Consider the following 54,923-nt stretch of genomic DNA (forward strand, 5'->3'; position numbering starts at 1 on the left):
TATCCGTGAGCGTTGCCTGCTCATTGGTGTTTCTCCTCAAACGACTCGGTTGGGCTCAGGCTTTCGGCGCCTTGGGCGTGGCCTTGGTGGCGCGCGGCTTCTTCAGCAGTGCGGGTTTTTCTTCGGCAGGGGCCTTGGCGGCACGTGGCTTGCGCGGGGCCGGCTGGGCGGCGCGGGCCTCGGCGGGTGGGCTGGCCGGTACTTCCTTGGGCTTGCTGACCCGGCGCGGCTTGGGCGCCGGTGGGCGCTCGCCGCGGGTTTCCGACTCGGCGAGCTTGCGCGCCATTTCCCAATGGCGGGCTTCCTGGCCCGTGGGCCTGCCCTCCGATTCCCAGATCTGGTAGGCGAATTCGCGGATGCGCTGTTCTTCTGCACTCATGGCTGTGGCTCCTGGTGAGGTCTGAAACACAAGAGGTTGACGGGGAAGTCCGCCAGCGCCTGCGCCAGGGCGATGCGCCCATCGCTGGGGTGCAGCGGCGCGCTGGAGAACACGCCGGTGAGCGTGCTGTCGGCAATGGCGGCGGGCAGCACCACGCGGGTGTCGCCCCAGCGTGCTGGCGGGATGTGGGGGGTGACGGCCTCGTCCAGCAGCTCGCTGGCCAGGCGCGGCACCAGCACCACCAGGTAGTCGCCACCCTGGCTGCGGGCGAAGGCCAGCACCTGCTCGGCGTGCTCGCCCTCCACCTGCAGCGGCTGGTAGTCGCCCCGTGCGAACAGTTCGGCGCGGGCATAGCGCACCGAGAGCACGGTGGAGATCAGCCATTGCTTGATGCGGCCGTCGCGCCAGTGTTCGATCAACCGGTCCTGCTCGACCGCTTCGCCGAGGGCCTCGATGCGGCGGGGGAAGTCCACTTCGCGGCGGTTGTCCGGGTCCACCAGGCTGAAGTCCCAGAACTCGGTGCCCTGGTAGAGGTCGGGGATGCCGGGCGTGGTCATGCGCAGCAGGCACTGGGCCAGGCCGTTGAGGGCGCCGGCGGGGGCGATGGCGTTGGCCGCGGCGGCGATGTCGATGCGCAGCTCGCGGGCGGTGTCGCGCGCCAGCAGGTCGTGCAGGAAGGTGCGGCAGGCCACTTCATAGGCGGCGTTGGGGGCACTCCAGCTGCTTTGCAGCTTGGCCTCGCGCAGGGCCTTTTCCTGCCAGCGCAGCAGGCGCTCCAGGTAGGCCTCCAGGGCGTGGCGGTCGTCGGCGTCGAGGTCCAGCGGCCAGCTGCCGAGCAGGCACTGGTAGAGCATCAGCTCGTCCGCCGCGCTGGGGGCGCCGTCGCTGTCCAGCACCGCGCGCAGGGGCGCTGCCAGGCGCCGCCAGTGCTCGCAGCGGGCGGCGAACCAGGCGGAGCGCTCGCTGAGCACGGCCAGGCGCGCGCGGTTGTCCTCGCCGCGCTTGTGGTCGTGGGTGGCGGTGGTCAGCAGGTTGCCGGGGAAGTGCTGCGAGCGCGCCAGGCACTGGGCGTGGAACTCGGCGACCGAGCCGCTGAACTGCTGCGGGTCGAAGCCCACGTCGTTGCGCGAGAGCAACACCGCCGAGCGGTAGCAGGCGGTGTCTTCCACGGCCTTGGCGGCGGCCGGGGAGGTGAGCTGCTGGAAGCGCGCCAGGACCTTGCGCCGCTGCTTGCGCTGCGGGCCGGGCGGCACCTCGCGCAGGGGCTGGCCGCCGAGCCAGCGGTCCAGGTGCTGCAACAGCGGCTGGTCGGCCTCGCCCAGGGTGCTGCGGGCACCGGCCAGGGCCTGCTCGAAGACGCGGCGGTCCTGCTCGGAGCGGCCGCAGGCACCGGCATAGGTGCGGTACACCGGGAAATGCACGATGAGTTCCAGCAGCGCGCGGCGGATGGCGCCCAGGGTCAGGTCGCGGGTGGCGATGTCTTCGCGCGCCACCAGCAGCAGGCTTTGGGCGAGGTTTTCCAGATCGCCCGCCAGGGAGCTGGTGAGCACCAGCTGGCGTGCCTCGAGCACCTCGTCCTGGAAGCGACCGGAGCGGCCGCTGAGGGTGCTCCACAGGGCGTTGAGCTGCAGCTCGCCCAGGGGGGAGTGCTGCAGCAGGGACACCTGGTTCATGAACTCGTAGCCGGTGGTGCCGTCCACGCCCCAGTCGCCGGCCAGGCGCTCGCCCTGGCCGAGGATCTTCTCGACGTAGATCGGGAAGTGCTGGCCGAGCAGCGCGCGTGGACGCGTGGCGAGCAGCCCCTCGACGCGGCGGCGCAGGCGCCGGCAATAGCCGCGCGGGTCGGCCAGGCCATCGATGTGGTCGATGCGCAGGCCGTCCACCAGGCCCGCCGCGATCAGCTCGAAGACCTTGGCGTGGGTGGCCTCGAACACTTCGGGGCGCTCGACGCGCAGGCCGCCCAGTTCGTTGATGTCGAAGAAACGCCGCCAGTTGATGTCGTCGGCGGCGGTGCGCCAGCTGGCCAGGCGGTAGTGCTGGCGCTCGAGCAGTCGGTGCAGGCGCTCCAGGCCTTCCGGCGTGTCGGCGTGGTAGTGCTCCAGGGCGCGGGCCAGGGGCACGTCGTCCGGGGTGGCTTCGGCCAACTGGCGGCGCAGCTCCCGCGCCTGCTGCCAGGCATCGGGCTGCCCGTCCAGGGCTTCGAAACGCGCCGCGAGGTCCGCCAGCGACGGCTCGCAGCTGGCCCGCAGCAGTTCACCGTAGCTGGGCGGGGTGAGGGGGAAGCGATGGTCGAAGTGCTGGGCGTAGAGGCTGCCGTCCTCGGCGTCGTAGCGCAGGGCGATCTCGCCGGCCGCCAGCACCTCGCCGTAGTCGCTGCGCAGGAAGGGCATCAGCAGCTGGCCGCGCAGCAGCGGGTCGTGGGAGCGCCACTGGATGTCGAAGAACTGCGCGTAGGGGCTGCTTTGGCCCCATTCGAGCACGTCGAGCCACCAGGGGTTGTCGTCACCGCCCACGGCCATGTGGTTGGAGACGATGTCGAGGATCAGCCCCATGCGCTGCTCGCGCAGGGCGGCGACCAGGCGCTTGAGCGCCGCCTCGCCACCCAGCTCGGGGTTGACCCGGGTGGGGTCGACCACGTCGTAGCCGTGCACGGAGCCCTTGCGCGCGGTGAGCAGCGGCGAGGCGTAGACATGGCTGATGCCCAGCCGGGCGAAGTAGTGCACCAGGGGCACGGCGTCGTCCAGGGTGAAGCCCCGGTGGAACTGCAGGCGCAGGGTGGCGCGGACTTCATTCATGGCCTTGGCCCTCCAGCTGGCGGCGGGCGTCGTCGAGGCATTGCAGGCGGCGGCTGGCACCCGGGCCGTCGAGCATGCTGGCGGCCGGTTCGCTCCAGCGTCGCCGCCAGTTGGGGTGCTGGTCGCCGGGGCCGGGCAGGTTGGGTTGCTCCTCGCTGCCCATCACGTCTTCCAGGGGCAGCAGCACCAGGGGCGCGGGGGTGCGGCCGACGAAGCCGATGCAGGCTTCCAGCTGCGCCTCGCTGTCGCTGTCCGGGCCGTGGCCCGGGTCGCTGGCGTAGAGCGCCGTGGTCAGCGCCAGCTTTTCCCGCGCGCGGGCCTCGCGGTCGCCGTGGCTGTGCTCGGCGCTGCGCTGGCCGGTGACCTCGCGCCACTCGATGTCGCGCCCCAGGAGCCAGCCGCGCATGCTCGGCAGGTCGTGGGTGGTGGTGGTGGCGAGGGCGTCGCGGGGCCAGCTGTGGGGCGGCAGGAAGTGGCCGTCGGCCTGCTCGAACTGCAGCACGCGCATGCCGAGGATCATCCGTTGCGCCAATGCCTCGCGCAGGCCGGCGGGTACGGTGCCGAGGTCTTCGCCGATGACCAGGGCGCGGTGGCGGAAGGACTCCAGCGACAGCAGGCGCAGCAGGTCCTGCAGCGGGTAGTTGAGGTAGGCGCCGGCCTCTGGCGGGGCGCCCTGGGGCAACACCCAGAGGCGCTTGAGGCCCATGACGTGGTCGATGCGGATGCCGCCGGCGTGGGCCAGGTTGGCCTGCAGCATTTCGATGAAGGCGCGGTAGCCATGGCGTTGCAGGCCTTCCGGGGAGAAGGCCGAGACCCCCCAGCTCTGCCCGGAACGGTTGAGGATGTCCGGTGGTGCGCCGACCGTCACCGCGGGCAGCAGTTCGGCCTGACGGGCCCAGGCCTGGCTGCCGGCACCGTCGGCGCCGACGGCGAGGTCGGCGATCAGGCCGATCTTCATCCCCGCGCCGCGGGCAGCGCTCTGCACGCGGTCCAGGCCCCGGGCGATCAGCCACTGGCAGAAGGCGTGGAAGGTGACGTCCTGCTCGTGCTCGGCGGCGAAGCGCAGCACCGCCTCGTGGTGGGGATCGCGGTACTGCTCCGGCCAGACGCGCCAGTCGGTGGGCAGGCCGCTGCGGCTCATGAAGCCGTGCAGGGCCTCGAAGCGGCAGTGCTGCAGCAAGGCGTCGCCGCCGTGCTCGCGGAAGCTGGCGAAGTCGGCGCTGAAGGCGTTCTCCGGGCCGCTGAAGCCGTCGAACAGCGCGCGCAGGATGGCCTGGCGGCTGCTGGCCACGGCGGGCCAGTCGATCAGCGGCTGGGCTTCCAGGCGCGCCAGCTCGGCGCCCAGGCCGCAGGCGGCGATCGCCTGCTGCATGGCGCGCTCGCCGAGGATGCAGCCGGGGGCGGCGTGCAGCACGTTGAACAGCAGGCGGCTGGAGGGCGAGTAGGGGCTGTAGCTGTGGCTGCTGGCGCTGAACATGGCGTGCACCGGGCTCAGGGCGATGGCGTCGGCGCCCTTGGCGGCGGCGCTGCGGGCCAGCTCCTCCAGCGCCTGGGTGTCGCCCAGCCCGCCGTCGCCGGGGCGGCGCAGGGAATACAGCTGCGCGGTGAGCCCCCAGATGTGCCGGCGCTGGTGGTCGCAGAGCTGGGCCACGCTCTGGCAGGCCGGTGGGGCCACGGCCAGGGTCAGCGCCTGCTCGCCGATCAGCAGGCGCTGGTAGCCGCAGGCGGCGATGGCGGGCAGGCGGCCTTCGTGGTCGAGCCGCGCGTCGACCCGGGCACCGTCTTCGAGCTGCAGCTGGAAGGGCGTGCCGGCGGCGAAATGCCGGGCCAGCGACAGCGGCTGGCCCTGGTCCAGCGTCAGCAGGGGGTCGAGGGCGGCGCTGCCGCGCTGCTGGTCGATGTGGGCGAGGCTGGCGTGGATCTGCTGCTCGCTCTGCGCCGGGTAGCCCAAAGCTTCGAGCAGCGCGCGCTGGGCCTCGGGGGCCACCTGCTGCGGGCGGCCGTCGGCGTCGGTCCAGTGGATGCTGAGGCCGGCGGCACCGGCCAGGTCGGCCAACAGGGCGTCGCTCATGCGCTGTCCTCCAGGGTCACGGCGACGCTGCGCGGCGCCAGCAGGCCCTGGCGGTAGTCGTCCAGGTCCATGCGGTTGGAGAAGATCACCCGCGCGCCGTCGTGCGGCAGCGGCGCACGTACCGGGGCGGAGGCGAGGTTGAGGTCGATGCGCAGCAGGCTGCCGTCACCCAGGCGCCAGCTGGCCGATACGGCCTTTTCCTCCAGCACCCGGGTGCCGATGGCCTGGCTGCCGGGCAGGCGTGGCACCAGTTGCGCGTGGCGCAGCTCCAGCAGGCGCCGGTAATAGACGCGCCAGGCCTGCTGGCCGGGCTCGGTGCAAGTGGCGCAGTCGGGGATGGAGCCGGTGAAGGTGCCCAGGGCGTTGGGGTCGGGAATGCTGCGGCGGATCTGCTCGTCGGCGAACACCGCGAATTCGCGGAACTCGTTGCGCCGCCCGTCGCGCACCGCACGGCCCAGCTCCTCGTTGTGCGAGGTGAAGAACAGGAAGGGTTGGCGCGAGCCCCATTCCTCGCCCATGAACAGCAGCGGGATCATCGGGCAGAGCAACAGCAGGGCGGTGGCGGCCTTGAGTTCGTCCGGCTCCGCCAGGCTGGCCAGGCGCTCGCCGAATGCACGGTTGCCGACCTGGTCGTGGTTCTGCAGGAACAATACGAAGGCGGTCGGCGGCAGGTGCGCGCTGGATTGCCCGCGCAGGTGGCCGCGCCGGGTGGACTCGCCCTGGTAGACGAAGCCCTCGCCGAGGCAGCGGGCCAGCTTGCTGGTGGTCTCCGTGGCGAAGTCGGCGTAGTAGCCCTCGCGTTCGCCGGTGAGCAGGGCATGCAGCACGTTGTGGCCGTCGTCGTTCCACTGGGCGTCGTAGCCCTTTTCCAGCAGGTCGACGTCGTTGTCCTCGTTCTCCAGCACCAGGTGCAGGTGGCGGCCCTTGCCGGCGGCGGCGCGCAGGCGGCCGGCCATCTCCACCAGGAAGTCCTTCTCGGTGATGGCGTGCACGGCGTCGAAGCGCAGGCCGTCGACGCGGTAGTCCAGCACCCACATCAGGGCGTTCTCGCAGAAGAAGTCGCGCACCTGCACCTGGCGGAAGTCGATGGCCGGGCCCCAGGGGGTCTTGCGCTCGCAGTTGAAGAAGGCCCCGGCGTACTGGCCGAGGTAGTTGCCGTCGGGGCCGAAGTGGTTGTAGACGACGTCGATGAACACCATCAGGCCCAGGCCGTGGGCGCTGTCGATGAGCCGCTTGAGCGCCTCGGGCGGGCCGTAGGAGCTGTCCGGGGCGAAGGGCAGCACGCCGTCGTAGCCCCAGTTGCGTGCGCCGGGGAATTCCCCCAGGGGCATCAGCTCGATGGCGGTGACGCCCAGCTCCTTGAGCCCGGGCAGCAGCGCCTCGACGCGGTCGAAGCCGCCGAGCAGGCCGACGTGCAGTTCGTAGATCACCGCCTCGTGCCAGGGGCGGCCGCGCCAGTCGGCGTGGCGCCAGCGGTAGGCCTTGGGGTCGACCACCCGGCTGAAGCCGTGGGGCCCGTCCTCCTGGGCCCGCGAGGCCGGATCGGGCACGCGCAGGTGCCCGTCGATCAGGTAGCGGTAGACGGTGCCGGCGCCCAGGGGCAGGCGGCTGCAGTACCAGCCTTCGCCGTGGGCGCGCAGCGGGTGGCGGCTGCCGTCGGCCAGTTCCACCTCGACGGAGCCGGCATCCGGCGCCCAGAGGGCGAAGCGTGTGGTGCCGTCTTCCTCGAGCAGCGCCCCATGGCTGCGCGTAAGGGGAAACATCAAGCCTGACCCCCTGCCTGCAGCGTCATCGAGCCGGCCTTGAGCAGCCGTTTGTAGAGGCGGTCGTAGGGCTTGACCGACTGGTGCCAGTAGAGCGGCGAGGCCATGGCCTGGCAGCGCATGGCATTGAGCAGCTCGGGGTGGCGGTAGACGTTGAGCGCACGCTGCACGGCATCCAGGTAGCTGGCGGCATCGGCCTCGCGGAACAGGAAGCCGGTGACGCCATCCTCGATGGTGTCGGCCAGGCCGCCGGTGCGCCGCGCGATGGGCAGGGAACCGAAGCGCTGGGCGTACATCTGGCTCAGGCCGCAGGGCTCGAAGCGCGAGGGCATGAGCAGGAAGTCGCTTCCGGCGAACATGCGCCGGGCATCGGTCTCGTTGAAGCCGACGTGCACGCCGATGCGGTGTGGGTGGCGCTGGGCGAGGTCCTGCATGGCCGATTCCAGGGCCGGCTCGCCACGGCCGATGATGGCCATGCGACCGCCACCGGCGACGATGGCGTCGGCGATCTCCAGGGTCAGGTCGATGCCTTTCTGCTGCACCAGGCGCGAGACCACGGCGAACAGCGGGCCGTCGCCCGGCTCCAGGTCGAAGAGCTTCTCCACGTACTCGCGGTTCTCGCGCTTGCCCTGCCACAGCTGGGCGCTGAAGCTGGCCACCAGGTGCTCGTCGGTGCGCGGGTCCCAGCTCTCGTCGATGCCGTTGGTGATGCCGCTGAGCTGGCCCTGGTCGACACGGTGCTTGAGCATGCCTTCCAGGCCGCAGCCGAAGTCCTCGGTGGTGATCTCGTGGGCGTAGTTCTCGCTCACGGTGGTCACGTGGCTGGCGTGGGCGATGCCGGCCTTCAGGAACGACAGCTTGCCGTAGAACTCCATGCTCTCGTGGCTGCAGGCTTCCGGCGGCAGGCCCAGTTCGGGGCTGCATTGCGGATCGATCAGGCCCTGGTAGGCGAGGTTGTGGATGGTGAACACGCTGGGCGTGCTCTGCCCGCGCCAGGCCATGTACGCAGGGGCGAGGCCGGCGGGCCAGTCGTTGGCGTGGATCAGCTCCGGGCACCAGCTGAGGCAGGCGGTGCCGGCGGCCAGCTCGGCGGCGGCCAGGCCCAGGCGGGCGAAGCGGATGTGGTTGTCCGGCCAGTCGCGGCCCTCGGCGTCGCCATAGGGCGTGCCTTCGCGCTCGTAGAGTTCGGGGCAGATGATGACGTAGACGATCAGGCCGTCCTTGAGATCCATGCGGCCGATGCGGCAGGCGGGCAGGGCGGCATGCCCCGGCACCCGGCCGATCACGCGGATCGGGTTGCCGCTCTCCAGCACCTGCCGGTAGCCGGGGATGAGAACGCGAACGTCATGTCGGGAAGCCAGGGCCCTGGGCAGTGCAGCGGAAACGTCCCCCAGGCCGCCGACCTTGACCAGATCAGCGAACTCCGAGGTGACGAACAGAATTCTTTTCTTGTTGGTATGCAGGCTTTCCACATGAAGCTGGGGGCGATTGATCACGGAACTCAAACCCCCGAGCTGAGCGCTCGCTGCAGCATTTCCCATATCATCCTCCGCTATCCGAGATCCCTGATAGGGGGATGTTCATCTACGTCGCCCATGCGCGGGCCATCGTTCCTGCATTGCCCCTCGGGCGGATGCCAGTTGGAAAGATGAGTTTTGGACCGAGCATGGACGCCACATCCCCACATGAATCCTGACCAGGCGCAGCGCGGAGAAGTTTCGACTTTTTTTGCCGGCCGGCAGGCCGTCGGGGAACTTCGCCGATGAGGGTTGCCGGCAACTGAGCGCGAGGCGATTTGAATTGAGAGCCCTGCAAGATGAACACCGTGCGCACCTCTGCTCGGTGCTTCCGGCGAGTCCAGATGAACGCAGCACACCCTACGTCCGGAGTGAGCGGCGGCTGCATGCTCCGAGGTCAGATTGCGCGCGCCCTTCTAGGGAGCCAAAAGCAAAGCCACGTTCCAGCTTTCCTCGCCAGGTTTTGAGATCGGGGCGAGCCGCGTTCGGCGAATGCGCCCGTCGCCTGCGGCGGTGGATAGTGGGAACTCGGCAGCTCCGGCGTATCCCTAAGCCTCTACACAGGCACAGCGCCCCCGGAGGCCGTCATGCAGAACGTCGAGCAGGTTGTGAGTTTCCTCGAGAAGTACCAGCTGTCCCTGGTCACCGCCGAGTCCTGCACCGGGGGCATGATCGCCTCCCTGCTGGCCGGGGTCTCCGGTTGCGGTGCGGTGCTGGATCGGGGCTATGTCGCCTATTCGCCCGAGGCCAAGCAGCAATGCCTGGGCGTGGACCCGGGCACCATCGCCCGCTACGGCCTGACCAGCGAGGAGGTGGCGCGGGAGATGGCCCTGGGCGCCCTGGATAACAGCGAGGCCAACGTGGCGCTGGCCAACACCGGGCTGGCCGAGGCCGAAGGCGAGATGGACGGCCTGGTGTGCTTCGCCTGCGCCATGCTGATGGACGGCGAGCCGTGGGTGGTCAGCGAGCAGTTGCGCTTCGATGGCGAGCGCAACCAGGTGCGCGAGGCGGCCGCCCGGCATGGCCTGCTGCAATTGCCCTATTACTACGAGCGCCTGCGCCAGGCCGTCGCCGCGAAGCTGCCCATCGAGGCGGCCGGCGGCTGACTCACACCGGCGGCTGGCGCTCCGGTTCGACGATGGGCTCCGGGTGGCGGCCCCGCAGTTCCGGCGCGGCGCTGCGGGACAGTTCGGCGCGCAGCTGCGGCAGGCAGTGCGGGTAGCGATGGGCGATGAAGTTGATCAGGTTCTCGCGCAGGTAGCAGCGCAGGTCCCAGTTGCGCGAGGAGTCGATGGAGCTGACCAGCACCCGTAGCTGGACGGCGCGCTCGCTGGCATCGACCAGTTGCAGCACGCTGACGCGACCGTCCCAGAGTTGCGGCACTTCCTTGCACAGGCGGTCCAGCTCCTGGCGCAGCGGGTCCAGCGGCATCTCGTAGTCGGCCCAGAGCACTACCGCACCAGTGATGGAGGAGCTGACCCGCGTCCAGTTCTGGAAGGGGTTCTCGATGAACCATTGCAGCGGCACCACCAGGCGGCGGTCATCCCAGATACGCACCACCACGTAGGTGCCGGTGATTTCCTCGATACGCCCCCACTCGTTCTCGACGATCACCACGTCATCCAGGCGGATGGGCTGGGTGATGGCGATCTGCAGCCCGGCGATCAGGTTGCCCAGCACCGGCTTGGCGGCGAAGCCCACCGCCAGCCCGGCGACCCCGGCCGAGGCCAGCAGGCTGGTGCCGAACTGCCGCGCGGTGGGGAAGGTCATGAGCATGGTGGCGGCGCCGAACAGCAGCACGAAGAAGCTCAGGGTGCGCACCAGCACGCGGGTCTGGGTCTGGATGCGCCGGGCGCGCAGGTTGTCGGCGATGTCCACGGGGTTGTGCAGCAGGATCACCTGCTGCACCGCATCCACCGCGCGCAGGCCGAGCCAGGTGAAGGTGCCGATGATGGCCATCGAGGTGAGCTGGCGCAGCGGGCCGATGAACAGCAGATCGTCGTCCGCAGCGCTCCACACCGTCTGCAGGCCGAGCAGCGGCAGCAGGAGGTAGAGCGGCCGGCGCACCCGCTGCAGCAGCTCGCGCAGGAACAGCACCGGCTTGGCCAGGCGGACCAGCACCCGCATGACCCCGCGTGCGACCAGGCTCAGGCCCAGCGTCACCACCAGGGCCGTGAGCAGGACCCTGAGTTCCGGCAGCGGCAGGTAGGGCAGCCATTGTTCGAGCATGAAGAACCTCCGGGATCGCGATGACCCTGTTAGTGACCCGGTGCCTGGCGATGGGTTCGGGTGGATTGCCCTGGCCGCTGCAGGTTGGCGCCGAGCGCAGCGAGGCCCAACCGAGCGGGGCTCGGCTCTGCTGCGTTGGGCTTCGTACCTCAGCCCACCTACGGCTGGTCACGCCTGCGAAATGACCTGAACCGCCGCGCCATGGTGGGGCCGAAGTAGAGGAGCCCTTTGCCTGGAGATGCCCATGAATGCCGAGATCCAAGCCTGTGCCGAAGCCTGTCTGGTGTGCGCCAGCGAATGCGCGCAGTGCGTCACCGAGAGCCGCCTGGACGAGTCCGGCGAGGACCTGGGGCGCTGCATCGAGTTGAGCCGCGAATGCGCCGACAGCTGCCTGCTGATGCAGGAGCTGGTGGAGCGGCAAAGCGCCCAAGTGATCGGATTCGGCCTGTTCTGCGCGAGCCTGTGCAGGCTGTGCGCGGCAGAGTGCCAGCGCCACGACCTGGCGCACTGCCAGCGGCTGGCCCAGGTCTGCGAGGAGTGCGCGAGGCAGTGCCAGGGCCTGTCCCTGGCCGCCTGATCAGGGCACGAAGCGCAGGGCGCTGGGGGCGGGGGTGCTGATTGCCTGCACCTGCTCCACCAGCAGGCCGCTCTGCGGATCACGGGCGAATACCGCCACGCTGTCGCTCTTCTGGTTGGCCACCAGCAGGAAGCGCCCGTCCGGGGCGAAGGTGAATTCGCGAGGCTCCTCGCCACCGCTGGCATGCCGCTGCACTTCGCTGAGGCTGCCGTCGGCGGGGCTCACCGCATAGACCACGATCTGGTTCTCCACCCCTCGGCGGGCGACGTAGAGGAAGCGTCCGTCCGGCGACAGGTGGATGGCGCCCAGGCGGCGGTCGCCCTGGGCGTTGGCGCCGGGCGGGTCGAGGTCCACCAGGCCCTGCTGCTCCAGCCTGGCCTCGTCGCGGCCGAGGATGGCGATCTGGTTGGACAGCTCGAGGGTCAGGTAGGCGCGCGTGCCGCTTTCGTCGAACGCCAGGTGGCGTGGGCCGCTGCCCTTGGGCAGGGCGAAGGCGCCGGGCCTGGCGGCCTGCAGCGGCTTTTTCGGTTTTTCCCCGTCGTAGCGGTAGGCGTAGACCTTGTCGGCGCCCAGGTCGGTGACGAAGAGGTAGCCGCCGGCCGGCACCGCCGCGTGCATGTGCGAGGAGCCCTGGCGCTGCGAGCCGCGCCGGGAAAAGCTCTGGCGCACCTGCTGGGCCACGGCGCCCAGGGTGCCGTGGGCCGTGACCGGGATCACCGCGAGGCTGCCTCCGGGCGTGGGCCGGGTGCCGTAGTGGGCGACGAAGAGGAAGCGCCCGTCTTCGCTGAGGCTGGCATGGGTCGGCTCGGCACCCCGGGTCGCGACCTGGCTGAGCGGCGTGAGGCTGCGCTCGGCGCCCCCGCCGATGGCGAAGCTGCTGACCTGGCCGGCCGGGTCGCGCCCCTGGGGTGGGTTCTCGTTGGTGGCGAACAGCTGGCTGCCGTCCGCCGAGAGCACCAGCCACGAGGGGTTGGCGCTGGGCAGGGTCTGCAGCGGCCGTTCCGTCAGCCGGCCCCGGGCGCCGTCGAAGGCGAAGCGCTGGATACCGGGGCAGGCCTCGCCGGTACAGCCCACCAGCAGCTGGGTGGTGTCGGCGGGTGGGCGCCCGGCGCATCCGGCGAGCAGGGTCAGGGTGCAGAAGAGCAGTGGGGCGTTACGCGGCATCGATCATTCCTTGGGCAGGGCGAAGGCCAGGACATGGTCGCCCTGGCGGGTGTGCAGTGAGCCGTGGCCACCGGCGACGATCAGCACGTACTGGCGACCGTCCTTGCCGGTGTAGCTCATGGGCGTGGCCTGGCCGCCGGCCGGCAGGCGGCCTTCCCAGAGCTGCTCGCCAGTGCGCACGTCATAGGCGCGCAGGTACTGGTCGAGCGTGCCGGCGAGGAAGGCGACGCCGCCTCCGGTGATCACGCTGCCACCCAGGCTGGGCACGCCCATGGGCAGCGGGATGGGAATCGGCGAGCTGTCGCGCACCGTGCCGTTCTTGTGTTTCCAGGCGACGTTCATGGTGGTCAGGTCCAGGGCCGCGACGTAGCCCCAGGGCGGCGACTGGCAGGGCAGGCCGAGGGGCGAGAGCAGCGGCGAGAGCAGGGCGCCGTAGGGCGCGCCCTTGTTCGGCTGTACGCCTTCGATCTCGCTCTTGCGCGCAGGTTCATCGGCGGCGTTGCCTTCGGGGATCAGTTTCGAGGTGAAGGCCATGTAGCTGGGGTTGAGGAAGGCGATCTGGCGCACCGGGTCGACGGCGATGCCGCCCCAGTCGAAGACCCCGAAATTGCCGGGATAGACCAGGCTGCCCTGCTCGGAGGGCGGGGTGTAGATGCCCTCGTAGCGCAACGAGCGGAAAGCGATGCGGCAGAGCATCTGGTCGACCGGCGTGCCGCCCCACATGTCGCGTTCCTGCAGGGGCGGGGGCATCAGGTTGAGGGCCGACATGGGCTGGGTCGGCGCGGTGAAGTCGCCCTTGGCGGCGCCCTGGGGCACGGGGGTTTCCTTCACCGGGACGATGGGCTCGCCGGTGCGCCGGTCGAGCACGTAGAGGCTGCCCTGCTTGGTGGAGGCGATCAGCGCCGGGCGCGGGGCATCGCCGGCCTTCTGCGGCGGCAGGTCGACCAGGGTGGGCTGGCCGCCGACGTCCATGTCCCAGAGGTCGTGGTGGGTCATCTGGAAGGTCCAGCGCACCTTGCCGGTGGCGATCTCCAGGGCGGTGACGCCGGCGCTGTATTTCTCCGAGGCGGGGGTACGGCGGCCGCCCCACTGGTCCGGGGTCTGGTTGCCCATGGGCAGGTAGAGCAGGCCGAGCTGCTCGTCCAGGCTCATCACCGACCACATGTTCGGCGAGTTGCGGGTGTAGGTGCGGCCCTCGGCCAGCGGGGCGGTGTCGTCGGGGTTGCCGGCATCCCAGTTCCACACCAGGTGGCCGTCGCGCACGTCGTAGGCGCGGATCACGCCCGAGGGCTCGTCCTCGGAGAGGTTGTCGGTGACGTGGCCGCCGATGATCACCAGGTCGCGGCTGACGCCCGGCGGCGAGGTGGAGTAGTAGCCACCCGGGGTGAAGCTGCCGATGCCGCGCGTGAGGTCGATGGAGCCCTTGTCGCCGAACGCCTCGCAGGGCTTGCCGTCATCGGCGTCCAGGGCCATCAGGCGGGTGTCGGCGGTAGGCAGGAACAGGCGCCGCTCGCAGCGCTTGCCGTCGCTGGGGGTGTCTTGCTGGTGGTAGGCGACGCCACGGCAGGTCATGTGCGCCCAGCCCTTGAAGCTGTCGGCGTGCTGGGTGCTGATCTTCGGGTCGAAGCGCCAGACCTCGCGGCCGCTGTCCGGGTCCAGGGCGATCACCTGGCTGTGCGGGGTGCACACGTAGAGCATGCCGTTGGCCTTGAGCGGGGTGTTCTCGGCGGTGGTCTCCTGCGGGTCGTCGGGGCCGGGCAGGTCGCCCGTGCGGTAGCTCCAGGCCAGCTCCAGCTTGTGGACGTTCTCCGGGGTGATCTGCGCCAGGGGCGAGTAGCGGTCGCCGGCATTGCTGCGCCCGTAGGCCTGCCAGTCGCCTTCGGGCATGGGTGGCTCGCCGGCGGCGGGCGCGGGGTCGGCCCGGCTGATCTCGCCTTCCTGGCGGTGCGGTTCGGTGAACTGGCTGAGCAGCGCCACGGCGCCGGCCAGCAGCACCGCCACCAGCAGCGCGCCACCGTTGGCCGGCGAGGTGCCGCCGGCCAGGCCGCGCCGCGTCCAGGGCAGCAACAGCAGCACGCCCAAGCCGAACCACAGGGCCAGGCGCGGGACCAGTTGCCACCAGTCCAGGCCGACTTCCCAGAGGGCCCAGGCGGTGGAGGCGATGAGCATCGCGGCGAACACCAGCAGTGCCGAGCCGAGGCCGTACCACAGCAGGAAGCCGGTCAGCAGCAAGGTCCCTCCGGTCAGCGGGTAGTACCAGGAGCCGCCGACCCAGACCAGGCGGATGCCGCCGATCAGCAGGGCGAGGCCGATCAGCGACAGGAGCAGGGCGAGCAGGCGGGCGAGGGGGGAAGGGCGGGCGCCGAGGGTGGCCATGGGGTCCTCCGGATGGGGGCTTCGCGGTTGTGGTCGGGGGTTCGGCACGCGCGGATGGCGCGGCGCCGCTGAAGAGATCGAACCCCGGTGCGGGGAATAGTTCAGGGCCACGGGCGCGACGGAGGGCCCGGTGCCGGGGCGGATGGCACTTCGTCATCATTCCGTCATGTGAATCGGGTGAGCTATGCGCCTCTCATCATCCTGCTGGCGTTCGGGCTGGAGGCACGGTCTTGGAAGCGGGCTCACCCGCACGGTCGCTATCGCATCCCGCGTCGCCGCGTCGGCCTGGCCGTCGCGCGGGAAGCGCAGCCGCCCCGGCCCACCCAGCGGACTGCCGAGCGCCCCCTGCGCCGAGCCCCCGAAAATTTCCTGAACCGACCCCGCCCACGTCCCTCTGAACCTCTGTGACTCCCATTCCCGGTGAGCAAGACCATGAACCAGTTATTCGCAATGCTGCTCGGCCTGTTCGGCGCGGGCGATTCCCAGGCCAACGAACAGCCGGCCGTGCAGCCGCTCCCCGAGCCCATCAGCGTGCAGCAGTGGCAGGCGGCGTTCGATGAGGCGCTGGCGTTGCCGGAAGTCCGTTATTCGTCGTCGGACCAGGTGACCATCATCAAGAACGAGCGCGACGGCTCGGTCTATCTCTTCACCACCCGCAAGCACCCGGCCTACCCGGCGATGATCGAGCGCCGCCTGGTGGAGGGCGACGCGCCGCGCTATTCCAGCTCGGGTCGCTATGCGGGGGACGGCCAGGCCTATGCTGCCTGGCTGGAGAAGTACCACCAGTTCGACAACCGGCCCTACGAGTCGATGAACGTCAGCCAGGGCACCGAGCTGTCCTCGGCGAACTGATGCGCGCGGGGTTCAGGGCTCGGCCTTGAAGGCCGCGCCGCGGCGGGTGAGGGTGATGCCCGTGGCGCTGGCCAGCAGCGGGCCCTGGCCGTCGCTCTGCTCGCTGCGCTGCAGCTGGCCGCTGATCAGGCCCAGTTCCTGGAGGTCGCGCAGGCCAATCATGACCCGTGCCGGGTCGCCTTCCAGGGTGCTGGCATCTCGGGGGGCGTCCTCGCTGAGCTGGGCGAGGAGGGAACGCAGGAGAAGGGTGCGGCTCTGGATATCCATGGGCGGGACTGCAGCGTGATTCGAGGCTGATTCTAGAACAGCTTGGCCCGGCGTGGTGTGGCGATTGTCGGACATCCGCCGAATTGGCCAACCTGCGGCGATGCTGCGCTTCGCTTGGTGACTGAAGTGGCTCTGTCTGCGTTAGCTGTTGTGAGCGTGATTCGAGGCCTCAAGTCCGGTGCTTTCCGAGCATTTTTTGCCTCCCTGTCACGCCCACCGCGTGGGTTTCGCTTCGCTCTACGCCACCCTACGTAAACCACTCCGCCCCCAAAGCGTGATGCGCACATCGATGAAGATTCCGGCGAAGAGGTTGGAGCAGCGGAAACGCCCCTCCAGGAGGCCGAACGCAGTCGTTGCGTCGGGGGACGAGCGGCATGGATGCCGCGAGAGGCGCGCAAGGCCATGGATGGCCCTTCGCGCCGGCCCCCAGACGCCACTTGTGGCGAACGCACTTCAGTGCGGCCCGAAGGGCGAGCGTAGCGAGTAACGACGACGCAGTCGGGCCGGATGATGGGGCAAGCCCTTTTGGTTTCTTTTGGGTGGTTCGGCACCCCGACGACTGCCAAAAGAGACTCGCCCGTCAAGGCGAAATAGAAACCATCAGCAAAGCTCGGCAATCAGCTGGGCTCGAAACCTTCTAGCAAGATTTAACGTAGGCCGAGCCAATGAAATCGCCCCAGCGGTCGCCCTTGCAGGCTTTTGCACCGGTGGGGCGGCCGACAAATTTTTCACGTCTTCTTGATCTGGCCTTTACGGGCGGTGCGCGAGGGTAGTGGCGAACCTTGCAGGAGCGCGCCATGACGCCCGGACCCCGTATCTCGCTGTTCTTCGCCGGCCTGCTGGCCGTCGCTTCGCTGTGCGTGCCGCTGGCCCAGGGCAACACCCAGGTGCCGGAGCCGGGAGCGCTGCTGTCGCGGCAGGACTGGGCGGTGCCGGTGGACCGGGGCTTCAACCTCTACCGCATGACCCCGCAGCTGTACCGCAGCGCGCTGCCGGATTCCGGCGACCTGCCGCAACTGCAGCGCCTGGGGGTGCGCACGGTGGTGAGCTTCATCAAGGAGGACGACGCCGACTGGCTGGGTGATGCGCAGGTGCAACGGGTGAGCATCCCGCTGCACGCCGACCGGGTCGACGACGTGGACGTGCTGCGTGTGCTCCGTGTGCTGCAGCGGGCCGAGGCGCAGGGGCCGGTGCTCATGCACTGCAAGCACGGCCGCGACCGCACCGGTCTGATGGCGGCGATGTACCGCACCGTGGTGCAGGGCTGGAGCCGTGCCGATGCGCTGGCGGAGATGAAGGCCGGAGGCTTCGGCGACGCGCGGTTGATGGATGACGCCATCGCCTATGTCGAGGGCGCGGATATCGACGGCTTGCGCCAGGCGCTGGCCAGCGGCGCCTGCAGCACCCGGACCCTGGCGGCGTGCCAGGTGGGGCGCTGGTTGCGGGCCACCTTCGGCGCGCAGCCGGATGAAGAGGTGGCGGCGAGCGGGGCCGCCGAACAGGTGCGTTCCGACTCCTGACGCGCCCGCCGCCTCAGTCGTCCGGGCTGATGATGCCCTTGCGCACGGCGTAGAGGACCAGCCCGGGTACATCGTGGATGTCCAGGCGTTTCATGATCTGCGCGCGGTGGGCCTCCACGGTCTTCACGCTGAGACCCAGGCCGTCGGCGATCGATCGGGTCGAGGCGCCACGGCTGATCAGGCGCAGGATTTCCACCTGGCGCTGGGTGAGGCCGGGATCGTCGCTGCCATGCTGGCGCGCCAGGGCCTGGTCGATCACCGGCTGGGCGATGGCGGAGCTGAGGTAGCGCTGGCCCCGGTCGACGGCCTTGAGGGCGAGGGCGAGCTCGACCATGGCGGCGTCCTTGAGCAGGTAGCCGTAGGCGCCTTTCTCCAGGGCGGAGAGGACCACTTCGGCGTCGGTGTGCATCGAGAGCATCAGCACGCGGGCCTCGGGCACGCGCGTACCGAGGCGTTGCAGGGCCTCCAGGCCGTCCACGCCGTGCATGGATATATCCAGAAGGATGATGTCCGGCTTCAGGCGCTCGGCCATCAAGACGGCTTCCTCACCGTCCTCCGCTTCTCCGACTACTTCGTAACCCTCCAGGTCATTGACCATGGCTCGGACGCCGACACGGATGAGTGCGTGGTCGTCAGCCAGCAACAGGCGACAGGTCATGGGCGCTCCTTGCGCAACGCGTCGATCATGCATTTCTCCAATTGCAGGCTGCCCTGAAAAAGTGCAGGCCTACAGGTACGGAGTAGCATCCGACACGAAGGTTCGCCCGGATCGACCGGACGGACGGTAGCACCGGGCCAGCATCAGGATGGCCCGTTTTTCGCCTTGCATGCCTCTATCTGGCGGCTTCCGCGCTTTTATCCGTGCTCGAGCCACGCGCATAACGAATGATCACTTCCGGCAGTTTGGCCAGGGGCTCGGTGCTCTGAGCGGCACCCATGCGCAGGGCTTCCTTGGGCATGCCGAAGACCACGCAACTGGCCTCGTCCTGGGCCACGGTACGCGCGCCGGCCTCGCGCATGGCCAGCAGGCCGCGCGCGCCGTCGTCGCCCATGCCGGTCATGATCACGCCCAGGGCGTTGTGCCCGGCGTGACGGGCGACGGAGCGGAACAGCACGTCCACCGAGGGTTTGTGGCGGTTGACGTGGGGGCCGTCGAGCACCTCGACGAAGTATTGCGCGCCGCTGCGCTTGAGCTGCATGTGGTGCCCGCCGGGGGCGACCAGGGCCAGGCCCGGGCGCACGCGGTCCATGTGCCGGGCCTCGCGCACGTCGATCTCGCACACGCTATTCAGGCGCTGGGCGAAGGCGGCGGTGAACTTCTCCGGCATGTGCTGGACGATGACGATGCCGGGGCAGTCCACCGGCAGCTGGCGCAGCACCACCTCCAGGGCCTGGGTGCCGCCGGTGGAGGTGCCCAGGGCGACCACGCGGTCGGTGGTGGCGTAGCCGGTGGGGCGTGCCGCCGGCTCGGCCGGAGCCGCTGCCGGCGCGGCCTTGGCCGGCGGTGGCGGCGGCGCGCTGCGCGGCATGGCGTGGGGGTGGCTGCGGGCGGCCAGTTCGATCTGCCGGATGAGATCGCCCGAAAGCTGCTGCAGGCTGTCCTTGAGCCCCTGTCGCGCCTTGGTGAAGACACCGACGGCGCCGGCGGCCAGGGCTTCGAGGGTGATGGCCGCGCCGGCCTCGGTGAGGGTCGAGCAGATGATCGAGGGCGTGGGCCGCTCGGCCATGATCTTGCGCAGGAAGGTGATGCCGTCCATGCGCGGCATCTCGACGTCGAGGACCAGCACGTCGGGCCACTGCTTGCGCATCTTGTCCAGGGCGAACAGCGGGTCGGCGGCCTGGCCGATGACCTGGATGCCGGGGTGGTTGTCCAGGCAGGCGGTGAGCACCTGCCGCACCAGGGCGGAGTCGTCGACGATGAACACCTTGATCGGGTTCTGGGCGGGTCTGCTGAGCGGGCTCATGTGCGTTGGAATACCGAGGGCCGCACTGCACGCAGCGGCAGGTTGAAGCCATGCAGGCTTTCCGCATGGCCGATGAAGAACAGGCCGTCCGGGCGCAGGCGCTCCACCAGGCGCGCGACCATGGCGCGCTTTTCCTCCTGGCCGAAGTAGATGAGCACGTTGCGCAGGAAGATCACGTCGAAGGGGCCGATCTCCCTGGGGATCGGCCGGGTCAGGTTGAGTTCGGCGAAGGCCACCCGGTGGCGCAGGGTCTGGCTCATGCGGAACAGCCCCTCGCTTTCCTCCACGCCCTTGAGGCAATGGCGCTTGAGCCAGCCGGTGGGGAAGTTCTCCGCCTGCTCCATGGGGTAGGTGGCCAGGCGCGCCTTTTCCAGCACGCGGCGGCTGAGGTCGCTGGCGAAGATCGACCAGTCCTGGGTGCGGGCGTTCTCGGCCAGGGTCATGGCCATGCTGAAGGCCTCCTGGCCGGAGGAGCTGGCGGCGCTCCACAGGTGCAGCGGGCGACGCTGGCGGGCCACCCATTCGCCGAGCAGCTTGAAGTGCTGCGGCTCGCGGAAGAAGTAGGTCTCGTTGGTGGTCAGCAGGTCGATGACGGTGCGCCGTTCCTCCTGGGAGGCGGGATCGTCGAGCACCTTCATGTAGTCGCCGTAGCTGTCCAGCTCCAGGGCGCGCAGGCGGCCCATCAGGCGGCCGGCCATCAGGGTGCGCTTCTGTTCGGCCATGCGGATCCCCGAGGCCTCCAGCATCATCTGCTGGAGGCGACGGAAGTCGCTGTCGCTGAGCTTGGGCAGGTGGCTGGTGGGCATCAGCCGGCCTGCTGGGCGAGGCTCAGCTGGCGGATGTCGTCCAGCGAGAGCACGCGGCGCACGTCGAGGATGATGGTGAAGCCGCGCTCATCGCGTGCCATGCCGGCGATGAAGTCGGTGCGGATGCCGGCGCCGAACGGCGGTGCCTGCTCGACCTTGTCGGACTCGATGTCCAGCACCGCGTCGACGGCGTCCACCACCAGGCCGATGCGCTGCTGCTGGTCATCCAGGTTCAGCTCGATGATGACGATGCAGGTGCGCTTGTTCGGCACGCTCAGCTCGAAGCCGAAGCGTGCCGCCAGATCCAGCACCGGCACCACGTTGCCGCGCAGGTTGATCACCCCGTGGATGAAGGGCGGCATCATCGGTACGGTGGTCACCTGGCCGTACTCGATGATCTCGCGCACCAGGTCGATGGGCAGGGCGTAGCGCGCCTGGCGCACCCGGAACGACAGGTGCTGGATGCTGGTGGGCAGGGCCACCGGCACCATGGCCTTGGCTTCGTTCATGCCGCCTCCTCAGTTGAAGCTGACGAACTGGCCTTCATCGGCCAGCGGCTGGTTCGGCTTGCGCGGGGCCGGGCGGCGCAGCTCGCGTACGTTGCCTGGGCCACGGTCGTTGCGCGCCACGGGCAGCTTGTTGGCGTGGGCGCCGCTCTCCAGGCGGAAGTAGCCGATCAGCTCCTGCAGCTGGCTGGCCTGGGCGTTCATCTCCTCGGCGGTGGCCGCCAGTTCCTCGGAGGCGGAGGCGTTCTGCTGGGTGATCTGGTTCATCTGGCCCATGGCGATGTTGATCTGCGCGGCACCGGTGGTCTGCTCCTGGGACGCGGCGGTGATTTCCTGCACCAGGTCGGAGGTCTTCTGGATGTTGGGCACGATCTGGTCGAGCAGGGCGCCGGCCTGTTCGGCCAGTTGCACGCTGTTGCTGGCCACGCCACCGATCTCCTGGGCCGCCACCTGGCTGCGTTCGGCGAGCTTGCGCACCTCGGCGGCGACCACCGCGAAGCCCTTGCCGTGGTCGCCCGCGCGGGCGGCCTCGATGGCGGCGTTGAGGGCCAGCAGGTTGGTCTGGTAGGCGATGTCATCGATGATGCCGATCTTGTCGGCGATCTGCTTCATGGCCTGGACCATCTCGCGCACCGCCTGGCCGCCCTGAACGGCGTCGTTGGCAGCCTTGCCGGCGATGCCGTCGGTGATCTGCGCGCTCTCGGTGTTCTGCGCGATGGAGGCGGACATCTGCTCGACCGAGGCGGTGGTCTCCTCGACGCTGGCGGCCTGTTCGGTGGCGGCCTGGCTCAGGGATTGCGAGGTGGCGCTGACCTCCTCGGAGGCCGAGGACAGCGAATCGGCGGCGCTGCGCACGTCGGCCATGACGCTGCGCAGGCGCTCGGTCATGTGCTGCATGGAGGCCAGCAGGCGGCCGGTCTCGTCGCGGCTTTCGGATTCGACGTTCACGGTCAGGTCGCCTTCGGCCAGGCTGTTGGCCACGCCCATGGCGCGGTTCAGCGGACGCGAGATGGAGCGGGTGACCAGGATGCCGATGGCGAAGCCGAGCACGGCGGCGATCAGGATCAGGGCGATCATCTGGGTCCGCGAACCCAGGTAGATGTCGGTGATGGTGTCGTTGGCTTCCTTGGCGCGGGATTTCTTCTGGGTCACCAGCTCGCTGATGGTGGCGTCGGCGGCGTTGCCCTGGGCGCGCAGCTGCGGCATCAGCGCGGTGGCCTCGGTGCTCTGCGCCAGGGGGGCGTTCTTGTTGGCCTCGAGCATCTGCAGCACGATTTTCTCGTATTCGGACAGTTGCGCGTCGAGGGCGGCGAGCTTGGCGAGGGACTGCTCGCTGTCGAAGCTGCCGCGCGCCTTGTCGAGGTTCTCGTGCAGGTTCTTCATCGCTTCGTGGACCTGCGCGGCGGTGGCGTCGCGTTCCTGCTGGGAAGACGACAGCAGGTTGCTACGCAGGTGGCGGCCCATGTAGATGAGGTCCAGGTTGGCGTTCATCATGGTTTCCAGGGCGGCCATCTCGCGGTTGTACATCTGGTCGGAAAGGTCGTTGACCTTGCCCAGGTTGACGATGCCCAGGACCCCCACCACGGCGGTCAGGAGCACCACCAGGGAGAATCCGGCGATCAGCCTCACGCCGATCTTCAGGTTGCTGATGAATTGCATGGCGATGTTCTCCTACGAGCCGGCGAGGTCGGGGCGCGGTTGGGTTGAGGGCGTACGGGCGTCGGCGTCGACGCGTCCTTGCAGGTGGCGGAACAGGCTGGCGATATCGAGGATCAGGGCGACCTGCCCTGAGCCGAGGATGGTGGAACCACTGATGCCTTCCAGGTGCTGGAACAGCAGGCCGAGCGGCTTGATCACCGTTTGCAGCTCGCCGTGGAGGTTGTCGACGACCAGCCCGGCCTGCTGCCTGCCGAGGCTGACGACCACGATGTTGCGCCGCTTGCCACGCTGCACCGGCAGCTCGAAATGCGCGGCCAGGTCGATACAGGGCAGGGGCCGGCCACGCAGGTCGAGGTAGCCGTAGGCGGCCTCGGCCAGTTGCCCGGCTTCCAGCTCCAGGCATTCGGTGACCATGTCCAGCGGCACCACGAAGTGTTCTTCGCCCAGGCTCACCAGGAAACCGTCGATGATGGCAAGGGTCAGCGGCAGGCGGATGCGGAAGGTGCAGCCCAGCCCCGGGCGCGAGTCGATCTCGATGCTGCCGCGCAGGGCGTCGATGGCGCTGCGCACCACGTCCATGCCGACGCCGCGCCCGGAGAGGTCGGAGACGTTGTCGGCGGTGGAGAAGCCGGCGGCGAAGATCAGCCGCTGGATGTCGTGCTCGGGCAGGTTAGCCTGCGCATCGATCAGGCCACGGGCGATGGCCTTCTCGCGGATGCGCGCGGTGTTGAGGCCGTGGCCGTCGTCGGCCACCTCGATGACGATCATCCCCGACTCGTGGAAGGCGTTGAGGCTCAGCCGGCCTTCGGCGCTCTTGCCGGCGGCCAGGCGCTGCTCGGCGGATTCGATGCCGTGGTCGATGGCATTGCGCACCAGGTGGGTGAGGGGGTCGGCGAGCTTGTCGATCACCGACTTGTCCAGCTCGGTGTCAGCGCCGCGGATCTCCAGGCGGATGTCCTTGCCCAGCTGCTGGCTGACGTCGCGCACCACGCGGTGGAAACGGTTGAAGGTGTCGCCGATCTCGATCATGCGCAGCTTCAGCGCTGCCTCGCGGATCTGCTCGACGCGCTGGTTGACCGTCTGCGCGCCTTCCAGGCACAGGGCGTTGCCGTGCATCTGCGCCTGCAGCTGGGCCCCGGCGGCGCTGATCACCAGCTCGCCGACCAGGTTGATCAACTCGTCCAGCTTGTGCGCGGCGACGCGGATCTGGCTGCTTTCCTGGACCTTGCGCTCGCGCGAGCTCTTCTGCTTGGCCAGGGCGGCGTTGACCGCCTGCGGGGCGACGATGCCTTCCTCCACCAGCACTGCGCCGAGGGCCGGCTTGAGCTCGGCGGCCCCGGCCTGCAGGGCCAGGCCCTGGGCCAGTTCGTGCTCGGTGAGCAGGCCGCTGGCGACGAGGATGGCGCCGATGCGCTGGTCGGTCTCGGGCAGCGCCTGGATCAGGCGGATGTAGTCGTCCAGCGCGCTGTCGGGCGGCAGGATGCGCAGGGTGCAGAAGTCGTGGATGAAGTCGAAGACGTCCTCTATCTCGGCCTTGGTGGCGTTGCTGAGAAGGTCGATCTCCATGCCCAGGTAGCAGCTTTCCGGGTCCAGTTCGGCCAGCGGCGGCAGGGCGTCGTCGATCACCTGCAGGTGGAGCACCTCGCCCAGGCGGCCGAGGTACTGGACGAAGGCGATGGGGTCGAAGCCGTTGCGCAGCAGGTCGGCATGGAAGCGCAGGGAGATGTGCCAGGCACCGTCCTTCGCCGAGCCGCCATCGGCAGGCGGCTCGGTTTCACCGGGCGCCGCATGCGTCGGCGTGGCGGCGCCGAGGTGGGCGGCGAGGGCGCCGAGCAGTTCGGCCTGGTGCTGTTCGTCCACCGGCAGCTCACCGGTTTCCGGGTCGATGAGGGCGATCATCGAGACGATCTCGTCGAGGCAGCGCAGCATCAGCGAGACCAGCGAGGGGTCGAGCGCACGATGGCCGTCGCGCACCGCCATCAGGAGGTTCTCCAAGTGGTGGGTGAAGCTCACCAGGGGCGTGAGGGAGAACAGGCCGGCGGAGCCCTTGAGGGTGTGCATGGCGCGGAACAGACCATTGATGGCGGCCGCGTCGTCGGGCTGCTGGTCCAGTTGCAGCAGGTATTCCTCGGCCTGCTTGCCGAGGTCACGGGCCTCTTCGATGAAGCCCAGCAGCAGCTGGCTCCACTGTTCGCCATTGAGCATCGGGCGCCTCCGTTCAGGCCACTGCCGGCTGCTCGCCGGGCAGCAGCACGTCCAGGCGCAGCAGGCTGACGACTTCCAGCGCAGCGCCTTGCAGGTTCACCACCTCGACCGTGTTGCCGGCCAGCACCAGTTGGCGGCGCAGGCCGAGCAGCAGTTGCACACCGGCGCTGTCCAGCTCCTCCAACGCCTCGAGGTCCAGGCGCCAGGCCTCCACCCGGGCATTGGCCGCGAGCAGGGCCAGGAGCTCGCCATGGGCCTGGGCCACCTCGTAGATGGTCAGGCTGCCGCCCAGGGCGAGGCGCGCGGGGCTGGCGGCGGTGTCGAACTCGATGGCGAGCATCTCAGCCCACCAGCTTTTCGACGGCGGCCAGCAACTGCTGGGGCTGGAACGGCTTGACGATCCAGGCGCGCGCACCGGCGGCCTGGCCCTCGGCCTTCTTGCTCTGCTCGCTCTCGGTGGTGAGCATGACGATGGGGGTGAAGCGGTAGTCCTTGTGCGCCTTGATCTCCTTGACCAGGCCGATGCCGTCGAGGTTGGGCATGTTCACGTCGCTGATGATCAGGTTGATCTTCTGCCCGTTGAGCTTGGTCAGGGCGTCGCGTCCGTCGACGGCTTCGATGACCTGGTGGCCGGCGCCGCCGAGGGTCATCTTCACCAGTTGGCGCATCGACGAGGAGTCGTCGACTATCAGGATGGTCTTGGCCATGGGGCCTCCAATGATCAGAAAAAGGTGACTTCGCTGTTCTGCGCAGGCTGGCCGCAACGGCCGGTGCGCTCTTCGTCCGTGGTGAACTGCCGGCGCAGCTCGGTGAGCCAGCGCTGGGGCTGGCCGAGGATCGGGTCCTGGTCGCGCAGGGCTTGCAGCAGGCGCTCGAGGTCGTTCTGCAGGTGGTCGAGCATCTGGTCGGTGCGGTCCTGGAACTGCAGGCTGACGACGATCTCCTGGATGTCCGCCTGGGTGGTGCGGGCGTCGCGCTGCAGCTCGCGGGAGGTGTCGGTGAGTTCGTCGAGGTTGGCGCTGAGGCCCTGCATGATGTCGCCGGCCACCTGGTCCAGGTAGCGCAGGTTGCTTTCCTCGCTGGCCGAGAGCTCTTCGGCGGCGCTGACGGTGGAGCGGATCGCCTGGTTGATCTCGCCGACCTTCTCGACCATGCGCTGGCCGGTCTCGGCGGAGAGGCTGGAGAGCTTGCGCACCTCGTCCGCCACCACCGAGAAGCCGCGCCCGTAGTCACCGGCGCGCGCCGCTTCGATGGCCGCGTTGAGGGCCAGCAGGTTGGTCTGGCTGGCGATGTCCTGGACGTGCTTGGACATGCTCTGCAATTCGCTGGCGTAGCTGTTGAGGTGGCCGATGGTGGCCAGCAGCTCGTTCTTGTGGGCGGTGGCCTGGTGGAAGGCGGTGGTGACTTCGTCCAGGCGTTGCTGGGCCTGGCGCAGGTTGTCGGTGACGCCGGCACCGCCGATCACGCTCTCGGAACGTTGCAGGGTCTGGTCGAGGCGCTGGGCCAGGCTGGCGAAGCGACCGAACAGCTGGCTGACGTTGCCGCTCACCAGTTCGCGCACCTGGCCGATGTTCTGGCCCCAGGCGGGCAGTACCGCGCTGAGCAGGGGTTGGCAGTCGGTGGGCGGCGGCTCGACGCGGGTCGGCGCCGCTTCCACCACCACCGGTGCGCGGGGGCGCATGAGGAGGGCGGCGACGGCGGCCAGGGCGATACCGGCTCCCGCGACCCAGGACATCTCCAGCCCCAGGCCGGCGAGACCGAGGAGGAGGGCGAACCAGAGAACGGAATAGGCCAGCACGGCTAAGTCCCGGTAGTGGAGTGATACCGGGAACGATAGGAGGTGCGCTGCGTCGTCGAAATCGGGGTGGCCCCTAGGGCGGTCTAGGGGAATCCCGCCGTGCGGGCAGTGGCGCGACCGATCAGGGCACGCAGTCGCTGATCACCAGGCGGTTGCGACCCTGGGCCTTGCCCTGGTAGAGGCGCTTGTCGGCGCGGCGGTAGAGCTCGTCGCCGCTGTGGCCGTCGGTCCGCCATTCGGCCAGGCCGAAGGTGGCGGACAGCGGGATGCTGTGCTCGCCGTATTGCAGCGGTGACTGCTGCAGGTCGTGGCGCAGTTCCTCGACCAGGCGCGTGGCGTCGTCGCGGGTGGTCTGGCCCAGCAGCAGGCCGAACTCCTCGCCGCCCAGGCGGCCGATCAGGTCGGTGGAGCGCAGCCGCTGCTGCAGGCGCTGGCAGATATGGCGCAGGGCCTGGTCGCCGGCGTCGTGGCCCCAGCGGTCGTTGACCTGCTTGAAGTCGTCGACGTCGAGCACCACCAGCACCAGGCCGGCACCGCTGCGCTCGGCGTCGCGGATGCTCTGCTCCAGGGCCTGCTGGAAGAAGGCGCGATTGGCCACGCCGGTGAGGGCGTCGCTCTGCGCCAGGCGCCGCAACTGGGCGTGGGCGATCGCCCGGCGGGCCTCGTAGATGTGCATGAAGGCCAGGATCAGCAGGCCGCAGAGCATGGCGTTGCCCAGGTCGATCAGGCCCTTGGCGTCGGGCTGTGGCGGAAAGCGCAGCAGGTAGGCGATCACCGCCAGGACCAGATAGGGGATGGCCAGGAGGAAGCCGCGCAGCTTGCCCAGCAGCAGGTAGGAGAGCACCGGCACCAGGTAGATCCAGACGAAGGCGGTGGGCGAGGCGCCGGGCATGACGATGATGTAGAGGAGGAAGCTGAAGGTCGGCAGCAGGTAGGCGTAGAGCCAGGGCGTGAGCACCCGGACGTGGCGGATGCGCTGGCAGGCCCAGCCGAGCAGGGCGGCGGTGGTCATCTCCAGCAGGGACAGGAGCAGGTTGCCGGCGAGGAACTGCAGCACCGAGAAGCAGGCCAGGGTCAGGGCGGTGGAGGCGAAGATCAGCCGCACCAGGGCACGCTGGTCGGCGTCTTCCAGACCGGGGGGGCTGTGATGGGGTTGCTGCATCGCGGGCTCATCCGCAGGCCGTGAGCGCCTAGGCTATCGCAGGGCATCGGCGCGCCGTTAGCCTTTCCTCCGGTTTCGCCGGTCCCGCGCGCAGGGCATTCGCGCCAGTGGATGATCCACTCGTCCTGCGGCGTGTGTAGAGCATTGCCGTAGGCATTCGCCTCAATTACTGTATGTGCATACAGTTATTCGTGCCGAGCTTCCCATGCCTGCCTCCTTTCCTTCCGCCTTCACGGGCCGCCTTCGCCGGGATGGCGCCTGATGGGCGCCGTGATCGCCCTCGACGCGCTGCTGGACGAGCGGCGTGTCTGGAAGGGCCAGGCCAGTGCGCTGCCGGTCGGTGCGCAACCCACGGGGCATGGCGAGCTGGATGCGGCGTTGCCTTCGGGCGGCTGGCCGGAGTCGGCCCTCAGCGAAATCCTCGTGCCGGGCGCGGGGCTGGGCGAGTTGCACCTGCTCTGGCCGACCCTGGCACGGCTTACCGCCAGCGCCGAACGGGTGGTGCTGGTAGGCGCGCCCTACCTGCCGTACCCCCAGGCCTGGCAGGCCGCGGGGGTGGACCTGCGCTGGCTGGTGCTGGTCGAGGCCGAAGGCCGCGACGCCCTCTGGGCGGCCGAGCAGTGCCTGCGCTCGGGCAGCTGCGGCGCCGTGCTCTGCTGGCCGCGCCAGGCGGACGACCGTGCCCTGCGCCGGTTGCAGGTGGCGGCGGAAACCGGGCAGACCCTGGGCTTCGCCTATCGCCCCCTGCAGGAAGCCCTCAACCCGTCGCCCGCTGCCCTGCGCCTTGCACTGGACGGCCCGGGCCGGGTGCGCGTTCTCAAGTGCCGGGGTGGCCTGGCGCCGACCGGCACCCTGGCCCTTGCGGGGCACTGATGCGCTGGGCCTGCATCCTGCTGCCGCAGCTGGCGCTGGACGCCGTGCTGCGTCGCCGCGACGACCCCGAAGTGCCCCTGGCCCTGGTCACCGGCACCCCCCAGCGCCGCGTGCTGCAGGCGGTCAACCCGGCCGCGCGGGCCCTGGGGCTGCGCCCGGGCATGAGCCTGACCGCCGCCCACGCGCTGACCCGCGACTTCGCCCAGGCTGAATACGACGCCGGGGAGATCGAGCACTGGCAGCGCTTTCTCGCTGCCTGGGGCTACGGCTTCAGCTCCCATGTCAGCCTGCGCTACCCCCGCGTGCTGCTGCTGGAGATCGCCTCCAGCCTGGCGCTGTTCGGGCCCTGGCCGCGCTTCGAGGCGCGCCTGCGCGAGGAGCTGGCGGCGCTCGGCTTCCGTCATCGGATCGTGGTGGCGCCCAATCCGGTGGCGGCGCGCATGCTGGCCAACATCCACGACGGCCTGGCGGTGGAAGAGGGCGCAGCCCTGCACGAGGCGATCGAGCGCATGCCGGTGGAGCGTGCCGGCTTCGAGCCGGACGTGGCCACGGCCCTGGGGCGCATGGGGCTGCGGCGCATGAAGCAGGTCCTGGCGCTGCCCCGCGAGACCCTGGCCAAGCGCTTCCCCGCACGGGTGCTGCAGCACCTGGACGAATTGCAGGGGCGCCGTGCCGTGGCACTGGACTGCTACCTGCCGCCGGATGAATTCGATGCACGCATCGAGCTCAACTTCGAGGTGGAATCGAACCAGGCGCTGCTGTTCCCCCTGCGCCGCCTCACCTCGGACCTCGCCGCCTTCCTCGCCGGGCGCGACAGCGGTGTGCAGCGCTTCGTCCTGCACCTGCAGCACGCCAGCCAGGCGGACAGCCAGGTGCCGGTGGGCCTGCTGGGTACCGAGCGCGACCCGGCGATGCTCTTCGAGCTGGCCCGTGGACGCCTGGAGCAGCTGCAGGTGGTGGCGCCGGTGCGCGCCTTGCGCCTGGTGGCCCGCGACCTGCCGCGCTTCGTGCCCGAGCACCGCGAACTGTTCGACCCGCGACCGCAGCAGAACCTGCCCTGGGAAGCCTTGCGCGAACGCCTGCGCGCGCGCCTGGGCGATGACGCCGTGCAGGGTTTAAAGGCCCATGCCGACCACCGCCCCGAGCATGCCTGGCGCCTGGGTGTGGACGGCCAGGCCGGGCCGCTGCTGCAGGGGCCGCCTCGGCCCGGCTGGCTGCTGCGCGAGGGCCAGCCGCTGCGCGAGTTCGCCCCGCGCATCCTCGCCGGGCCGGAGCGGGTGGAATCCGGCTGGTGGGATGGCGACGATCAGCGCCGCGATTACTACCAGTTGGAAACCCGCGACGGCCGCCGCGCCTGGGCCTGGTGCCCGGCGGGGGAGATCGGCCCCTTCACCCTGCTCGGGTGGTTCGCATGAGCGCCGGGTACGCCGAGCTGCACTGCCTGTCCAACTTCAGCTTCCAGCGCGGGGCCTCCAGCGCCGCCGAATTGTTCGAGCGGGCGAAGCAGCAGGGCTACACAGCCCTGGCGATCACCGACGAATGCACCCTGGCCGGCATCGTGCGGGCCTGGCAGGCGGCCAAGGCCAGCGAGCTGCCCTTGATCGTCGGCAGCGAGATGATGATCGAGAACGGCCCGCGCCTGGTGCTGCTGGTGGAAAGCCTCGCCGGCTACCAGCGCCTGTGCCGGCTCATCACCCTGGCCCGGCGGCGCGCCACCAAGGGCGAGTACCGCCTGCTGGCGGAGGATTTCGACGGCGCCCTGGATGGCCTGCTGGCCCTCTGGCTGCCCGGCGAGCCGGCGGACGAGGAGCAGGGCCGCTGGTTGCGGGCCCGCTTCCCCGGGCACCTGTGGCTGGCGGTGGAGCTGCACCGGGGGCCGGACGACGCCGGCCGGCTGGCCCGCCTGCAGGCCCTGGCCGGTGAACTGGCCATCCCCGCCGTGGCAGCGGGCGACGTGCACATGCACGCCCGGGGCCGCCGTGCCCTGCAGGACTGCATGACCGCCATCCGCCACCACTGCACCCTGGCCGAGGCCGGGCAGCGCCTGTTCCCCAACGGCGAGCGCCACCTGCGCTCACGGGCGGTGCTGGAGCGTTTCTACCCGCCGGCGTTGCTGGCCGAGACCCTGGTGATCGCCGCGCGCTGCCGCTTCGACCTGGGCGAGATCAACTACCAGTACCCGCGCGAGCTGGTGGCGGAGGGGCATACGCCGGTGAGCTGGCTGCGTCATCTGGTGGCCGAGGGTATCCCTAAGCGTTGGCCCGAAGGCGCCAGTCCGGAGGCGCTGGAGAAGTTGGAGCACGAGCTGTCGTTGATCGAGGAGCTGGGCTACGAAAGCTACTTCCTCACGGTGCATGACATCGTCAGCTTTGCCCGTGGAGAGAAGATCCTCTGCCAGGGCCGGGGCTCGGCGGCCAACTCGGTGGTGTGCTTCGTGCTCGGCATCACCGAGCTGGACCCGAGCCGCTTCAACCTGCTGTTCGAGCGCTTCCTGTCCAAGGAGCGCAAGGAGCCGCCGGATATCGACGTCGACTTCGAGCACGAGCGCCGCGAGGAGGTGATGCAGTACGTGTTCCGCCGTTATGGTCGCGGCCGCGCCGCGCTCACCGCCGTGGCCAGCACCTACCACGGCACCGGGGCGGTGCGGGATATCGCCAAGGCACTGGGCCTGCCGCCGGACCAGGTCAACGCCCTGGCCGACTGCTGCGGCAGCTGGAGTGACCACGCACCGCCCGTGGATCGCCTGCTGGAGGCCGGCTTCGATCCCGAAAGCCCGGTGCTGCGCCGCGTGCTGGTGCTGACCCAGGAACTGATCGGTTTTCCCCGGCACCTGTCGCAGCACCCGGGCGGCTTCGTCATCTCCGAGGCACCGCTGGACACCCTGGTGCCGGTGGAGAACGCCAGCATGGCCGAGCGCACCGTGGTGCAGTGGGACAAGGACGACCTCGACGCCCTGGGCCTGCTCAAGGTGGACGTGCTGGCCCTGGGCATGCTCACCACCCTGCGGCGCTGCTTCGGGCTTATCGAGCGTCACCGCGGCCATCGCTGGACCATCGCTGGGCTGCCCAAGGATGACCCGGCCACCTACGCCATGATCAGCCGCGCCGACACCATCGGCGTGTTCCAGATCGAGTCCCGCGCGCAGATGGCCATGCTGCCGCGCCTGCGGCCGAAAGAGTTCTACGACCTGGTGATCCAGGTGGCCATCGTGCGGCCGGGGCCGATCCAGGGGGACATGGTCCATCCCTACCTGCGGCGGCGGAACAAGGAGGAAAACGAGGACTATCCCTCCGAGGAGCTGAAGACGGTGCTCCAGCGCACCCTCGGTGTCCCGCTGTTCCAGGAACAGGTGATGCAGATCGCCATGGTGGCGGCCGAGTACACGGCCGAGGAGGCGGACGGCTTGCGCCGTTCCATGGCCGCCTGGAAGCGCCATGGCGGCCTGGAGCCCCATCGCATCCGCCTGACCGAGCGCATGCTGGAAAAGGGATACGAGCTGGCATTCATCCAGCGCCTCTTCGAGCAGATCAAGGGCTTCGGCAGCTACGGCTTCCCCGAGTCCCATGCCGCCAGCTTCGCCCTGCTGGCCTACGCCAGCAGCTGGCTCAAGTGCCACGAGCCGGCGATCTTCGCCTGCGCCCTGGTCAACAGCTGGCCCATGGGCTTCTACACCCCCGACCAGGTGCTGCAGGACGCCCGCCGCCACGGCATCGAAGTGCGCCCGGTGGATGTGCGCCACAGCGACTGGGATTGCGACCTGGAACCCGATGCGCGCGGGCGCCTGGCCATCCGCCTGGGGCTGCGCATGGTCAAGGGCTTCAACGAGGAGGCGGCCGGGCGCATCTCCGCCGCCCGCGCCGTCCGCGCCTTCGACGACGTGGCCGACCTCTGCCACCGCGCCCGCCTGGATGCCCGTGCCCGCGAACGCCTGGCCGATGCCGGCACCCTGCGCGGCCTGGCCGGCCATCGCCACCGGGCGCGCTGGGCGGTGGCGGCGGTGGAGGAGGAGCTGCCGCTGTTCGCCGGCCTGCCGCAGCAGGCCGAGCTGCCGGTGGACCTGCCGCTGCCCAGCCGCGGCGAGGACCTGTACGCCGACTACGACACCCTGGGCACCACCCTCGGCCCCCATCCCCTGGCCCTGCTGCGCGGCGCCCTGGCCAGGCGGCGCTGCCGCAGCTCGCGGGACCTGGCCAACACGGAGCACGGTCAGGGGGTGAGCGTCGCCGGCCTGGTCAAGGGTCGCCAACGCCCGCAGACCGCCAGCGGGGTGGTCTTCGTCACCCTGGAAGACGAGTTCGGCATGGTCAACGTGGTGGTCTGGCACGACATCGCCGTGCGCCAGCGCCGCGTGCTGGTGGGCTCGCAGATGCTCCAGGTGGACGGCCGCCTGGAGACCAAGGACGGCGTGCGCCACCTCATCGCCCGTCGCCTGCACGACCTCAGCCCGCTGCTGGCGGGGCTGGATGTGCGCAGCCGGGATTTCCATTGATGAAGCATCGCGAATGAATTCGCTCCCACAGGGCGGCACCTCCACCGGCGGTGCTGCCGGCTAGCCCGCATGGTGGACCGATGGAGCGCGGTCCACCCTTGTATCTCGACTAAATACCTCCACAGGGGTAATAGTCCCCGACTGATCATCGGGGGAGGGGCTGGAAGTCGTGTCCACCCTTAGGCCGCGAGCCTGCAACGTAGATAGTGCTCCGCCCCTCCACACTCACTCGAAAAATCCGAACGGTATCCAGAGCCTCGAGCTCGCATCTACAAGGTTGGGTCGGGTGCAGTGATGATCGCGTCTGAACGGATCGGAAGGAGTACTCATGCCCAGCGTCATCGGCCTCGACATCGCCAAACACACCTTTGACCTCGCCACCCTGCAGCCCAACGGCAAGTACCGCACCAAGGCCAAGCTGGCCAACGACAAAGCGGGTTTCGCCGTCTTGCGCGACTGGCTGAACAAACACAGCGAACCCGGTGCCTGGGTCGTGATGGAGGCCACCGGCATCTACCATGAAGCCCTGGCCGAATGGCTGTTGGAGCACGGCTATCGGGTCTGTGTCCTCAACCCGGCGCAGATCGCCCACTACGCCCGTAGCCAGTTGCAGCGGGTGAAGACCGACAAGGTCGACGCCAAGCTGATCGCCGAATACGGCGAGCGCCATCAGGACAGTCTGCGTCCCTGGCAACCCGAGCCCCGTGCCGTGCGGCGCTTGAAAGCCCTGGTACGGCGCCTGGAGGACCTGCGCGAAATCGAGCAGATGGAGCGCAACCGCCTGGAAGTGGCCGATGCCAGCGTCCAGGCCTCGATCCAGTCGGTGCTGGAACATGTCGGGCAGGAGATCGAAGAGACCCTCAAGGCGATCGACGACCACATCGACAACGACCCGGATCTGCGCGGCAAGCGCGACCTGCTGACCAGCATCGACGGGATCGCCGACAAGACCGCTGCCCTGCTCCTGGCGGAGCTGGGCGACCCACTGCGCTTCGCCAACAGCCGCGCCGTCACTGCCTTTGCCGGGCTCAATCCGCGGCTGCAGGAATCCGGGAACCACCGGGACAAACGCGCATCTCCAAGACGGGCTCATCGCGCCTGCGGGCCGGCCTGTTCATGCCCGCGATCAGCGCCCTGACGTACAACGAGGCGATCAGGGCCCTGAGCGAACGGTTGAGGGCGAAGGGCAAGACCGGCAAGCAGATCGTCTGCGCAGCGATGCGCAAGCTGCTGAGCATCGCCTACGGCGTCTTGAAATCAGGCCGGCCATTTGACGCAAAACTGGCCCTTGCTCACTAGGAATCAAGACGGTATCTACATTACGGGGTGGTTCGGAGCTGCTGGTGGCGGCGCATCGCGAATGAATTCGCTCCCACAGGGGCGGCTCATCGCATGGGCATGACCGCTGCGTAGGGTGGAGGTCGCCTTTTACCTCCACCGGCGGTGCTGCCGGCTAGCTCTACGCCACCCCGGCGGCCGGCCTGCGAATCCAGGTGTAAGGGAAATGAGACAGCTGTCACATGATGGCAACCTGTCACTGCTTGAATGACGCCCATTCTCAGTGGAAGGAGCCTTGGATCATGGCAGCCGAAAGCAGTCTGGCGCGCCTGCTCAAACCCGTCGCGGGGCTGGAACCGGCGATGAGCATCAGCGATGTGGCCGACCGGCTGCTGACCGCCGAGCACAAGACCTTCCTTTCCCTGCCGGTGGTGGATACCGAGGCCCGGCCGCTGGGCCTGGTGAGCCGCTACACCCTGCAGGACATCTTCATGCAGCGCTTCGGCCGCGACCTCTGGGGGCGCCGCCCGGTGAGCGAGGTGATGAACGGATCGCCCCTGGTGCTGAGCCTGGAGATGAGCCTGGAACAGGCGGCCAAGCAGATCACCGCCGAGTTGCAGTACCCCATCACCGAGGACTTCATCCTGGTGGACGGCGAGGGCCGCTACCAGGGCCTGGGCACGGTGCTCGACCTGCTCAAGGCCATGGAGCTGCGCATCGCCCAGCGCAACCAGGTGCTGCGCAAGGCCCTGGTGGATCTGAAGGAATCCCAGGCCCAGCTGGTGCAGTCGGAGAAGATGGCCTCCCTGGGCCAGATGGTCGCCGGCGTCGCCCATGAGCTGAACACCCCCCTGGGCTACGTGAAGAACAACGTGCAACTGCTCGACCAGCTCACCGCGCCGCTCACCGAGCTGGCCCGCAGCCAGGCCGCCCTGGCCGATTGCCTGCGCGACCCGGATTGCGACGAGCAGCGCCTGGGCGACGCCCTGGACGCCGCCGCGGCGATGCGCGAGCAGGTGGCGCCGGAGCTGTTGGCCGAGGACCTGCGCCAGCTGTTCGGCGACACCCTTTATGGCCTGGAGCAGATCGGCGAGCTGGTGGCCGGGCTCAAGGACTTCGCCCGCCTGGACCGCGCCATGAGCGAGGAAGTGGACCTCAACGACTGCATCCGCAGCGCGCTGTTGATCGCCCGCAACCACATCAAGGACAAGGCCGAGGTGATCCAGCAGCTCGGCGAGTTGCCGCGCGTGGCCTGTGCGCCGTCGCAGATCAACCAGGTGCTGCTCAACCTGCTGACCAATGCCGCCCAGGCCACGGTCGGCTTCGGTCGCATCCAGCTCAAGAGCTGGGCCGAGGCGGAGTGGGTGTGCATCTCGGTGCAGGACAGCGGCTGCGGCATGGCGCCGGAGGTGGTGCGGCGCATCTTCGACCCCTTCTTCACCACCAAGCCGGTGGGCGAGGGCACGGGGCTGGGCCTGTCCATCAGCTACAAGATCATCCAGGACCACGGCGGGAGCATTCGCGTGGCCTCTGAAGTGGGGCGCGGCACGCGCTTCCTCATCCGCCTGCCGCGCGTGCAGGCCCGTGAAATGAAACGGAGCGCCTGAGCCCATGACTTCGCCCATACGCGTGATGTTCGTCGACGATGAGGAGCGCATCCTGCGCAGCCTCGCCCTGCAGTTCCGCCGTGACTACGAGGTGGTCACCGAAAGCGACCCGCTGCGCGCCCTGGAGCGCCTGGCCCGGGAGCCGGTGCACATCGTCGTCAGCGACCAGCGCATGCCGCAGATGAGTGGCGCCGAGCTCTTGACCCAGGTGCGCGAGATGGCGCCGGACTGCCTGCGCATCCTGCTCACCGGCTACTCCGATCTCGATACGGCGGTGGAGGCGCTGAACAGCGGCGGCATCTTCCGCTACCTGACCAAGCCCTGGGACCCGCAGGAGATGGCCTTCACCCTGCGCCAGGCGGCCGAGATCGCCGGGCGCCAGCTGCCGGCACCGGCGCTGGAGGTGGCGGCCAGGCGCGAGCCGCTCAGCGTGCTGCTGCTGGACGAGGACCCGGAGACCCTGGCCAGCGTCGCCGACTTCTGCATGGACGGCGGCCACCGCCTGCTGCGTCCGCGCCACTTGGGCGAGGCCGTGGCGATGCTCAACGACGAGCCGGTGGACCTGCTGGTGGGCGACCTGAAGTTCGCCGGCGAAGACACCGCGCCACTGCTCAAGTCCCTGGCCCAGGCCCATCCACGGCTGCTCAGCCTGGTGGTGACGCCGTTCCGCGACACCCAGGCGCTGCTCAAGCTGATCAACGAGGCGCAGATCTTCCGTTACCTGCCCAAGCCGATCCGTCGCGGGCTGTTCGAAAAAGGCCTGAAGGCCGCCGCCGAGCAGGCCCAGGCCTGGCGCGCGCAGCCGCAGCGCGCCCCGGCCCGCCAGGCAGAAGCCCCGCGCGAGGGCCGCGAGCGGGAGAAGGTGGGCAGCCTGCTGGGCATGCTCGGGCGGTTGCGGGAGCGATTGAGCGCCTGAGCCCTCGACCGTCCCGTCGTCATCCGCATCAATGCTGGCGCATGAGCCCCCTTGAAACCGCTGGTGAGCGCAGCGCCCGGCGTTTGGGCCGCAACCGTCGCCAGCCGATCACCACGCCGCTGACGCTGATGGCGAGGCCACCGAGGCTGAAGGCGATGATCAGCAGCTCCCGCAGCAATGGCCGTTCCAGCAGCGGTTGCCAGTCCCAGCTGTGCAGCAGGTTGAACAGCCAGCGACCGGCGCGGCGGTTGTCGTCCAGCACATCCAGCACCGCGCCGCTGTAGGGGTCGATATGCACCCAGCTGTGGCCGGGGTCGTCGAAGGCCAGGCGCAGCAGCGGCAGGCGCTTCGGTTGGCCGCCGTACATGCTGGCTTCGCCGCGCGGGTAGTAATAGGCGTCGTAGGCCTCCAGCCAGGTGGCTTGCGCCACGGGCCGGGGCGCGGCGGCTTCCAGGGTGCTACGGGGCAGTTGCGCCAGGGCCGGGCCCGCCTTCGCCAGCGGCAGCACGCGGCTGTCGCCCCGGGCATCCAGCGCACCGAGGTAGGCCGCGCCGCCAAGCATCCGCCATTGCAGTTCCACCGGTTCCAGGCCGGCTTCGTGGAAGCGTTGCAGGGCCTCCTCGACCCCGACCTTGAAGGCGCCAGCCCGCAGTTCGCCGCCCTGGAAATCCCGCGCGGCGAGGGGCGAGCGCCCTTCGGTGAGGTGCCAGGGGCGCATGGACATGAGGCCGCTGAAGATCCAGGCGATCAGCAGCAGGCCGAAGCCCAGCCCGGTGAGGTGGTGCCAGCGGGCGAACCCGGCCGGGTAGGGCGAGCGCGAGCCGCTGCGGTAGGGCCTGGAGAAGCGCCAGCGCAGCAGGCCGACCACGGCGCCCAGCACGGCCATCGCCGTGGCGGCCAGGGACAGGTAGATGACGATGCTGGCCCAGATGCCGTCCAGTAGGCCGCCGCGCAGCGGGTAGAGCCAGTGCAGCCAGGCGCCCAGGTAGTTCCAGGCGCGTTCGGCACGGCTGGCGTCGCGCACCACCTCGCCGGTGCGCGAGGAGACATAGAGCAGGCTGCGCGCCGCGTCGTCGACCCGCACCTTGTGCAGCGGGCGGTCGACGTCCAGGGCACGGCTGTGGCTCCACAGGTCTTCGTCAACCTCTTCCAGGTAATGGGCCTCGGCACCGCTGAACTGCCGCGCGCTGGCCAGGGCCTGCAACGGGCCCTGGGGCGCGTGCAGGCTGCCGTCGCGGGCGTCCACCGCGAGGTTGGCGTCGCGGTAGCCGAGCAGGTAGCGCGGCTCGCCGGCGATGCTGACCAGGCGCAGGCTCGAGGGCGCCTCGCTGCGCCCCGTGACCTTGAGTGCGACGGCGGGTTCCACGCAGCACCCCGCCGCCAGGGGCGGCAGCGGGGCGAGGCGCTCGGCCTGGGTCAGCTTGGGGTAGCCGACGTAGAGCATGACCATCCCCGAGACGAACCACAGGGCCATGAACAGGCACAGGCCGATGCCCAGCCAGCGATGCCAGAGGTACAGGTGGCGTTTCATCCGGCGGCCCTCAGAAGCGAATGTCCAGGGCCAGCTCCAGGCTGCGTGGCTCGCCCAGGTAGTACTGCGCACCGGTCTGGTGGATGAAGCGCGCATAGACCTCGTCGGTGAGGTTGCGCAGGCGCGCGGTGACCTTGGTATCCGCGCTCAGGCGATGTTCGAGGAAGGCGCCGTAGAGGGTGTAGGAGGGCACCCACTGGGTGTTGGCGTTGTTGGCGTAGACCGAGGAGACGTAGCGCGCGTCGACGCCGGTGCGCCAGTCCTCGGCCAGCTCGTAGGTCAGCCAGAGGTTGGCCAGGCGGTCCGGGATGTTGACCGGGGTCTTGCCCTTGCGCGAGACGTTGGCGCCGCTGACCACTTCGTTGAACTCGTCGAAGCGCGCGTCGACCCAGGCGAAATTGCCCTCGACGGTCAGGGCGGGCGTGAGCCGGTAGGACGCGGCGATCTCGATGCCATCGGAGGTCTGCTGGCCGGCCTGGACGGTGCTGTTGGGGTTGTTGGCATCGGCGATGGGGAAGTCCTTGCGCACGATGCGGTAGGCGGCGACGGTCGCCGAACCACGGCCTTCGTCGAAGTCCAGCTTGCTGCCCACTTCCACCTGGCGCCCGGTGCTCAGGTCGTAGTCGCGGACCTGGGTGAAGCTGGCGCCGGTGAGGGTGCCTCCCGGCGGTTCGGCCGAGGTGCTGTATTGCACGTAGAGGTTGGCGTCGGAGGTGAACTGCCAGACCAGCCCGGCGCGGCCGGTGACGGCGTCCCAGCGGCGCTCGAAGGAAGCTGGCGCGTTGGCGCTGACCGCGCCGTGGTTGCGGGCGTCCAGCTCGATGTGGTCGTAGCGCAGGGCGGTGACCAGGGCCAGTTCGTCGGTGAGCTGCTGGCGGTTCTCGGCGAAGCCGGAGGTGGTGCGCACCTCGTTGCTGCGGGCCTTGACCAGGCCGCCGGCCATGCCGGGGATGTCGTCGAAATGGCCGGGGTCGAAGGCGCCGGGCAGAACGGTGTCGAAGATCGCCGAGGAGGAGCGCGGGTAGACCGCCTGCTGGTTGACGCTGTAGTCGAGGCCGAAGGCCCAGTCGCTGGCCCGGCCGAGCAGCTCGCCCTTGTGCAGGAACTCCACGCGGTTGCCGTTGAGCTCCTGGTCGTGGCGCTGCAGGTAGGCGCCGGTGCGCTGGATGGCGCTGTTGCCGGCGGTGTAGCGATAGGTCTCCAGGTTGCGGTAATCGCGCTGGCCTTCGTAGTGGTAGAAGGTGTTGCGCAGGCTGCTGGCGTCATCGAAGCGGTAGTCGGTGATCGAGCGCAGCCAGCGGGTGCGCTGCTCGTAGCGGCCGTCCTCGACGTTGTAGTTGGAGAAGCGGTCGTGGCGGTCGATCTTCAGTTCGCCGGCCTTGGGGTTGAGGGTCGGCGCGCCCCAGTAGGGGCTGTCTTCCTTCTCATCCAGGTATTCGATGGCCAGGGTGTGGGAGAGGTTGTCGGTGAGGTCGCTGAGCAGGGAGAAGGCGAAGTTGCCGGCACCGCGCTCCTGGCGGTCGATGTAGCCGTTGCCGTCGTTGCGGCTGTAGTCCAGGCGCGCGTAGTGGTGCGGGCCGGGACCGTCGTTGAGCACGCGGTTGACGCCGATGGAGACCTCGCGGTCGTCGAAGCGGGCATAGCGGATGCGCGCCTCGCCGCTGTTCTCGCGGCTGGCCAGGCGGGTGACGTAGTTGAGGCTGCCGCCCACCGAGCCGCTGCCATGGAGGAAGGAGGAGGGGCCGCCGATCAGCTCGACGCGGTCGTAGATCCAGGCGTCCACCGGGCGGTTGGCGCTGGTGTATTGCAGGCTGATGCCGTTGAACAGCTGGTTGACCTGGGCGCCGTTGAAGCCGCGGTAGGCCACGTAGCCGCCCCAGCCGGGCGGGGCCGAGGCGTTGACCCCGGGCAGGGCGTTGGCGACATCGAGGAAGTTGCGCGCGCCGATGCGTTCGATCTTCTCGCGGTCGGCGATGGCCACCGAGGCGGGGTTCTCACGCGGGCTGAGGCCCAGGCGCGAGGTGCCTTCGGCGGCGGCATCGAGGTCCAGGCCGGGTTTTTCCCGGTCGGCGCTGATGGTGCTGGCGGGCAGTTCCAGGGGGTCGCTGGCGTGTTGGGCGTAGGCGGGCGAGCAGGCACAGGCCAGCAGCACCAGGCAGGTGTTTTTCGGGTTCATCGGCTCTTCCTTGTCGAGCGTGCACGGGTGATCCGGCGCGGGAGCGCCAGGTGGTCAGGCGAGCAAGGAAGAGACGGGGGAGGCGCGGGGGTTGAGGGAGGGCCAGAGTTCGCGCGGCGGCGGTTGCGGCCAGCTGTGGGCATCCAGCGGGGTGGCGGGGACGCCGAGGAAGGCGTCGATCTGCCAGCCGAGGCTGCTGAGGGCCACGGCGGGCGCGAAGGAGGAGCAGAGCGGGCAGCTGTACTGGGCCGCGAGCTGGGGCAGTTGCTTGCCGCTGTCGTCGATCCCGGCGCCCTGGGTGTCGTTGGCCGAGCAGAAGGCGCCGCCGAGGCCGCTGAGGGCCAGGCCGCTCATCTGGCCGTGGTGGATACCGCAGGCGAACAGGCTGAACAGGACGCTTGCGTAGAGCATCCAGGCGATCAGCGGGCGTTCGGTGCGGGTGAATTTCATGGGCGGCGACTTTAGCAGGTCATCGGGCCGCTCGGGAGTGGCCTTTCGTGGCGTTTTGCCGCAGGGCCGTGCACGAGGAAATCACGGGCGGCGTGGGCATTCGGCGCGCACCGGATCAGCCGGCGGCGCCCCGCGATCACTCGCTGTTGCAACCCCAGCTGCGCACCACGCAGGCGTTTCCGCCACGCTCCTGGCATTCGGAAATGGCGCGGGCCTGGGCATTGCCGGCGTTGAAGTCGGCGCCCCAGCCATAGGCGGTGGAGCCGTTGACCTGGTCGGCGGCGTAGGCGGCGCAGCCGCTCTCGAAGTCCAGCACCACCTCGCAGCCGCTGCCGCACTCGCTCAGCGCGCGGTCCTGGGCCTGGGAGAGGTCCGGGTAGTCGTAGGCGAAGCCGTATTGCAGGCCCTGGTTGCTGTCGATGGCCAGGGCGCCAGCGGCGTGCACCTGGGTGGCGGCCAGGCCGAAAGCCAGGCACAGGGAAAGGTTGCGGGCGATCGCAAGGGTCCGTTGCATGATGAGTCCTCTTAGGCCCGCAGGATGGGAAGGAAGGGAAAGGCGGGTGGGCGAAGACTAAAGGGATGCGCCGGTCGTTGCTAGTAGTTCGCCATCATGGCGTGCAAGGTGCAGCCGGTTGCGCCTTGGAGGGGATGCGGCGCAGCGGCAACCACGCCGCGAGGCGTGGTTGCCGAGTGCGATCACTGGCTGCCGCTGGAACCGCCGGAGGAGCTGCCGCTGCCGCCCGAGGAGCCCGAGCCACCCGTGCCGCCGGTTCCTGCCGGGGCGCCGGTGCCGCTGCCGCCCATGCCACCGGTGCCCGCACCGCCGGTCCCGGAGCCGGTGCCGCCCGTGCCCGCTCCACCGGTTCCCGAGCCGCCGGTACCGCCGGTCCCCGTTCCGGTTCCCGTACCGCTGCCATCGGTGCCCGGGGTGGGAGCGCCGCCCTGGCCACCGATGCCGCTGCCCGTGCCGCTGCCCGTGCCGGTGCCGCCGGGCGCACTGGGGCCACCGACGCCATTGCCGGGCGACTGGGTACCCGAGCCGGTGCCACTGTCGGTCGAGGGGGAGGTGGGGGAACTGGGCGTGCTCGGGCCGGGCACGGTGGGGCCGGTGCCGCCATCGGTCTCGGCCAGTGCGGTGAGGGAGGCGCCGGCCAGGCAGCCGGTGAGGATGAAGGCAGTCAATTTGTTCAGTCTCATGGAGTTCTCCAGGTGCTGTGGGTTACATGGAATACGGCCCACGGCGCCCGGAAGGGTTCGAGAAGAATGATCAACGGTGGCCGCGCGCCATCGGTCAGCGAGGTGCCGTGCCGCTTGATCAGCGGCGACCGCGACGCATAAGGTTGCACCCTTCAGGAAGGACCAGACCTGGCCCAGCCAGGCAGAAAGGATGTTGCATGCCCGCTTTTCGCCGTAGCGCACTCGACACCGAACGCTCCCAGGCCGTCGTCCGGCTGGTCATCGCCAGCCTCGCCACGCTCTACACCGCAGTGGCCGAACTCCTCGGCCGCATGCCGGAAGACAAGGCAGTCCCCATCCTCATCTACAACACGCTGTTCCTGGCGGTCTCATTCGTGTTGCTGACGAGCATCGTGCGCTGGCCGGGGGTGTACCCTTCGCGCCGGCTGTTCTCCATGGCCCACGACTACGCCGGCATCGGCTTCTCGATGATCGTCGGCGGGCCGGCGATGCTGCCGGCCTACGGCTTGTTGCTGTGGGTGACGGTGGGCAACGGCCTGCGCTTCGGTTCGCGCTACCTGGCGGTCTCGACCCTGCTGGCACTGGTGGCGCTGGCGGTCATCACCGCGCTCAACCCCTACTGGCAGGAGCAGCCCTACATGGTGCTGACGCTGGTGGTGACCACCATCATCGTGCCGGCCTACGTGAACATCCTGCTGGGCCAGGCGCGGCGGGCCACCGAGGCGGAGAGTGCGGCCAACCTCGCCAAGTCGCGCTTCCTGGCCCAGGCCAGCCATGACCTGCGCCAGCCGATCCACAGCATCAGCCTGTTCACCGCGTGCCTGCGCGACGCCGACCTGGGCCATGAGGAACGCCAGCTGGTGGACAGCATCGACAAGTCGCTGCACAGCGTTTCCCAGTTGTTCCGCTCGATCCTCGACATGTACAGCCTCGATGGCGGCAAGGTGGTGCCGCGCACCCAGCCGGTGGCGCTGGAAGCCCTGCTGCAGGACCTGGTGCGGCAGAACGCCGAGGCCGCGCGCTGGGCTGGGGTGCGCATCCAGCTGCGGGTGCCGCCGCAACTGCACGTGCAGGCCGACCCGCACCTGCTGTCGACCATGGTGCAGAACATTCTCTCCAACGCCCTCAAGTACGCCCCTGGCCGCCCCGTGCTGCTTGGCTGCCGGCGGCGTGACGGGCGCATCGCCATCGAGGTGCACGACCAGGGTCGCGGTATTCCGCCGCAGCACCTGGCCAATGTCTTCGATGAGTTCTACCGGGTGCGCCAGGTGCGTGACCGCGACATCGAAGGCGTCGGCCTGGGCCTGGCCATCGTCAAGCGCCTGGCCCAGCTGATGGGCCTGGAAATCCGCATCGCCTCGCGCCTGGGGCGTGGCACCAGCGTGGCCATCGAAGGCCTGCAAGGCTGCGAAGCGCCGCGCCAGGCCCCTTTGCCGGCGCGCTCGCAGCTGCCGCTGCGCATGCTCGACGGCCTGCGGGTGATGCTCATCGAGGACGATGGTGCCGTGCTGCGCGCCACGGCGACGCTGCTGGAGAAGTGGGGCTGCGTCGTCGAGGCACGGCCTTCGTTGCCGCCGGGCGAGGTGCAGTGCGATCTGGTCATCACCGATTTCGACCTCGACACCGAGACCACCGGGGCCGACTGCATCGAACGCATCCGCGCCCGCAGCGGCTGGAAGGTGCCGGCGGTGGTGATCACCGGTCACGAGGTGAAGCGGGTGCAGGAGCTGGTGGCCGACCCGGACATCCCGATCCTTTCCAAGCCCCTGCACCCGGCCGAGCTGCGCTCGGTGCTGATGGCGCTGAAGCTGGGCATGCCGGAGACGGCCGCGGCGGGTTGAGGCGCGGCGCCATGGGAGGGAGCGAATTCATTCGCTCTGTCTGCGTTAGCTGTTGTGAATTCACGAGAGCGGCGCTTTCAGGACTCTTCTGGATTCCTGGCAGGCCCACCGCATGGGTTTCGCTTCGCTCTACGCCATCCTACGAAAGCCGTCAGCTGCGGTAGTGATGCGCACATCAATATGAAGTGAGGCATCAGAGTTGAAGCAGCCGCCTAACGCCCCTTCAGGAGGCCGAGCGCAATCATCGTTTCAGGGGTTGAGCGACATGGATGTCGCGAGAGGCGTACCGGGCCATGGATGGCCCGTTACGCCGTGCCCCTGAAACGATGATGGAGCGAGGGGAGTCTGGCGAAGCCAGACCCGTATGCAGGGGCAAGTTTTTTGGTTCCTTTTCACCGGGCTGGCGTTCCAGCGATTGGAAAAGGGACTCGCCCGGGGGGCGAAACCAGAGACATCAGCAAAGCTCGGCAATCAACCGAGCTCGTAACCTTCTGGCAATACCTAACCCAGACAGAGCGAACTCATTCGAGATAGGAGCATCCGGTTACTCGCGGCCACGTGCCTGTTGAAGGTCTTTCGCGGCTGAAGCCGCTCCTACGGAGACAGCCTGAAGCCGGGCCGGATATCGCGTGTTGGGCCTCGCTGCGCTCGGCGCCAACCTACGAAATCAGATGCCCGCCTTGGCGGCCTTGGCCGCTGCAGCGGCGCGGGTGTTGACGCCCAGGGCGCGGAGCAGCGAGGAGACGTGGATGCGCACGGTGAAGGGGGAGATGTCCAGCTCGCGGGCGATTTCCTTGTTCGACAGGCCGCCGACGATCAGCCGCAGCACGTCCTGCTGGCGGGGCGTGAGCTGGGTCAGTTCGGCATCGTGGGCGAGCAGCCCGGTTTCGCCGAAACGCACCACGAAGTCACCGTCGCGGATGGCCAGCAAGGCCTCGCCGACTTCGTCCGGTGCCGTGGCCTTGCCGATGAAGCCGTCGGCACCGGCGGCCATCACCTCGTCCACGGCCTTCTGGCTGTCGACCATGGAGACGATGACGATGGAGCTGCGCTTGAAGGCCTGGCGCAGCGCGCCGATGGCCTCGACGGATTGCCCGGGGAAGAGCAGGTCGAGGATGAACATGCTCGGCGTTTCTCCCTCACGGGCCAGGGCCAGTACCTCGTCCATGCTGCCGGCTTCCTCCACCCGGGCGGTGGGGAGCACGCGCTGGACGATACGCCGCAGGCCATCGCGGAATACGGGGTGATCGTCGGCGACGATGATGCATTCGGAACGGTTTTCTTCGGACATCCGTTTATTGTCTTGTTCTCGGGGAAGCCAGGCGCCATCGACGGCACGTCGACCTGGCGACACGGCTTCGGAAATCGACTGCCTGCGCACAGCAGCGGGTGATTCTTCCTGAAAGTGTGTCAGGGTAGAGACAAATCGCCTCGCACGCCATCGTACAAATCACTGCGTCGACCATCGGCAATTTCACTGCCAGCTCATGCAAAGACGCCCGAATCCACTCTCGTTCGCAGGAGATCGCCCCGAATCCATGGCGAGCGCCTGGCGTTATCCAGAGCCTGTACGAAAATGTGGAAGGATTTCTTCCCTGTAGGCCAACCGGCCGCTGTCGTCGCCCCTGGCGCGAGGAGTTGCATCCATGTTCCGAACCATTGCCCTGGCCCTCTGCCTGTCGTTCACCGGGCTGGCGTCGGCAGACCCGGCGGCGGACGCCGAGAAGGCGCGCGCCTTGCTGGACCGCGCGGTCGACTACTACCAGAAGCAGGGCGACGCGGCGCTGGCGGCGTTCAGCCGGCAGGGCGAGTTCATCGAGGACGATCGCTATGTGTTCGTGGTGGATACCCACGGCGTGATGCTGGCCAGCGGCGGTCCTTCGGCCGTGCTGATCGGCCGGGACGTGTCGCAGGTGCTGGAGCCCGAGTTGCGCGAGGCCTTCCAGAAGGTGCTGGCCACCACCGAGCATCAGGGCGTGCAGACCGCCGAATACCGCTGGAAGAACTGGCGCGACGGCCGGGTGGAGCGCAAGGAGGTGTATTTCCGCCGGGTCGGCGAGCGCATCATCGCCGTCGGCCATTACCTGCCCCGGGCCACGCCCGAGCAGGCGCATCAGTTCATGGCGCGCGCAGTGAAGGCGATGCAGGCCGATGCGGCCGGCAGCATCAAGGCGATCAACGCGCTGTCGCCGGCATTCCGCGAGGACGACCTGTATCTCTTCGTCGTCGACCTGCAGGACCGCCGCTACGTCGCCCACGGCTACAACCTGCGCCTGGTGGGCGTTGACTTCGCCACCATCGACGACCCCGAGGGCAAGCCGGTGGGTGCGCCGATCCTCGAGTTGATGGCCAAGGCCGACCAGGGCGACTACGAGTACCGCTGGAAGAACCCGGTGACCGGCAAGGTGGAGTACAAGCACGCGCTGCTGCGCAAGGTCGGCCACTACCTGGTGGTGACCGGCTACTACAGCGACTGATGCGTGCGGGGGCTGCCGGCGCAGCCCCCTGCGGGGCTAGCGGGTGGGGGCCTCGCCGACCACGGTGGTGCGGTACATCTCGCGGCGCATGCCGTGGTAGTCGGAAATCGGCAGGTGCCAGGTGCTGCGGTTGTCCCAGATCGCCAGCGTGCCGGGGCTCCAGCGCATGCGGCAGGTGAAGGTCGGCTGGGCCGCGACGCCGAACAGGTGGGTCAGCAGCGCGGTCGCCTCCGTGGGGCGCAGCCCTTCGATGCCGCTGGTGTAGGCCGGGTTGACGAAGAGCACCTGCTGCCCGGTTTCCGGGTGGCGGGTGATCAGCGGGTGGCTGCGCACCTCGTCGTCCGTGGCTTCGCCGAAGCGGATGTCCATGTTCTCCAGCATCCTGTTGTGCGCCGCACCGACGCCATAGGCGCGCTCGGGGCTGTGGATGGCGTCGAGCCCCTGGAGGAATGCCCGCAGGGGCGGGGACAGCCAGTCGTGGGCCAGCGCCAGGTTGGCGAAGAAGGTGTCGCCGCCGAAGGGCGGGATGTCCTTGCCGTAGAGGAGGGTGAAGGCCGGCGGCCTGGCCTGGAAGGACCAGTCGGTGTGCCAGGCTCCGCCGAACACCACGGGGCTCTTCTCGTCGGCTTCCTTGACCACATGGACCACGTTCGGGTGGTCGGCCATGCCCTTCACATAGGGCTCGCGGCCGAACTCGCCGAAGGCCAGGGTCACCCGTTCCAGGTCCTCGATCTCCAGTTGCTGGTCCCGGATGAACAGCACCTTGTGGTGCAGCAACGCCTGGCGCAGTTCGGCGAAGCCCTCGCCGTCGAGCCGCTTCAGGTCGACACCTCTGACGTCGGCCCCCAGCGCGCCGGTGGCGGGCACGGCCTGGAAGTGGCGGGTCTCCAGGGCGCGGTTGACGCTGGGATGGACATGGAAGAACTCGAACATCGGGGCCACCTCTTGTCGTTGTCATGGGCGTGCTCAGCATGGCCAACGCGGGCGCTCCCCGCCACGGCGACTCCGGCCAAAATCCGGTCGCCCACGCTCATCCGCCGCCCGTATCGCCGGTCGATTGATTACCCGGCGTATCAACTGAAGTGATCCATGGCGGATTTTTCGGCTCGATGCTCACAAATACAGTGCGCTGCAACGGCAACGCGGCCCGACCGCGGCCACGACACGAGCCATCCAAGAGGAACCGAACATGAGCAAACAGACCGTCGTCATCACCGGCGCATCCAGCGGCATCGGCCTGGGCCTGGCCCGCGCCTTCATCGAGCAGGGCTACAACGTGGTCGGCACCGCGCGCACCGCCGAGCGCCTGCGTGAAGCCGCCGCGAGCCTGGGCGACCCGGCCGGGTTCATCGGCGTGGCCGGGGACGTCGCCGACCCGGGCACCGCCTCCAGGGTGTTCGCTGCGGCGCTGGAGGCGTTCGGCAGCGTCGAGGTGCTGGTCAACAACGCCGGCGTCTTCCTGCCCAAGCCCTTTATCGACTACAGCCCGCAAGACCTGGAAACGCTGCTGGACACCAACCTCAAGGGCGTGGTCTACAGCAGCCAGGTGGCCGCCGCGCACATGGCCGCGCAGGGTGGCGGACGCATCATCAACATCTCCGCCGCCGTGGCCCTGCAGCCCAACATCCGGGTGCCCGCCGCGCTGCCGGTGCTGATCAAGGGCGGCATCAACCAGATGACCCGCGCGCTGGCGCTTGAGCTGTCGCCGCACAACATCCAGGTCAACGCGGTGGCGCCCGGCATCATCGAGACGCCGATGCACGACCCGGCCAACCGCGAGTTCCTCAACGGCCTGGCGCCGTCGGGGCGGATCGGCACGGTGGAGGAGATCGCAGCGGCAGTGCTGTACCTGGCCGGTGCCGGCTTCACCACGGGCGTGGTGCTGGCGGTGGACGGGGGCATGAGCAGCGGGACCTGGTGACCAGGAGGTGATGAGAAAGGGAGGCTTCGAGCCTCCCTTTTTGTCTTTACGTTCGTGTGTGTCCGGGCTACGTCCTGCCACGGGGGTAGGTTGGGTTGAGGTACGAAGCCCAACGCAGCGGAGCCGAGCCACGCTCCGTTGGGCCTCGCTGCGCTCGGCGCCAACCTACGGCACAGCGCTGCCTCTACGAGCCCAATTCCAAGGCACGCCCCTGCGTCACGCAAGTTCGCCGGCGAGGGTGGCCACCAGTTCGGCGGCGGGCAATGCCCGGGCCAGCGGTGCGCCCTGGCCGGCCCACTGCACGGCGTAGTCGTCGCAGCCCTTGGCCGAGGCGGCTGCGTGCAGGGCCTTGGCGGCGTCGTAGGCGATGGGGTAGTCGGGCAGGGCGGGGGCCTGGGGGTGGCCGACATCGCTGAACAGCCGGTTCGGCAGCCCGCGTGCGGAGCGGCCGGAGATGGCCGCAGTGAGGGCGGTGCGCTCGACCCGTGGGCTTTGCATGGCTGCGCGGTAGGCGGCGTTGGCGGCGGATTCCGGGCAGAGGATGAAGGCGGTGCCGAGCTGCGCGCCGCTGGCGCCCAGTTGCAGCGCCGCGCGGATGCCGGCGCCGTCCATGATGCCGCCGGCGGCGATGACCGGCAGGCGGGTCTGGCTGGCCAGGGTGCGGGTGAGGGCGAAGGTGCCGATCAGCGCATCCCGCTCGGGCTCGAACACACCGCGATGACCGCCGGCTTCGACGCCCTGGGCGACGATGGCGTCGATCCCGGACGCTTCGATCAGCCGCGCCTCGGCCAGGTCGGTGGCGGTGGCGAGCAGGCGGATGCCCCGGCCGCGCAACGCGTCGATCCACTCCTGCGGCGGCAGGCCGAAGTGGAAGCTGACCACGGCCGGAGCCTCTTCCAGCAGCATCTGGAGCATCTCCGGGTCGTCGAGGAAGCTGCGGTAGATCTCGCGCAGCGTGGCCGGCGGTTCGGCGTCGAACTCTGCGAACAGCGGGCGCAGGTGCTCGAGCCAGGCCCGTTCACGCGCGGGGTCGGGCCGGGCGGGCGCGTGGCAGAAGAGGTTGACGTTGAACGGCTTGGCGGTCAGCGCACGGGTATCGCGGATCATCGCCCGGGCCTGCTCGGGCGTGCTGGCGCCGATGCCGATGGAGCCCAGCGCACCGGCGTTGGACACGGCGGCGGCCAGTTTCGGCGTGGAGACACCCACCATGGGCGCCTGGATGAGGGGGATCTCGATCCCCAACAGTTCGGTGATCAGCATGTGTCGGCAGGCCTCTGGGTCAAGGGTTGGCTTGACGTAAAATCTCATAATGAGAATATTCAGATCAACTTGTTCTCTGTAAGAGATTGAAAGTGGACCTGACCAGCCTCGAGATCTTTCGCGCCGTCGCCGACGAGCAGAGCGTGACCCGAGCGGCCCAGCACCTGCAGCGGGTGCAGTCGAACGTCACCACGCGCATCAAGCAACTGGAAGACGAACTGGGCGTGCACCTGTTCCTGCGCGACGGCAAGCGCATGACGCTCACCGACAAGGGCCGCGAATTCCTCGCCTATGCCGAACGCCTGCTGGCACTGGCGGCGGAGGCGCGGCAGTCCATGCACCCCGACGTGGCGGGCGGGACGCTGCGCCTGGGCAGCATGGAAAGCACGGCGGCCAGCAGGCTGCCTCCGATCCTGGCGCGTTATCACCGTGCTCACCCGGGGGTCGCCCTGGAGGTTTCGACCGGCACCAGCCAGGCCCTGATCGAGGGGGTGCTGTCGAGCCGCATCGACTGTGCCCTGGTGGCGCACCCCGATGCGCTGCGCCGCGAGGACCTCGACGGCCAGGCGCTGGAGCGCGGTCTCTGCGCCATGCCGGCCTTCAATGAGGAACTGGTGATGGTGCTGCCGCCGGACCACCCGCCAGCGGCCTCGCCCGGGGATATCCGCGTCGGCACGCTGGCCTGCTTCGCCCGGGGTTGTACCTACCGCATGCTCGCCGAGCGCTGGCTGGCCGGGCAGCGCACCGAAGGCACGCCAGTGCAGGTGCGCGAGGTGGGGTCCTACCACGCCATCCTCGCCTGCGTCAGCGCGGGGGACAGCGCCGGCATCGTGCCGCGCTCGGTGCTCTCGCTGTACCGGGAGAGCCCGGCGGTCACCGCGCTGGCGGTGATGCCGGTGGATACGCTGCTGGTCTGGCGCGAGGGTTACGCCACAGCGGCCTTCCAGCGCCTGCGCGAGGCGATCGCCGGCTAGCTCATTGTGTATCGCTGTGTATCTCGCCGCGCCGGTCCCGGGACTGGCTTACAAATGCTCCCCTTCACGGATACGCCACGGATACAGGGCCAGGGCGAAATAGCCCCAACCCCGAACCGATGCAGCAACGGCCTGCGGTTCGAGGGTTCCAAGGCCCCCAGTGGCACGATCCGCGCGGCACCGCCCGCGCCCTGTATCCGGAGAAGCACCATGTCCCACACCCCGCTCGCGAACAAATCCCGTATCGGCCTGCTCGCCGTGGCCCTGGCCGGCGGCCTCAACATCGCCTCGTCCGCCGCCTTCGCCGTCGAGGCATTGCCCCAGGGCTACCAGCTGGCCGCCGCCGACAAGGCCGCCGAAGGCAAGTGTGGCGAAGGCAAATGCGGCTCCAGCGGTGCCAGCGCCAAGGCGACCCAGGGCGAAGGCAAGTGCGGGGAGGGCAAATGCGGTGAAGGCAAGTGCGGCGACGCCTCGTTCGCCCGCACCGACACCGACCACGACGGCCGCGTCTCCCTCGCCGAGCTGCTGGCGGTGGCGCCGAAGGGCGGCGAGGAGTTCAAGGCGATCGACACCAATGGCGATGGCTACCTGTCCGAGGCGGAGGTGTACAGGTTCCGCAGCAACCAGTACCTCTCCAACGGCAAGAAAGTGCCCACGGAACTGTTCACCCACATGAGCCAGGCGAAGGACTGAGCCGCCGCCCACGCCCACCAAGAAACCCTCCTGCGCCCCTGGCCGGGAGGGTTCGCGCTTTCTGGAGCCCCTCATGAACACAGCCTCCCTGCACGGCGCCGGCCTCGGCCTTCGCCGCGCCCTGATGCCCGAGCTGCTGGCGATGGACGCCGGCGCCCTGGACTTCCTCGAATGCGCGCCGGACAACTGGATCGGCGTCGGTGGCCGCTTCGGCGATGGCCTGGCGCAACTGGCCGAGCGCTTCCCGCTGAGCTGCCACGGCCTGTCGCTGTCCCTGGGCGGCCCGGCACCGCTGGACCTGGAGCTGCTGCGGCAGACCCGGCGCTTCCTCGACCGCCACCACGTGGCCTGCTTCAGCGAGCACCTGAGCTACTGCTCCGACCAGGCCCAGCTGTACGACCTGCTGCCGCTGCCGTTCACCGAGGAGGCGGTGCACCACGTGGCCGCGCGCATCCGCCAGGCGCAGGACGTGCTCGGCCGGCGCATCGCCGTGGAGAACATTTCCTACTACGCCGCGCCCTACCAGGCACTGAGCGAGATCGACTTCCTCCGCTCGGTGCTGGAGGAGGCCGATTGCGACCTGCTGCTGGATGTCAACAACCTCCATGTCAACGCCATCAACCACGGCTACGACGCGTTGGCCTACCTGGCGGCGATTCCGGCCGGGCGGGTGGCCGGCCTGCATGTGGCCGGCCACTACGACGAGGCGCCGGACCTGAAGATCGACACCCACGGCGCGACGGTGAGGGGCGATGTCTGGCACCTGCTGGAGCAGGCCTACCGGCGCTTCGGCCCGCTGCCGACCTTGCTGGAGCGCGACTTCAACTTCCCGCCCCTGGTGGAGTTGCTGGAGGAGGTGGAGCAGATCCGCGCGCGGCAGCACGCCGCCACCGGCTGGCCGGAGGTGCGCCATGGCTGATGAGCTGCATGCCCAGTTGCTGAGCCTGGCCCGACATGTACGTGACCCGCAGCGCTACGCGCCGCCGCCAGGCATCGAGGCGCGGCGCCTGGCGGTCTACCGGCAGCTGTTCTTCGGCAATGTCGAGGGGCTGCTGGCGGGGGGCTTCCCGGTGCTCCGTGCCTGCCTGGGTGACGCGCGGTGGCAGGCGCTGGTGCGCACCTTCTACGCCGAGCATCACTGCCGTACGCCGCTGTTCACCGAGCTGGCCGGGGAGTTCGTCGCCTTTCTCGAAGGCGGCGGAGGTGATGACCCGGACCTGCCATGGCTGGCAGAGCTGGCCCACTACGAGTGGGTGGAAAGCGCACTGCTGCTGAGCGACCGCCAGGAGAGCGCGCATGCCCCGGAAGGTGACCTGCTCGCCGGGGTTCCGTTGCTCTCGGCCCTGGCCTGGCCGTTGGCCTATGCCTGGCCGGTGAGCGAGATCGCCCCGGGGTTCCTGCCGCAACGGGTGCCGGAGCAACCGACACTGCTGCTGGCCCGGCGCGGTGCGGATCAGCAGGTGCATTTCTCGCGTTTGGCCCCGCTGGCCCATGCCTTGCTGGCGTCCCTGCAGGCACGCGAATGCAGCGGTTTGCAGCACGTGCAGATGCTGGCCGAAGCCATTGGCGTGGAGGTGGAGGCCATCCTGCCGCCGGGCCTGGCATTGCTGGAGAGCCTGCGGGAGCAAGGCGTGGTAATCGGGACGCGGCTATAAGCAGGTGCTCGGCTGTAGGAGCGAGCTCTGCTCGCGAAGCCATACCTCCTGGGGATTGATAGGCGTTACGTAACGAATATGTGGCGCGTTACGTAACGCTAAATAGAACGGCCACGTCTGCGTTGGCCGCTGCTGTTTGAGAGGACGTGCGGAACGCCCACGCAAAGGCCAGCTCCGTGTGGATGCACAGCATGGGTTTCGCTGTGCTCTACCCATCCTACGGGCGTGTGAAGCCCCGGTGCCTGGGCAAGCGCGGAGGCCTGCGCGGCGTAGGGTGGACCACGCTTCACCGGTCCACCAATCGAGGTAATGCCGGGCACCGCTGGTGGATGAAAAAAGCGTCATCCACCCTACGCAAGGCGTAGCTCCGTGCGGCTGCTCAGCATGGGTTTCGCTGCGCTCTACCCATCCTACGGGTGTGCGAGGCCCCGGGACCCGGGCAAGCGCGGAGGCCTGCGCGGCGTAGGGTGGACCACGCTTTACCGGTCCACCAAGCGAAGTAATGCCGGGCACCGCTGGTGGATGAAAAAACCGTCATTCACCCTACGCAAAGGCCAGCTCTACCCATCCTTTCAACGGGACCAGGCTGGGCATCGAAAAGCCCGCGCATCGCTGGATGCGCGGGCTTTTCATTGGGCGGAAGAATTCAGCCCCTGCGGCGCAGCAGGGCGTCGAGGCTGAGGCGGCCGGCGCCGTTGAGGAGCAGGGGGAGGGCGGCGACCAGGTAGATCAGCGGCAGCTTGTAGTTGCCGAAGCCCTTGTCGCTGATGGAGTAGCCCAGGGCGAGTTCGGCGAGGCTCGACCAGTGCGCCGGCCAGTGCACGGCGGCGATGGCGACGACGGTGATGATCATCAGCACGAATGCGGCGAAGCGGGTGCCGAGGCCGAGCATCAGGAGCAGCGGGGCGATCAGTTCGGCCCACATGGAGAGCTGCCAGTTGAGCCCTGCAGGGAGCAGGTCGAAGGGGAACGGGAAGGCGGCGTTGATCGGCTCGAACCAGTTGTCGCCGTTCCATTTCTCCAGGCCCGATTCGAAGAATTCCCAGGCCAGGAACAGGCGCAGGGGGATGTCCGCGCCCCAGTCGCCCAGTCGGGCGAGGCGGTTGCAGGCCTGTTTCAAGGGGGTGGGTGCCAGTGACGTCATGGGGAGTGCCTCGGATCGGGGCGCTGGACGGGGTGCCCGCGCGGTGAGGCCATGCTCGCCGCCGGTCTTGTCCCGCGTGTGTCCGCCCGGCGGCGCTGTGTATCCCGGTGTATCCGTGGCTCAGCCTGTTACATCCAGCTCCAGTTGCGCGCAGAGGCCGCCGCCTTCGCGGTTGCACAGGGTGAGACGGGCGCCCAGGGCCTGGCTCAGCTGCTGGGCGATGGCCAGGCCCAGGCCGGTGCCGCCGGTGTCGCGGTTGCGCGAGCCCTCCACGCGGTAGAAGGGCTTGAAGACCTGTTCCAGCTCCGCCTCGTCGATCCCCGGGCCTTCGTCCAGCACCTGCAGGCGCACGCGGCCGGGTCCATCCTCCAGCACCCGCAACTCGGCATTGCCACCGAACTTGAGGGCGTTGTCGATGAGGTTGCTCAGCACCCGTCGCAGCGCGTGCGGCCGCGTCTCCAGCAGCGCACCGGTGCGGCCTTCGAGGCTCACCGCCTGGCCGCTGTCCTGGTAGTCGAGCACCAGGCTGTCGAGGAAGGCGTCCAGCGCCACGCGGCAGACGGCTTCGCGGCCGCCGTCCAGGCTGCGCGCGTAGGCGACGCCCTCGCGCACCAGGTGCTGCATTTCGTCGAGGTCGCTCCACAGGCGTTCGATTTCGGGGGTGCTGTCCATCTGCTCCACCCGCAGCTTCATGCGGGTGATCGGCGTCTGCAGGTCGTGGGAGATCGACGCCAGCAGCTGCATGCGCTCCTTGAGGTAGGCGGCGATGCGGCCCTGCAGGGCGTTGAAGGCGCGGGCGGCATGAGCGACCTCGCGCGGGCCGGTCTCGGC

Annotated in this window: 48 protein-coding genes (2 of these 48 only partly in view); 18 read left to right on the top strand and 30 right to left on the bottom strand. The window is 69.1% G+C overall.

Features of this window, described 5'->3' with window-relative positions; all coding sequences use genetic code 11:
* The 6 genes in view from glgX to glgA are tightly spaced (at most 31 nt apart) and all read right to left on the bottom strand, a layout consistent with a single transcriptional unit that may run on beyond the window.
* Positions 1–24: the start of a glycogen debranching protein GlgX gene (glgX, locus tag PHLH3_RS15300; protein ID WP_213630342.1), read on the bottom strand. Its footprint begins 2,103 nt before the window's first position; the window shows 24 of its 2,127 coding nt (coding positions 1–24); the start codon lies at positions 22–24; its stop codon lies beyond the left edge, outside the window.
* A gap of 31 nt (positions 25–55) precedes the next feature.
* Complete coding sequence (locus PHLH3_RS15305) at positions 56–379, bottom strand: DUF2934 domain-containing protein (RefSeq protein WP_213630344.1); 324 nt, start codon at positions 377–379, stop codon at positions 56–58.
* The gene (locus PHLH3_RS15310) at positions 376–3,174 is read right to left on the bottom strand and encodes a malto-oligosyltrehalose synthase (protein ID WP_213630346.1); all 2,799 of its coding nucleotides are present in this window, start codon (positions 3,172–3,174) and stop codon (positions 376–378) included. Before PHLH3_RS15310 ends, PHLH3_RS15305 begins: the two co-directional genes overlap by 4 nt.
* Entirely contained in the window at positions 3,167–5,245 is a 2,079-nt protein-coding gene (gene malQ / locus PHLH3_RS15315; RefSeq protein ID WP_213630348.1) for a 4-alpha-glucanotransferase, read from the bottom strand. The genes PHLH3_RS15310 and malQ overlap by 8 nt, the downstream gene beginning before the upstream one ends.
* Complete coding sequence (treZ, locus tag PHLH3_RS15320) at positions 5,242–7,008, bottom strand: malto-oligosyltrehalose trehalohydrolase (RefSeq protein WP_213630350.1); 1,767 nt, start codon at positions 7,006–7,008, stop codon at positions 5,242–5,244. The genes malQ and treZ overlap by 4 nt, the downstream gene beginning before the upstream one ends.
* Positions 7,008–8,549 (bottom strand): glycogen synthase GlgA, encoded by a 1,542-nt coding sequence (gene glgA, locus PHLH3_RS15325; protein WP_213630352.1) that lies wholly within the window; start codon positions 8,547–8,549, stop codon positions 7,008–7,010. Before glgA ends, treZ begins: the two co-directional genes overlap by 1 nt.
* Positions 8,550–9,112: 563 nt before the next feature.
* Here glgA and PHLH3_RS15330 point away from each other — a divergent pair.
* Positions 9,113–9,631 carry a CinA family protein gene (locus PHLH3_RS15330; RefSeq protein WP_213630354.1) on the top strand — a complete coding sequence of 173 codons (519 nt, stop codon included), beginning with the start codon at positions 9,113–9,115 and terminating at the stop codon, positions 9,629–9,631.
* Between the two features lies 1 nt (position 9,632).
* On the opposite strand, the gene PHLH3_RS15335 is transcribed toward PHLH3_RS15330, so the two are convergent.
* Positions 9,633–10,754, bottom strand: a complete 1,122-nt coding sequence (locus tag PHLH3_RS15335; protein WP_213630355.1) for a mechanosensitive ion channel domain-containing protein — start codon at positions 10,752–10,754, stop codon at positions 9,633–9,635.
* Positions 10,755–10,998: 244 nt separating this feature from the next.
* On the opposite strand from PHLH3_RS15335, the gene PHLH3_RS15340 reads away from it, so the two are divergent.
* Complete coding sequence (locus tag PHLH3_RS15340) at positions 10,999–11,331, top strand: four-helix bundle copper-binding protein (protein ID WP_213630357.1); 333 nt, start codon at positions 10,999–11,001, stop codon at positions 11,329–11,331.
* Here the strand turns inward: PHLH3_RS15340 and PHLH3_RS15345 are convergent, their stop codons facing one another.
* A complete protein-coding gene (locus PHLH3_RS15345; RefSeq protein WP_213630359.1) occupies positions 11,332–12,495 on the bottom strand; it encodes a lactonase family protein in 1,164 nt (387 codons plus the stop codon).
* A gap of 3 nt (positions 12,496–12,498) precedes the next feature.
* Entirely contained in the window at positions 12,499–14,871 is a 2,373-nt protein-coding gene (locus tag PHLH3_RS15350) for a glucose/quinate/shikimate family membrane-bound PQQ-dependent dehydrogenase (protein ID WP_213630361.1), read from the bottom strand.
* A gap of 432 nt (positions 14,872–15,303) precedes the next feature.
* Between PHLH3_RS15350 and PHLH3_RS15355 the strand changes: the two genes are divergently transcribed.
* Positions 15,304–15,723 carry a hypothetical protein gene (locus PHLH3_RS15355; RefSeq protein ID WP_173179948.1) on the top strand — a complete coding sequence of 140 codons (420 nt, stop codon included), beginning with the start codon at positions 15,304–15,306 and terminating at the stop codon, positions 15,721–15,723.
* 12 nt (positions 15,724–15,735) lie between these two features.
* On the opposite strand, the gene PHLH3_RS15360 is transcribed toward PHLH3_RS15355, so the two are convergent.
* On the bottom strand, positions 15,736–15,990 hold the full coding sequence (locus tag PHLH3_RS15360; RefSeq protein WP_213630363.1) for a hypothetical protein: 255 nt from the start codon (positions 15,988–15,990) through the stop codon (positions 15,736–15,738).
* Positions 15,991–16,787: 797 nt separating this feature from the next.
* On the opposite strand from PHLH3_RS15360, the gene PHLH3_RS15365 reads away from it, so the two are divergent.
* Positions 16,788–17,510, top strand: a complete 723-nt coding sequence (locus tag PHLH3_RS15365; RefSeq protein ID WP_213630365.1) for a tyrosine-protein phosphatase — start codon at positions 16,788–16,790, stop codon at positions 17,508–17,510.
* Positions 17,511–17,523: 13 nt separating this feature from the next.
* Here the strand turns inward: PHLH3_RS15365 and PHLH3_RS15370 are convergent, their stop codons facing one another.
* From PHLH3_RS15370 to PHLH3_RS15415, 10 genes are all read right to left on the bottom strand, one after another.
* On the bottom strand, positions 17,524–18,168 hold the full coding sequence (locus PHLH3_RS15370; RefSeq protein WP_213630367.1) for a response regulator transcription factor: 645 nt from the start codon (positions 18,166–18,168) through the stop codon (positions 17,524–17,526).
* A 175-nt stretch (positions 18,169–18,343) separates the two neighbouring features.
* Positions 18,344–19,474: a chemotaxis response regulator protein-glutamate methylesterase gene (locus PHLH3_RS15375; protein WP_213630368.1), complete on the bottom strand. Its 1,131-nt coding sequence runs from the start codon at positions 19,472–19,474 to the stop codon at positions 18,344–18,346.
* Positions 19,471–20,280 carry a CheR family methyltransferase gene (locus PHLH3_RS15380; protein WP_173179938.1) on the bottom strand — a complete coding sequence of 270 codons (810 nt, stop codon included), beginning with the start codon at positions 20,278–20,280 and terminating at the stop codon, positions 19,471–19,473. The genes PHLH3_RS15375 and PHLH3_RS15380 overlap by 4 nt, the downstream gene beginning before the upstream one ends.
* Complete coding sequence (locus PHLH3_RS15385) at positions 20,280–20,789, bottom strand: chemotaxis protein CheW (RefSeq protein ID WP_228723449.1); 510 nt, start codon at positions 20,787–20,789, stop codon at positions 20,280–20,282. Before PHLH3_RS15385 ends, PHLH3_RS15380 begins: the two co-directional genes overlap by 1 nt.
* Before the next feature lie 9 nt (positions 20,790–20,798).
* Entirely contained in the window at positions 20,799–22,445 is a 1,647-nt protein-coding gene (locus PHLH3_RS15390; protein WP_213630370.1) for a methyl-accepting chemotaxis protein, read from the bottom strand.
* 12 nt (positions 22,446–22,457) lie between these two features.
* Positions 22,458–24,650, bottom strand: coding sequence for a chemotaxis protein CheA (locus PHLH3_RS15395; RefSeq protein ID WP_213624685.1), 2,193 nt, complete (start codon positions 24,648–24,650; stop codon positions 22,458–22,460).
* Positions 24,651–24,663: 13 nt separating this feature from the next.
* On the bottom strand, positions 24,664–24,990 hold the full coding sequence (locus tag PHLH3_RS15400; RefSeq protein WP_213624687.1) for an STAS domain-containing protein: 327 nt from the start codon (positions 24,988–24,990) through the stop codon (positions 24,664–24,666).
* A gap of 1 nt (position 24,991) precedes the next feature.
* On the bottom strand, positions 24,992–25,357 hold the full coding sequence (locus tag PHLH3_RS15405) for a response regulator (protein WP_021221682.1): 366 nt from the start codon (positions 25,355–25,357) through the stop codon (positions 24,992–24,994).
* Positions 25,358–25,371: 14 nt separating this feature from the next.
* Entirely contained in the window at positions 25,372–26,448 is a 1,077-nt protein-coding gene (locus tag PHLH3_RS15410) for a methyl-accepting chemotaxis protein (RefSeq protein WP_280527430.1), read from the bottom strand.
* A 121-nt stretch (positions 26,449–26,569) separates the two neighbouring features.
* A complete protein-coding gene (locus tag PHLH3_RS15415; RefSeq protein ID WP_213624689.1) occupies positions 26,570–27,610 on the bottom strand; it encodes a GGDEF domain-containing protein in 1,041 nt (346 codons plus the stop codon).
* A 261-nt stretch (positions 27,611–27,871) separates the two neighbouring features.
* Between PHLH3_RS15415 and imuA the strand changes: the two genes are divergently transcribed.
* From imuA to PHLH3_RS15445, 7 genes are all read left to right on the top strand, one after another.
* Complete coding sequence (gene imuA, locus PHLH3_RS15420; protein ID WP_213624691.1) at positions 27,872–28,483, top strand: translesion DNA synthesis-associated protein ImuA; 612 nt, start codon at positions 27,872–27,874, stop codon at positions 28,481–28,483.
* A complete protein-coding gene (locus PHLH3_RS15425) occupies positions 28,483–29,898 on the top strand; it encodes a DNA polymerase Y family protein (RefSeq protein WP_213624694.1) in 1,416 nt (471 codons plus the stop codon). The genes imuA and PHLH3_RS15425 overlap by 1 nt, the downstream gene beginning before the upstream one ends.
* On the top strand, positions 29,895–32,972 hold the full coding sequence (locus PHLH3_RS15430; RefSeq protein WP_213624696.1) for an error-prone DNA polymerase: 3,078 nt from the start codon (positions 29,895–29,897) through the stop codon (positions 32,970–32,972). The genes PHLH3_RS15425 and PHLH3_RS15430 overlap by 4 nt, the downstream gene beginning before the upstream one ends.
* Before the next feature lie 328 nt (positions 32,973–33,300).
* A complete protein-coding gene (locus PHLH3_RS15435; RefSeq protein WP_244862883.1) occupies positions 33,301–34,110 on the top strand; it encodes an IS110 family transposase in 810 nt (269 codons plus the stop codon).
* Positions 34,089–34,271, top strand: coding sequence for a hypothetical protein (locus PHLH3_RS30435; RefSeq protein ID WP_244862884.1), 183 nt, complete (start codon positions 34,089–34,091; stop codon positions 34,269–34,271). Before PHLH3_RS15435 ends, PHLH3_RS30435 begins: the two co-directional genes overlap by 22 nt.
* Positions 34,272–34,552: 281 nt before the next feature.
* Positions 34,553–35,857, top strand: a complete 1,305-nt coding sequence (locus tag PHLH3_RS15440; RefSeq protein ID WP_280527431.1) for an ATP-binding protein — start codon at positions 34,553–34,555, stop codon at positions 35,855–35,857.
* Positions 35,858–35,861: 4 nt separating this feature from the next.
* Positions 35,862–36,773, top strand: coding sequence for a response regulator (locus tag PHLH3_RS15445; RefSeq protein WP_213624698.1), 912 nt, complete (start codon positions 35,862–35,864; stop codon positions 36,771–36,773).
* A 28-nt stretch (positions 36,774–36,801) separates the two neighbouring features.
* Here PHLH3_RS15445 and PHLH3_RS15450 read toward each other — a convergent pair whose 3' ends face one another.
* From PHLH3_RS15450 to PHLH3_RS15470, 5 genes are all read right to left on the bottom strand, one after another.
* Positions 36,802–38,304, bottom strand: coding sequence for a PepSY domain-containing protein (locus PHLH3_RS15450; RefSeq protein WP_213624700.1), 1,503 nt, complete (start codon positions 38,302–38,304; stop codon positions 36,802–36,804).
* Positions 38,305–38,314: 10 nt separating this feature from the next.
* Complete coding sequence (locus PHLH3_RS15455; RefSeq protein ID WP_213624702.1) at positions 38,315–40,480, bottom strand: TonB-dependent receptor; 2,166 nt, start codon at positions 40,478–40,480, stop codon at positions 38,315–38,317.
* 54 nt (positions 40,481–40,534) lie between these two features.
* Positions 40,535–40,930, bottom strand: a complete 396-nt coding sequence (locus PHLH3_RS15460) for a DUF2946 domain-containing protein (protein ID WP_213624703.1) — start codon at positions 40,928–40,930, stop codon at positions 40,535–40,537.
* Between the two features lie 136 nt (positions 40,931–41,066).
* A complete protein-coding gene (locus PHLH3_RS15465) occupies positions 41,067–41,444 on the bottom strand; it encodes a DUF4189 domain-containing protein (protein ID WP_173179912.1) in 378 nt (125 codons plus the stop codon).
* Positions 41,445–41,626: 182 nt separating this feature from the next.
* Positions 41,627–42,127 (bottom strand): hypothetical protein, encoded by a 501-nt coding sequence (locus PHLH3_RS15470; RefSeq protein WP_244862885.1) that lies wholly within the window; start codon positions 42,125–42,127, stop codon positions 41,627–41,629.
* 197 nt (positions 42,128–42,324) lie between these two features.
* On the opposite strand from PHLH3_RS15470, the gene PHLH3_RS15475 reads away from it, so the two are divergent.
* Entirely contained in the window at positions 42,325–43,968 is a 1,644-nt protein-coding gene (locus PHLH3_RS15475) for a hybrid sensor histidine kinase/response regulator (protein ID WP_213624705.1), read from the top strand.
* A 667-nt stretch (positions 43,969–44,635) separates the two neighbouring features.
* On the opposite strand, the gene PHLH3_RS15480 is transcribed toward PHLH3_RS15475, so the two are convergent.
* Positions 44,636–45,259 (bottom strand): response regulator transcription factor, encoded by a 624-nt coding sequence (locus PHLH3_RS15480; protein WP_213624707.1) that lies wholly within the window; start codon positions 45,257–45,259, stop codon positions 44,636–44,638.
* Positions 45,260–45,614: 355 nt separating this feature from the next.
* On the opposite strand from PHLH3_RS15480, the gene PHLH3_RS15485 reads away from it, so the two are divergent.
* Positions 45,615–46,445, top strand: a complete 831-nt coding sequence (locus tag PHLH3_RS15485) for a cache domain-containing protein (RefSeq protein ID WP_213624709.1) — start codon at positions 45,615–45,617, stop codon at positions 46,443–46,445.
* Positions 46,446–46,481: 36 nt separating this feature from the next.
* Here PHLH3_RS15485 and PHLH3_RS15490 read toward each other — a convergent pair whose 3' ends face one another.
* Positions 46,482–47,378 carry a TauD/TfdA family dioxygenase gene (locus PHLH3_RS15490; RefSeq protein ID WP_213624711.1) on the bottom strand — a complete coding sequence of 299 codons (897 nt, stop codon included), beginning with the start codon at positions 47,376–47,378 and terminating at the stop codon, positions 46,482–46,484.
* 256 nt (positions 47,379–47,634) lie between these two features.
* On the opposite strand from PHLH3_RS15490, the gene PHLH3_RS15495 reads away from it, so the two are divergent.
* On the top strand, positions 47,635–48,366 hold the full coding sequence (locus PHLH3_RS15495) for an SDR family NAD(P)-dependent oxidoreductase (protein ID WP_213624713.1): 732 nt from the start codon (positions 47,635–47,637) through the stop codon (positions 48,364–48,366).
* A 216-nt stretch (positions 48,367–48,582) separates the two neighbouring features.
* Here the strand turns inward: PHLH3_RS15495 and PHLH3_RS15500 are convergent, their stop codons facing one another.
* The gene (locus PHLH3_RS15500; RefSeq protein WP_213624715.1) at positions 48,583–49,626 is read right to left on the bottom strand and encodes a nitronate monooxygenase; all 1,044 of its coding nucleotides are present in this window, start codon (positions 49,624–49,626) and stop codon (positions 48,583–48,585) included.
* 92 nt (positions 49,627–49,718) lie between these two features.
* Between PHLH3_RS15500 and PHLH3_RS15505 the strand changes: the two genes are divergently transcribed.
* The 4 genes from PHLH3_RS15505 to PHLH3_RS15520 all read left to right on the top strand — a co-directional run bounded on the left by PHLH3_RS15505 (position 49,719) and on the right by PHLH3_RS15520 (position 52,948).
* Positions 49,719–50,600 (top strand): LysR substrate-binding domain-containing protein, encoded by an 882-nt coding sequence (locus PHLH3_RS15505; RefSeq protein WP_213624717.1) that lies wholly within the window; start codon positions 49,719–49,721, stop codon positions 50,598–50,600.
* Between the two features lie 210 nt (positions 50,601–50,810).
* Complete coding sequence (locus PHLH3_RS15510) at positions 50,811–51,293, top strand: EF-hand domain-containing protein (RefSeq protein WP_213624719.1); 483 nt, start codon at positions 50,811–50,813, stop codon at positions 51,291–51,293.
* 73 nt (positions 51,294–51,366) lie between these two features.
* Positions 51,367–52,212 carry a DUF692 domain-containing protein gene (locus PHLH3_RS15515; protein WP_213624720.1) on the top strand — a complete coding sequence of 282 codons (846 nt, stop codon included), beginning with the start codon at positions 51,367–51,369 and terminating at the stop codon, positions 52,210–52,212.
* The gene (locus PHLH3_RS15520; protein ID WP_213624723.1) at positions 52,205–52,948 is read left to right on the top strand and encodes a putative DNA-binding domain-containing protein; all 744 of its coding nucleotides are present in this window, start codon (positions 52,205–52,207) and stop codon (positions 52,946–52,948) included. Before PHLH3_RS15515 ends, PHLH3_RS15520 begins: the two co-directional genes overlap by 8 nt.
* Before the next feature lie 646 nt (positions 52,949–53,594).
* Here PHLH3_RS15520 and PHLH3_RS15525 read toward each other — a convergent pair.
* Together PHLH3_RS15525 and PHLH3_RS15530 are read right to left on the bottom strand one after the other, a co-directional pair.
* On the bottom strand, positions 53,595–54,092 hold the full coding sequence (locus PHLH3_RS15525) for a DoxX family protein (RefSeq protein ID WP_213624725.1): 498 nt from the start codon (positions 54,090–54,092) through the stop codon (positions 53,595–53,597).
* Positions 54,093–54,212: 120 nt separating this feature from the next.
* Positions 54,213–54,923 carry the 3' portion of a HAMP domain-containing sensor histidine kinase gene (locus PHLH3_RS15530; RefSeq protein ID WP_213630580.1) on the bottom strand. The gene runs 555 nt beyond the window's last position, so only the last 711 of its 1,266 coding nucleotides appear in the window; its start codon lies off the right edge, out of view; it ends in the stop codon at positions 54,213–54,215.

This window comes from Pseudomonas sp. Pc102, from assembly GCF_018408275.1.
Classification (GTDB): Bacteria; Pseudomonadota; Gammaproteobacteria; order Pseudomonadales; family Pseudomonadaceae; genus Metapseudomonas; species Metapseudomonas tohonis.

What these genes read in the sequence shown, in the direction of transcription:
- PHLH3_RS15305 (WP_213630344.1), bottom strand. Translation starts at nt 379, where the DNA reads ATGAGTGCAGAAGAACAGCGCATCCGCGAATTCGCCTACCAGATCTGG.
- PHLH3_RS15310 (WP_213630346.1), bottom strand. Translation starts at nt 3,174, where the DNA reads ATGAATGAAGTCCGCGCCACCCTGCGCCTGCAGTTCCACCGGGGCTTC.
- malQ (WP_213630348.1), bottom strand. Translation starts at nt 5,245, where the DNA reads ATGAGCGACGCCCTGTTGGCCGACCTGGCCGGTGCCGCCGGCCTCAGC.
- treZ (WP_213630350.1), bottom strand. Translation starts at nt 7,008, where the DNA reads ATGTTTCCCCTTACGCGCAGCCATGGGGCGCTGCTCGAGGAAGACGGC.
- glgA (WP_213630352.1), bottom strand. Translation starts at nt 8,549, where the DNA reads ATGGGAAATGCTGCAGCGAGCGCTCAGCTCGGGGGTTTGAGTTCCGTG.
- PHLH3_RS15330 (WP_213630354.1), top strand. Translation starts at nt 9,113, where the DNA reads ATGCAGAACGTCGAGCAGGTTGTGAGTTTCCTCGAGAAGTACCAGCTG.
- PHLH3_RS15335 (WP_213630355.1), bottom strand. Translation starts at nt 10,754, where the DNA reads ATGCTCGAACAATGGCTGCCCTACCTGCCGCTGCCGGAACTCAGGGTC.
- PHLH3_RS15340 (WP_213630357.1), top strand. Translation starts at nt 10,999, where the DNA reads ATGAATGCCGAGATCCAAGCCTGTGCCGAAGCCTGTCTGGTGTGCGCC.
- PHLH3_RS15345 (WP_213630359.1), bottom strand. Translation starts at nt 12,495, where the DNA reads ATGCCGCGTAACGCCCCACTGCTCTTCTGCACCCTGACCCTGCTCGCC.
- PHLH3_RS15350 (WP_213630361.1), bottom strand. Translation starts at nt 14,871, where the DNA reads ATGGCCACCCTCGGCGCCCGCCCTTCCCCCCTCGCCCGCCTGCTCGCC.
- PHLH3_RS15355 (WP_173179948.1), top strand. Translation starts at nt 15,304, where the DNA reads ATGAACCAGTTATTCGCAATGCTGCTCGGCCTGTTCGGCGCGGGCGAT.
- PHLH3_RS15360 (WP_213630363.1), bottom strand. Translation starts at nt 15,990, where the DNA reads ATGGATATCCAGAGCCGCACCCTTCTCCTGCGTTCCCTCCTCGCCCAG.
- PHLH3_RS15365 (WP_213630365.1), top strand. Translation starts at nt 16,788, where the DNA reads ATGACGCCCGGACCCCGTATCTCGCTGTTCTTCGCCGGCCTGCTGGCC.
- PHLH3_RS15370 (WP_213630367.1), bottom strand. Translation starts at nt 18,168, where the DNA reads ATGACCTGTCGCCTGTTGCTGGCTGACGACCACGCACTCATCCGTGTC.
- PHLH3_RS15375 (WP_213630368.1), bottom strand. Translation starts at nt 19,474, where the DNA reads ATGAGCCCGCTCAGCAGACCCGCCCAGAACCCGATCAAGGTGTTCATC.
- PHLH3_RS15380 (WP_173179938.1), bottom strand. Translation starts at nt 20,280, where the DNA reads ATGCCCACCAGCCACCTGCCCAAGCTCAGCGACAGCGACTTCCGTCGC.
- PHLH3_RS15385 (WP_228723449.1), bottom strand. Translation starts at nt 20,789, where the DNA reads ATGAACGAAGCCAAGGCCATGGTGCCGGTGGCCCTGCCCACCAGCATC.
- PHLH3_RS15390 (WP_213630370.1), bottom strand. Translation starts at nt 22,445, where the DNA reads ATGCAATTCATCAGCAACCTGAAGATCGGCGTGAGGCTGATCGCCGGA.
- PHLH3_RS15395 (WP_213624685.1), bottom strand. Translation starts at nt 24,650, where the DNA reads ATGCTCAATGGCGAACAGTGGAGCCAGCTGCTGCTGGGCTTCATCGAA.
- PHLH3_RS15400 (WP_213624687.1), bottom strand. Translation starts at nt 24,990, where the DNA reads ATGCTCGCCATCGAGTTCGACACCGCCGCCAGCCCCGCGCGCCTCGCC.
- PHLH3_RS15405 (WP_021221682.1), bottom strand. Translation starts at nt 25,357, where the DNA reads ATGGCCAAGACCATCCTGATAGTCGACGACTCCTCGTCGATGCGCCAA.
- PHLH3_RS15415 (WP_213624689.1), bottom strand. Translation starts at nt 27,610, where the DNA reads ATGCAGCAACCCCATCACAGCCCCCCCGGTCTGGAAGACGCCGACCAG.
- imuA (WP_213624691.1), top strand. Translation starts at nt 27,872, where the DNA reads ATGGGCGCCGTGATCGCCCTCGACGCGCTGCTGGACGAGCGGCGTGTC.
- PHLH3_RS15425 (WP_213624694.1), top strand. Translation starts at nt 28,483, where the DNA reads ATGCGCTGGGCCTGCATCCTGCTGCCGCAGCTGGCGCTGGACGCCGTG.
- PHLH3_RS15430 (WP_213624696.1), top strand. Translation starts at nt 29,895, where the DNA reads ATGAGCGCCGGGTACGCCGAGCTGCACTGCCTGTCCAACTTCAGCTTC.
- PHLH3_RS15435 (WP_244862883.1), top strand. Translation starts at nt 33,301, where the DNA reads ATGCCCAGCGTCATCGGCCTCGACATCGCCAAACACACCTTTGACCTC.
- PHLH3_RS30435 (WP_244862884.1), top strand. Translation starts at nt 34,089, where the DNA reads ATGCCCGCGATCAGCGCCCTGACGTACAACGAGGCGATCAGGGCCCTG.
- PHLH3_RS15440 (WP_280527431.1), top strand. Translation starts at nt 34,553, where the DNA reads ATGGCAGCCGAAAGCAGTCTGGCGCGCCTGCTCAAACCCGTCGCGGGG.
- PHLH3_RS15445 (WP_213624698.1), top strand. Translation starts at nt 35,862, where the DNA reads ATGACTTCGCCCATACGCGTGATGTTCGTCGACGATGAGGAGCGCATC.
- PHLH3_RS15450 (WP_213624700.1), bottom strand. Translation starts at nt 38,304, where the DNA reads ATGAAACGCCACCTGTACCTCTGGCATCGCTGGCTGGGCATCGGCCTG.
- PHLH3_RS15455 (WP_213624702.1), bottom strand. Translation starts at nt 40,480, where the DNA reads ATGAACCCGAAAAACACCTGCCTGGTGCTGCTGGCCTGTGCCTGCTCG.
- PHLH3_RS15460 (WP_213624703.1), bottom strand. Translation starts at nt 40,930, where the DNA reads ATGAAATTCACCCGCACCGAACGCCCGCTGATCGCCTGGATGCTCTAC.
- PHLH3_RS15465 (WP_173179912.1), bottom strand. Translation starts at nt 41,444, where the DNA reads ATGCAACGGACCCTTGCGATCGCCCGCAACCTTTCCCTGTGCCTGGCT.
- PHLH3_RS15470 (WP_244862885.1), bottom strand. Translation starts at nt 42,127, where the DNA reads ATGAGACTGAACAAATTGACTGCCTTCATCCTCACCGGCTGCCTGGCC.
- PHLH3_RS15475 (WP_213624705.1), top strand. Translation starts at nt 42,325, where the DNA reads ATGCCCGCTTTTCGCCGTAGCGCACTCGACACCGAACGCTCCCAGGCC.
- PHLH3_RS15480 (WP_213624707.1), bottom strand. Translation starts at nt 45,259, where the DNA reads ATGTCCGAAGAAAACCGTTCCGAATGCATCATCGTCGCCGACGATCAC.
- PHLH3_RS15485 (WP_213624709.1), top strand. Translation starts at nt 45,615, where the DNA reads ATGTTCCGAACCATTGCCCTGGCCCTCTGCCTGTCGTTCACCGGGCTG.
- PHLH3_RS15490 (WP_213624711.1), bottom strand. Translation starts at nt 47,378, where the DNA reads ATGTTCGAGTTCTTCCATGTCCATCCCAGCGTCAACCGCGCCCTGGAG.
- PHLH3_RS15495 (WP_213624713.1), top strand. Translation starts at nt 47,635, where the DNA reads ATGAGCAAACAGACCGTCGTCATCACCGGCGCATCCAGCGGCATCGGC.
- PHLH3_RS15500 (WP_213624715.1), bottom strand. Translation starts at nt 49,626, where the DNA reads ATGCTGATCACCGAACTGTTGGGGATCGAGATCCCCCTCATCCAGGCG.
- PHLH3_RS15510 (WP_213624719.1), top strand. Translation starts at nt 50,811, where the DNA reads ATGTCCCACACCCCGCTCGCGAACAAATCCCGTATCGGCCTGCTCGCC.
- PHLH3_RS15515 (WP_213624720.1), top strand. Translation starts at nt 51,367, where the DNA reads ATGAACACAGCCTCCCTGCACGGCGCCGGCCTCGGCCTTCGCCGCGCC.
- PHLH3_RS15520 (WP_213624723.1), top strand. Translation starts at nt 52,205, where the DNA reads ATGGCTGATGAGCTGCATGCCCAGTTGCTGAGCCTGGCCCGACATGTA.
- PHLH3_RS15525 (WP_213624725.1), bottom strand. Translation starts at nt 54,092, where the DNA reads ATGACGTCACTGGCACCCACCCCCTTGAAACAGGCCTGCAACCGCCTC.